Source organism: Aeromonas salmonicida subsp. salmonicida (assembly GCF_001643305.1).
Classification (GTDB): Bacteria; Pseudomonadota; Gammaproteobacteria; order Enterobacterales; family Aeromonadaceae; genus Aeromonas; species Aeromonas salmonicida.
Genome location: NZ_LSGW01000066.1, coordinates 56485 through 113523, shown reverse-complemented (window position 1 = coordinate 113523; position 57039 = coordinate 56485). Strand labels below are relative to the sequence as shown.

51 protein-coding genes and 3 pseudogenes (2 of these 54 cut by a window edge) are annotated in these 57039 nt (G+C 60.1%); 41 read left to right on the top strand and 13 right to left on the bottom strand.

The window, feature by feature from the left end; translation table 11 throughout:
* Together AXW79_RS10890 and AXW79_RS10885 are read right to left on the bottom strand one after the other, a co-directional pair.
* On the bottom strand, positions 1-1532 hold the 5' portion of the coding sequence (locus tag AXW79_RS10890; RefSeq protein WP_005316481.1) for a DHA2 family efflux MFS transporter permease subunit. 22 nt of this gene lie to the left of the window's left edge; 1532 of the gene's 1554 nt are visible here — the first part of the coding sequence; its start codon is at positions 1530-1532; its stop codon lies off the left edge, out of view.
* The gene (locus AXW79_RS10885; protein WP_005316478.1) at positions 1532-2584 is read right to left on the bottom strand and encodes an HlyD family secretion protein; all 1053 of its coding nucleotides are present in this window, start codon (positions 2582-2584) and stop codon (positions 1532-1534) included. Before AXW79_RS10885 ends, AXW79_RS10890 begins: the two co-directional genes overlap by 1 nt.
* Before the next feature lie 96 nt (positions 2585-2680).
* On the opposite strand from AXW79_RS10885, the pseudogene AXW79_RS10880 reads away from it, so the two are divergent.
* A pseudogene (locus AXW79_RS10880) lies at positions 2681-3575 on the top strand (LysR substrate-binding domain-containing protein).
* A 119-nt stretch (positions 3576-3694) separates the two neighbouring features.
* Complete coding sequence (locus tag AXW79_RS10875) at positions 3695-4009, top strand: putative signal transducing protein (RefSeq protein ID WP_042467471.1); 315 nt, start codon at positions 3695-3697, stop codon at positions 4007-4009.
* A 14-nt stretch (positions 4010-4023) separates the two neighbouring features.
* Here the strand turns inward: AXW79_RS10875 and AXW79_RS10870 are convergent, their stop codons facing one another.
* On the bottom strand, positions 4024-5301 hold the full coding sequence (locus AXW79_RS10870; RefSeq protein WP_005316472.1) for a dicarboxylate/amino acid:cation symporter: 1278 nt from the start codon (positions 5299-5301) through the stop codon (positions 4024-4026).
* 208 nt (positions 5302-5509) lie between these two features.
* Here AXW79_RS10870 and AXW79_RS10865 point away from each other — a divergent pair, with 208 nt between their 5' ends.
* Complete coding sequence (locus AXW79_RS10865; protein ID WP_005316470.1) at positions 5510-5755, top strand: YecH family metal-binding protein; 246 nt, start codon at positions 5510-5512, stop codon at positions 5753-5755.
* A 110-nt stretch (positions 5756-5865) separates the two neighbouring features.
* Positions 5866-6465: a YhgN family NAAT transporter gene (locus AXW79_RS10860; protein WP_005316467.1), complete on the top strand. Its 600-nt coding sequence runs from the start codon at positions 5866-5868 to the stop codon at positions 6463-6465.
* Between the two features lie 110 nt (positions 6466-6575).
* On the opposite strand, the gene AXW79_RS10855 is transcribed toward AXW79_RS10860, so the two are convergent.
* Positions 6576-7544, bottom strand: a complete 969-nt coding sequence (locus AXW79_RS10855; protein WP_005316464.1) for a LysR substrate-binding domain-containing protein — start codon at positions 7542-7544, stop codon at positions 6576-6578.
* Positions 7545-7815: 271 nt separating this feature from the next.
* Between AXW79_RS10855 and tatA the strand changes: the two genes are divergently transcribed.
* The 3 genes from tatA to AXW79_RS10840 all read left to right on the top strand — a co-directional run bounded on the left by tatA (position 7816) and on the right by AXW79_RS10840 (position 9948).
* Positions 7816-7977: a twin-arginine translocase TatA/TatE family subunit gene (gene tatA / locus AXW79_RS10850; protein ID WP_005316461.1), complete on the top strand. Its 162-nt coding sequence runs from the start codon at positions 7816-7818 to the stop codon at positions 7975-7977.
* Between the two features lie 14 nt (positions 7978-7991).
* Complete coding sequence (locus AXW79_RS10845) at positions 7992-8294, top strand: YfcZ/YiiS family protein (RefSeq protein ID WP_005316458.1); 303 nt, start codon at positions 7992-7994, stop codon at positions 8292-8294.
* A 232-nt stretch (positions 8295-8526) separates the two neighbouring features.
* Positions 8527-9948: an MltF family protein gene (locus tag AXW79_RS10840; protein WP_005316455.1), complete on the top strand. Its 1422-nt coding sequence runs from the start codon at positions 8527-8529 to the stop codon at positions 9946-9948.
* Positions 9949-9972: 24 nt separating this feature from the next.
* On the opposite strand, the gene AXW79_RS23330 is transcribed toward AXW79_RS10840, so the two are convergent.
* Positions 9973-10119 carry a hypothetical protein gene (locus tag AXW79_RS23330; RefSeq protein WP_005316451.1) on the bottom strand — a complete coding sequence of 49 codons (147 nt, stop codon included), beginning with the start codon at positions 10117-10119 and terminating at the stop codon, positions 9973-9975.
* A gap of 78 nt (positions 10120-10197) precedes the next feature.
* Between AXW79_RS23330 and AXW79_RS10835 the strand changes: the two genes are divergently transcribed.
* On the top strand, positions 10198-11451 hold the full coding sequence (locus AXW79_RS10835; protein ID WP_005316448.1) for a phospholipase D family protein: 1254 nt from the start codon (positions 10198-10200) through the stop codon (positions 11449-11451).
* Between the two features lie 468 nt (positions 11452-11919).
* On the opposite strand, the gene AXW79_RS10830 is transcribed toward AXW79_RS10835, so the two are convergent.
* Positions 11920-13038: an acyl-CoA desaturase gene (locus tag AXW79_RS10830; protein ID WP_005316445.1), complete on the bottom strand. Its 1119-nt coding sequence runs from the start codon at positions 13036-13038 to the stop codon at positions 11920-11922.
* A gap of 149 nt (positions 13039-13187) precedes the next feature.
* On the opposite strand from AXW79_RS10830, the gene fabR reads away from it, so the two are divergent.
* Both fabR and AXW79_RS10820 read left to right on the top strand, forming a co-directional pair.
* A complete protein-coding gene (gene fabR / locus AXW79_RS10825; RefSeq protein WP_005316443.1) occupies positions 13188-13808 on the top strand; it encodes an HTH-type transcriptional repressor FabR in 621 nt (206 codons plus the stop codon).
* A gap of 21 nt (positions 13809-13829) precedes the next feature.
* Positions 13830-14204 (top strand): YijD family membrane protein, encoded by a 375-nt coding sequence (locus tag AXW79_RS10820; RefSeq protein ID WP_005316439.1) that lies wholly within the window; start codon positions 13830-13832, stop codon positions 14202-14204.
* 35 nt (positions 14205-14239) lie between these two features.
* Here AXW79_RS10820 and AXW79_RS10815 read toward each other — a convergent pair whose 3' ends face one another.
* Together AXW79_RS10815 and rsmD are read right to left on the bottom strand one after the other, a co-directional pair.
* The gene (locus AXW79_RS10815; RefSeq protein WP_005316436.1) at positions 14240-14554 is read right to left on the bottom strand and encodes a DUF1145 domain-containing protein; all 315 of its coding nucleotides are present in this window, start codon (positions 14552-14554) and stop codon (positions 14240-14242) included.
* A 114-nt stretch (positions 14555-14668) separates the two neighbouring features.
* Positions 14669-15298 carry a 16S rRNA (guanine(966)-N(2))-methyltransferase RsmD gene (gene rsmD, locus AXW79_RS10810; RefSeq protein WP_005316434.1) on the bottom strand — a complete coding sequence of 210 codons (630 nt, stop codon included), beginning with the start codon at positions 15296-15298 and terminating at the stop codon, positions 14669-14671.
* Between the two features lie 111 nt (positions 15299-15409).
* Here rsmD and ftsY point away from each other — a divergent pair, with 111 nt between their 5' ends.
* The 10 genes from ftsY (at position 15410) to hutH (ending at position 27406) form a co-directional block, all read left to right on the top strand.
* Complete coding sequence (gene ftsY, locus AXW79_RS10805) at positions 15410-17305, top strand: signal recognition particle-docking protein FtsY (RefSeq protein WP_005316431.1); 1896 nt, start codon at positions 15410-15412, stop codon at positions 17303-17305.
* A 51-nt stretch (positions 17306-17356) separates the two neighbouring features.
* A complete protein-coding gene (ftsE, locus tag AXW79_RS10800) occupies positions 17357-18025 on the top strand; it encodes a cell division ATP-binding protein FtsE (protein WP_005316428.1) in 669 nt (222 codons plus the stop codon).
* Positions 18025-18978 (top strand): permease-like cell division protein FtsX, encoded by a 954-nt coding sequence (ftsX, locus tag AXW79_RS10795; RefSeq protein ID WP_005316425.1) that lies wholly within the window; start codon positions 18025-18027, stop codon positions 18976-18978. The genes ftsE and ftsX overlap by 1 nt, the downstream gene beginning before the upstream one ends.
* A gap of 451 nt (positions 18979-19429) precedes the next feature.
* On the top strand, positions 19430-20284 hold the full coding sequence (gene rpoH / locus AXW79_RS10790) for an RNA polymerase sigma factor RpoH (RefSeq protein WP_011899178.1): 855 nt from the start codon (positions 19430-19432) through the stop codon (positions 20282-20284).
* A gap of 125 nt (positions 20285-20409) precedes the next feature.
* The gene (gene can / locus AXW79_RS10785; protein WP_005316416.1) at positions 20410-21069 is read left to right on the top strand and encodes a carbonate dehydratase; all 660 of its coding nucleotides are present in this window, start codon (positions 20410-20412) and stop codon (positions 21067-21069) included.
* An 11-nt stretch (positions 21070-21080) separates the two neighbouring features.
* Positions 21081-21785 carry a histidine utilization repressor gene (hutC, locus tag AXW79_RS10780; RefSeq protein WP_005316414.1) on the top strand — a complete coding sequence of 235 codons (705 nt, stop codon included), beginning with the start codon at positions 21081-21083 and terminating at the stop codon, positions 21783-21785.
* Between the two features lie 155 nt (positions 21786-21940).
* Positions 21941-23176 carry an imidazolonepropionase gene (gene hutI, locus AXW79_RS10775; RefSeq protein ID WP_005316411.1) on the top strand — a complete coding sequence of 412 codons (1236 nt, stop codon included), beginning with the start codon at positions 21941-21943 and terminating at the stop codon, positions 23174-23176.
* The gene (hutG, locus tag AXW79_RS10770; protein ID WP_005316408.1) at positions 23169-24113 is read left to right on the top strand and encodes a formimidoylglutamase; all 945 of its coding nucleotides are present in this window, start codon (positions 23169-23171) and stop codon (positions 24111-24113) included. Before hutI ends, hutG begins: the two co-directional genes overlap by 8 nt.
* 55 nt (positions 24114-24168) lie before the next feature.
* On the top strand, positions 24169-25872 hold the full coding sequence (hutU, locus tag AXW79_RS10765) for a urocanate hydratase (RefSeq protein WP_005316404.1): 1704 nt from the start codon (positions 24169-24171) through the stop codon (positions 25870-25872).
* Position 25873: 1 nt separating this feature from the next.
* Complete coding sequence (hutH, locus tag AXW79_RS10760) at positions 25874-27406, top strand: histidine ammonia-lyase (RefSeq protein ID WP_005316401.1); 1533 nt, start codon at positions 25874-25876, stop codon at positions 27404-27406.
* A gap of 72 nt (positions 27407-27478) precedes the next feature.
* On the opposite strand, the gene AXW79_RS10755 is transcribed toward hutH, so the two are convergent.
* Complete coding sequence (locus AXW79_RS10755; protein ID WP_005316398.1) at positions 27479-28576, bottom strand: calcium:proton antiporter; 1098 nt, start codon at positions 28574-28576, stop codon at positions 27479-27481.
* A 268-nt stretch (positions 28577-28844) separates the two neighbouring features.
* On the opposite strand from AXW79_RS10755, the gene AXW79_RS10750 reads away from it, so the two are divergent.
* Both AXW79_RS10750 and AXW79_RS10745 read left to right on the top strand, forming a co-directional pair.
* Positions 28845-29495 carry a class I SAM-dependent methyltransferase gene (locus AXW79_RS10750; RefSeq protein WP_005316395.1) on the top strand — a complete coding sequence of 217 codons (651 nt, stop codon included), beginning with the start codon at positions 28845-28847 and terminating at the stop codon, positions 29493-29495.
* Between the two features lie 662 nt (positions 29496-30157).
* Positions 30158-32086, top strand: coding sequence for an EAL domain-containing protein (locus tag AXW79_RS10745; protein WP_005316391.1), 1929 nt, complete (start codon positions 30158-30160; stop codon positions 32084-32086).
* Between the two features lie 22 nt (positions 32087-32108).
* Here AXW79_RS10745 and AXW79_RS10740 read toward each other — a convergent pair whose 3' ends face one another.
* Positions 32109-33056 (bottom strand): 1-aminocyclopropane-1-carboxylate deaminase/D-cysteine desulfhydrase, encoded by a 948-nt coding sequence (locus AXW79_RS10740; protein ID WP_042467445.1) that lies wholly within the window; start codon positions 33054-33056, stop codon positions 32109-32111.
* A 69-nt stretch (positions 33057-33125) separates the two neighbouring features.
* Between AXW79_RS10740 and AXW79_RS10735 the strand changes: the two genes are divergently transcribed.
* The 19 genes and pseudogenes from AXW79_RS10735 to tldD all read left to right on the top strand — a co-directional run bounded on the left by AXW79_RS10735 (position 33126) and on the right by tldD (position 55564).
* Positions 33126-33989, top strand: coding sequence for a type IV pilus biogenesis protein PilM (locus tag AXW79_RS10735; RefSeq protein WP_005316385.1), 864 nt, complete (start codon positions 33126-33128; stop codon positions 33987-33989).
* Positions 33989-34582: a PilN domain-containing protein gene (locus tag AXW79_RS10730; RefSeq protein ID WP_005316382.1), complete on the top strand. Its 594-nt coding sequence runs from the start codon at positions 33989-33991 to the stop codon at positions 34580-34582. The genes AXW79_RS10735 and AXW79_RS10730 overlap by 1 nt, the downstream gene beginning before the upstream one ends.
* A complete protein-coding gene (locus tag AXW79_RS10725) occupies positions 34582-35229 on the top strand; it encodes a hypothetical protein (RefSeq protein ID WP_005316380.1) in 648 nt (215 codons plus the stop codon). Before AXW79_RS10730 ends, AXW79_RS10725 begins: the two co-directional genes overlap by 1 nt.
* Positions 35222-35542: a SctD/MshK family protein gene (locus AXW79_RS10720; protein WP_011899175.1), complete on the top strand. Its 321-nt coding sequence runs from the start codon at positions 35222-35224 to the stop codon at positions 35540-35542. The genes AXW79_RS10725 and AXW79_RS10720 overlap by 8 nt, the downstream gene beginning before the upstream one ends.
* Positions 35543-35612: 70 nt before the next feature.
* On the top strand, positions 35613-37283 hold the full coding sequence (gene mshL, locus AXW79_RS10715) for a pilus (MSHA type) biogenesis protein MshL (protein WP_005316372.1): 1671 nt from the start codon (positions 35613-35615) through the stop codon (positions 37281-37283).
* Between the two features lie 92 nt (positions 37284-37375).
* Positions 37376-38266, top strand: coding sequence for an ExeA family protein (locus AXW79_RS10710; RefSeq protein ID WP_005316369.1), 891 nt, complete (start codon positions 37376-37378; stop codon positions 38264-38266).
* 95 nt (positions 38267-38361) lie between these two features.
* The gene (locus tag AXW79_RS10705) at positions 38362-38862 is read left to right on the top strand and encodes an MSHA biogenesis protein MshD (RefSeq protein WP_085941664.1); all 501 of its coding nucleotides are present in this window, start codon (positions 38362-38364) and stop codon (positions 38860-38862) included.
* Entirely contained in the window at positions 38862-39791 is a 930-nt protein-coding gene (locus AXW79_RS10700) for a PilW family protein (protein WP_170321041.1), read from the top strand. The genes AXW79_RS10705 and AXW79_RS10700 overlap by 1 nt, the downstream gene beginning before the upstream one ends.
* 37 nt (positions 39792-39828) lie before the next feature.
* On the top strand, positions 39829-40254 hold the full coding sequence (locus AXW79_RS10695) for a hypothetical protein (RefSeq protein ID WP_005316363.1): 426 nt from the start codon (positions 39829-39831) through the stop codon (positions 40252-40254).
* Positions 40254-43982, top strand: coding sequence for a DUF6701 domain-containing protein (locus AXW79_RS10690; protein ID WP_011899171.1), 3729 nt, complete (start codon positions 40254-40256; stop codon positions 43980-43982). The genes AXW79_RS10695 and AXW79_RS10690 overlap by 1 nt, the downstream gene beginning before the upstream one ends.
* Positions 43983-44186: 204 nt before the next feature.
* The gene (locus AXW79_RS10685) at positions 44187-45227 is read left to right on the top strand and encodes a rod shape-determining protein (RefSeq protein WP_005308111.1); all 1041 of its coding nucleotides are present in this window, start codon (positions 44187-44189) and stop codon (positions 45225-45227) included.
* 42 nt (positions 45228-45269) lie between these two features.
* The gene (mreC, locus tag AXW79_RS10680) at positions 45270-46160 is read left to right on the top strand and encodes a rod shape-determining protein MreC (protein ID WP_017412500.1); all 891 of its coding nucleotides are present in this window, start codon (positions 45270-45272) and stop codon (positions 46158-46160) included.
* Positions 46160-46645 (top strand): rod shape-determining protein MreD, encoded by a 486-nt coding sequence (gene mreD / locus AXW79_RS10675; protein WP_005316354.1) that lies wholly within the window; start codon positions 46160-46162, stop codon positions 46643-46645. The genes mreC and mreD overlap by 1 nt, the downstream gene beginning before the upstream one ends.
* 100 nt (positions 46646-46745) lie before the next feature.
* Complete coding sequence (locus AXW79_RS10670) at positions 46746-47333, top strand: Maf family protein (protein ID WP_005316352.1); 588 nt, start codon at positions 46746-46748, stop codon at positions 47331-47333.
* A gap of 94 nt (positions 47334-47427) precedes the next feature.
* On the top strand, positions 47428-48897 hold the full coding sequence (gene rng, locus AXW79_RS10665; RefSeq protein ID WP_005316349.1) for a ribonuclease G: 1470 nt from the start codon (positions 47428-47430) through the stop codon (positions 48895-48897).
* Positions 48898-52797, top strand: a complete 3900-nt coding sequence (locus AXW79_RS10660; protein WP_005316347.1) for a YhdP family protein — start codon at positions 48898-48900, stop codon at positions 52795-52797.
* Between the two features lie 49 nt (positions 52798-52846).
* Positions 52847-53167: pseudogene (locus tag AXW79_RS10655) on the top strand (Dabb family protein).
* 29 nt (positions 53168-53196) lie between these two features.
* The gene (locus tag AXW79_RS10650; protein ID WP_005316344.1) at positions 53197-54030 is read left to right on the top strand and encodes a carbon-nitrogen hydrolase family protein; all 834 of its coding nucleotides are present in this window, start codon (positions 53197-53199) and stop codon (positions 54028-54030) included.
* A gap of 85 nt (positions 54031-54115) precedes the next feature.
* Positions 54116-55564 (top strand): metalloprotease TldD, encoded by a 1449-nt coding sequence (gene tldD, locus AXW79_RS10645; RefSeq protein ID WP_005316341.1) that lies wholly within the window; start codon positions 54116-54118, stop codon positions 55562-55564.
* A gap of 125 nt (positions 55565-55689) precedes the next feature.
* Here the strand turns inward: tldD and AXW79_RS10640 are convergent, their stop codons facing one another.
* The 3 genes and pseudogenes from AXW79_RS10640 to AXW79_RS10630 all read right to left on the bottom strand — a co-directional run.
* The gene (locus tag AXW79_RS10640; RefSeq protein WP_170321042.1) at positions 55690-55893 is read right to left on the bottom strand and encodes a hypothetical protein; all 204 of its coding nucleotides are present in this window, start codon (positions 55891-55893) and stop codon (positions 55690-55692) included.
* 163 nt (positions 55894-56056) lie between these two features.
* On the bottom strand, positions 56057-56773 hold the full coding sequence (locus tag AXW79_RS10635; RefSeq protein WP_005316335.1) for a MarC family NAAT transporter: 717 nt from the start codon (positions 56771-56773) through the stop codon (positions 56057-56059).
* A gap of 142 nt (positions 56774-56915) precedes the next feature.
* Positions 56916-57039 (bottom strand): annotated as a pseudogene (locus AXW79_RS10630) (MFS transporter) (it continues 1189 nt past the right edge of the window).

The following is a 57039-nucleotide window of genomic DNA, read 5'->3' as shown; positions in this document are numbered from 1 at the left end:
TCGGCCGCTCTGGGGGCTGGCTGCTTGAGCAGCAGCATCAGGGCGCTGGCGATGAGCAGGAAGATCCCCATCACGTAGAACACCTGGTTGTACGCCATGATGGCAGCCTCGCGGCTGATGGTGTTCGACAGCATGGCCTGGGCCTGCTGTTGGGCCAGCTCGGGACCCGAGCCCTGCGCCATCATGCTCCGGGCCAGCTGCAGCAGGTAGCTCTGCCCCTCTATGCTGCTGGCGGCCAGCGTGCTGCTGATCTGGCTGACATGGACGCGGGTGTCGTTGTCGATCAGGGTCGCTATGATGGCGATGCCAAAGGCACCCCCCAGGTTGCGCAGCACGTTGAGCAGGGTCGAGGAGGAGGGGATCTCGTCGTAACTCAGGCTGGCTGTCGCCACCAGAGAGAGCGGCACCATGATGAAGGGTTGACCCAGCGCCCGCACTATCAGCGACTGGATAAGCTGGGGGCCGGCGTAGTCGGCACTCATGTTCATGTTCATGAAGCAGCTGATGGCAAATACCAGAAAACCGAAGCTCACCAGATAGCGTGGGTCTATCTTGTGGGTCAGCTTGGGCACCAGCGGCAACACCAGCAGTTGGGGCAGCCCCATCCACATCAGCACCTCACCGATTTCCAGCGCGTTGTAGTTGTGGATCTGCGCCATGTAGAGCGGCAGCACATAAATGGAGCCCATTAGCGCCATGCCGAGCACCAGATAGGCAAAGCAGGCCAGCGCGAAGCGCGGGTTGTGCAGCAGCCGCAGGTTGACCAGCGGATGGCGTCTGAGCAGCTGGCTGATGACGAAGAACACCAGGGCCACCACAGAGATGACGGTGAGCCGCACTATGAAGCTCGAGCCAAACCAGTCCTCTCTGTTGCCCTCTTCCAGCACCACTTCCAGCAGACCCAGTCCCATCGCCATTGTGATGATGCCGATGAGATCCACCTGCTTGATCACTGTCCAGTCGACCGGCTTCTTGTCCAGACCATGGGCCAGCATGGCCATCACCAGCAGGCCGGGCGGTACGTTCAGGTAGAAGATGTAGTGCCAGGAGAGCTGCTCCGTCAGCCAGCCACCCAGAGTCGGACCTATGGCGGGGGCGAAGGTGGCACAGAGGCCGAACAGTGCCATGCCGGTCGCTCGCTTGTGCAGTGGCAGCAGGCTGACGATGAGGGAGAAGGCCATGGGGATCAGCGCCCCGCCGGTGAAACCCTGCAGCGCCCGGAAGACGATCATGCTGGTGAGGTTCCAGCTGAACGAGCAGAGCACGGAGGCGACGATAAAGGCCCCCGTGGTCCACAACAGGTAACGACGCACACTCAGACCCCGACTCAGCCAGCCGCTCAGGGGAATGGCGATCATCTCCGCCACCAGATAGGAGGTGGAGATCCAGGAGCTCTCGCTCAGGGTGGCCGACAGGGCCCCCTGAATATCCTTTAGGGAGGCGTTGGTGATCTGGATGTCGAGGATGGCCATGAAGGCGCCAATGAGGCCCCCCATGACGGCGATCCAGTTGCGACGTGGAATGGGTTCCATCAGTTGGCTGCCACCAGGGCGGCAGGGTCACGGGTATCCACTATCACCTCGGTGGAGAGGCCCGGCAGCAGCTTGCCTGCCAGGGCACCCGGCTCGGGGATGCGGATCTTGACCGGTACCCGCTGCACAATCTTGGTGAAGTTGCCGGTGGCATTCTCCGGTGGCAGCAGGGCGAACCTGGCGCCGGTGGCGGGGGCCAGACTGTCGATGATCCCCTCGACCGGTTGATCCGGATAGGCGTCAAGGATCACTTTGACCTTCTGGCCCGGTTGCATATGGTGCAGCTGGGTCTCCTTGAAATTGGCCTCGACCCACACCTGTTGCAGCGGTACCAGACTGGCGACCTGCATGCCGGACTGAACGTAGAGCCCTGCCCGCAGACTGCGTTTTCCTATGATGCCGTCAGCCGGTGCCTGCAACTCGGTGTAGCTCAGCTCCAGTCTGGCCTGTTCCAACTGCGCCTCGCTCAATGCCAGCCTGGCCTGATTCTGCTTGGCCTCGGCATCCAGCACCAGCAGGCGTTCACGGGCGGCTTGCAGGGCGGCCCTGGCTTCCTGTTCCTGCGCCTGATTGACCTGCAGTCCGGCCCGCACTTCATCCAGGCTGTCTTGCGAGCTGTAATGGCGCTGGTTGAGCTGGCTGACCCTTTGCACCTGTTGTCTGGCGCGCACCTGCTCGGCATTGGCGGAGGCGACCTTGGCCTCGGCCTGACGGATCAGGCTCAGTTGCTGGGTCCGGGTCGCGGCCAGATTCTCGGCGGTCGCCTGATTGAGGTGCAGGTCGGCCTCGGCCTCGGCCACCCTGGTCTTGTACTCCCGATCGTCCAGTCGGGCGATCAGCTGACCGGCCTTCACCGCCTGGTTGTCGGTGACCAGCACCTCACTGATGTAGCCGGGCAGCTTGGATCCGATCCCGGTCACTTCGCTCTGCAGGTAGGCGTTGTCGGTACTCTCGAAATAGCGGCCATGCAGATACCAGTAACCGGCGAACAGCAGGCCAAGCAGGGCCAGCACCATGGCGGCCAGCAGGGGGATTTTCTTGTGTTGGCTCATTTTGGGGATTCCTGAACTTAAGCAGCGCAGGCTAACACTAGCCAACTGTTTCGATTAGTATCCATTAATGAGATATACAGTTTCACTGGTGCAACAATGGATCTGAACGCTGCCTTGATCCTGGTGCGGATCGTCGACAAGGGCTCCTTTACTGGGGCTGCCCAGGATCTGGGCATGACCAAGGCGACCGTGAGTCGCCGTATCGCAGAGCTGGAGCAGCGCCTCGGCGTACGACTGCTCAACCCGTCAGCTCACCCTGACCGAGGCCGGTGAGCAATACTATCTGCGCTGCAGCAAGGCAGTGGATGAGCTGGCTCAGGCCGAGCTGATGGTGAGCGCCAGCCAGCAGGAGGTGACCGGCATTCTCAAGCTGGCGGTACCCATCGAGACGGGGCAGCTGGTGGTGGGTCGGCTGGTGGCCAAATTTCTGCAAGTTTATCCGGGGCTGCAGGTGGAGCTGGAGCTGACCAATCGCATCGTGGATCCCATCAACGAGGGGCTGGACGCCATAGTGCGCATCGGCGACATGAGCGACTCCAACCTGGCGGCGCGGCGGCTGTGGAGCACGGAACGGCTGCTGTGTGCCAGCCCGGATTATCTGGCCCGCAGTCCGGCCATCACTCATCCCGAGGATCTGGTGCGCCATGAAAGGGTGGCGGTGAGCAGCGGGTTTCTGGCTTCGCACTGGTGCTTCGAACTGGATGGAAGAGAGGTGCTGGTTGACCCTCCCTCCCGCTTTAGGGTTAATAATATAACCTGTGCCAGAGAGGCCGCGAAGGCGGGGCTCGGGCTCGCCTCCCTGCCTGCCATGCTTTGCCATGAGGAGCTTGCCAGCGGCGCCCTGGTGCCCCTGCTGCCCGAGTGGCAGCAGCCCAAGGTGCCGATTTATCTGTTGTTCCCGGAGCGGCGGCTGATGCCGCGCAAGTTGCGGGCCTTTATCGATTTTATGGTGGCGCAGGGGGCCGATTACGGGATAGACAACTTGCTGTGACAGGCAGGTCAGGGGACGGGGAAGCCATGGATCATGGGATCCAGGTTCGATCCCGAGGATGGAAGAGGGGCATGGTGTCAGCTAGACATGGCATCAACAAGCGGTTGCAGGGGGAAGGCATGGATCAATGGATCAATCTTTATCGGGCTTCCCATTCGCTGGAGGCCCATGCCCTGAAAGGGGCGCTGGAAGTGGAAGGGGTACTGGTGCGACTCAACGGCGAGGCCCTGTCGGGGGCGCTGGGCGAGCTGCCGGTGGATCTATTGCAGGTGACCCTGATGGTGCGCGAGCAGGATCGCAGCAAGGCAGGACGGGTCATCGAACGTTATCAGCAGCGCCAGGGCAATGGTTGGCTCTGCGGTCAGTGCGGGGAGGAAAACGGCGCCAACTTTGAGGTCTGCTGGCGCTGTCATCACGATCCCCACGATAGTTAATCCTTCACCCTGCCTCAGCGCAGGGTGAAGTCGATATCATCTCCTGCGCTGGCGTCGTGATAGGTCGCCAGATCCAGCTCCTTCTCGCTGCGAGCAATCAGCACGGATACCAGTATATCGCCGGACACGTTGACCGTGGTACGCGCCATGTCGAGGATCCTGTCGATCCCGGCGATGAGGGCTACTCCTTCCAGCGGCAACCCTACCGCAGTGAGCGTCAGGGTCAGCAACATGAGCCCTGTGCCCGGTGTGCCTGCGGTACCGATACTGGCCAGGGTGGCGATGCTGATGATGGTCAGGTAATCCACCATGTGCAGATCCACGCCAAATGCTTGGGCCACGAATAGGGCTGTGACTCCCTGGTAGAGGGCGGTGCCGTCCATATTGATGGTGGCGCCGATGGGCAGCACCTTGGCGGTGATGGCGGGTGAGACCCCGAGCCGCTTCTCGGCGCAGGCCAGACTGATGGGCAGTGTGCTGCTGCTGGAGCTGCTGGTGAAGGCCACGGCCTGGGCATCGACGATGCTCTTGAAGTAGTGCAGCGGGTTGAGCCGTGCCAGCAGGATAAGCAGGCTGCTATAGACGCCAAGCACATGGAGCAGGCAGCCGAGATAGACGGCGCCGATCACCTTGAGCAGCGGCAAGAGCAGACTCACCCCGTATTTGCCCGTCATCCAGGCCATCAGGGCGCAGACGCCATAGGGCGCCAGCGCCATGACCATCTGGGTCAGCTTGAACATTCCCTCTGCCAGCGAGGTAAAGAAGAGGATGGCGGGGCGACCGCGTCGGCCTGTGGCGTTGAGGGCGAGGGCGACCGCAAAAACGATCACCTGCAGTATCTTGCCATCCACCATAGCCTGCACAGGGTTGCGTGGTACCAGATGGCTCAGCACGCTGGCCAGGGTTGGCTGTTCCGCCATGCCGACCCGCTCATAGGGCCCCATGTTGGCGCCCATGCCGGGTTCCAGCAGCCAGCCCATCATCAGACCGATGCAGATGGCGATGGCGGTGGAAAAGAGATAGAGGCCTATGGCCTTGCTGCCGATCCGATCCAGGCTCTTGCCCTTGAGCAGGGAGGTGAGGCCGGCGATGACAGAACAGAAGATGAGCGGCACCATCAGCATCTGTATGGTGTTGACGAACAGGACGCCAAGGGGCTTGAGCTGCAACGCCTGCTCACTGAAGCCGAGTCCCAGCCCGATCCCCGTCAACATGCCGATCAGGGTCTTCAACCAGAGGGGACGGCGGGTCCAGATCCGCCAGGGCTTGAAAGCCAATCCATGGAACAGCATGACGCCAATGTCCTTATATTCTGTCTGCGATGGCAAAAAGGGGCGTTAGTGTAGCCATCCCCTTGTCAGGTTGCCACATTATCGACAAAGCGGTACTCACGACCAGCTTGCTATGAGGGAAATCGGCAATTTATTGGCCTATATCAAGGTCACTCCCTTCGGTGCAGGATTTAATAGGCATTAAATATGTTTATTAATGAGGTTTGCTATGACTCAATCGGTACACGGTCACGAGGTGATGGAGATGATGCTGGCACAAGGGGGGCAATTTACCCGTGCCAGCCTCAAGCAGGCGATCGATGAGCACTTCGGTGCCGATGCCCGTTTTCATACCTGCAGCGCGAGCGAGATGGATGCCGAGGCGCTGATCGCCTTCTTGGCACAGCGCGGCAAGTTCATCGAATCAGCGCAGGGTTTCCAGACCCACGCCGACAAGATCTGCAACCACGGTTGACCTTCACGGCGGGCACATCCTTGGTGCTCGCCGAATCTCTGTCCCTTTGTTAGTATTTCCTCCTGTTTTTCTCTGCCGAAGGCTTGGCCCGGGCATTGCCCTGGAATCGTATGGACACTTTCTCCGCTGCCGTCATGTTGTTTCTGATCATGGATCCGCTGGGTAACCTGCCGGTCTTCCTGTCGATCCTGCGTCATATCGATCCCAAGCGACGGCGCAAGGTGATGATGCGGGAGCTGTTGTTTTCGCTGGCCATCATGATGGCCTTCCTGTTTGCCGGTCAGCAGATCCTCAATTTCCTCAATTTGCGCCAGGAAGCGGTGAGTATCGCAGGCGGCATCATCTTGTTTCTCATCGCCATCAAGATGATCTTCCCGAGCGAGGGTGGGGTGACCGGGCTGGCGGCGGGCGAGGAGCCCTTCCTGGTGCCCATGGCCATCCCCATGATTGCCGGTCCTTCCATTCTTGCCTCCCTGTTGCTGCTGGCAAACCAGGAGCCGACCCGGATGACGGATTGGTCGCTGGCGCTGTTGATGGCCTGGGGTGCCAGCGCAGTGATCCTGATGTTCTACGAGGTATTCAACAAGCTGCTGGGTGAGCGAGGACTCACAGCCGTGGAGCGCCTGATGGGCATGCTGCTGGTGATGATTGCGGTGCAGATGCTGCTGGACGGTGTCCACCACTATCTGGCGGTGACGGGTCAGGGTTGACTGTCAGGCTCTCCCCTCGCCAACACTGATAATCAGGCCAGTCGTTGGCAGCGGTATCCGGCTCACTCATGATGAGGAAGGCCGGGCGTTCTCTTACTCGGTGCTGATAGTCAGGAGGGCTCGGTTGCCGAGGGTTCCAGCTTGCTCATGATGAGGGCGAGCAGTGTCTCCCGTAACCAGCGGTGGCCCGGGTCCTCTTCGTGGCGCTGATGCCAGATGAGCAGGTGGGAGATGCTGTCGAGTGCAATGGGCAGCGGCAGCGGCACCAGCGGATAGACCTGGGTGGCGTGGCGTGCATAGAGTCTGGAGAGGGTCACTATCATGTCCGAGTGCATGCCCATTCGCAGCGCGGCCTCGAACGAGGGCACGGTTGCCTCAATCCGGCGGTAGAGATCCATCCCCGCCAGCTTGTGATCCAGCATCCAGCGATCCCGTCCCTCGCAATAGGTCTGTACATGGGGATAGGCCAGGTAGCGGGCGAGGTCCCATTCGGGTTCGTGCAGGGCAGGGTGATCATGCTGCACCAGACAGGTGAGATCATCAATGGCGAGCAGCCGCTGGCAGATGGCGTTGGGCAGGGTATCGAGCCGAAAGTCCGAGCTGATGCAGTTCTCCCGCACCGTGAAGGCAATATCCACCTGACCCTGGCTCATCTCGGTCAGGCTATTCTCGGTCCACTCCTCGTAGCGCAGCCGTATACCCGGTGCCTGGCGTTTCAGCTCGCTCAAATAGAGCGGGGCAAACAGGGTGAAGGCGCTGTCCATGCTGGCGATCACAAACTCCCGCTCTGTGCTGGCTGGATCGAAATCCGGCGGCTGGATCAGGTTGTCCAGGGACAGCAGTATGGGTTGCAGTTGCTGTTGCAGCACCAGAGCGCGGGCCGTGGGTTCCAGCCCGTAGGCGGAGCGCACGAACAGGGGATCGTCGAAGGTTTCCCGCAGGCGCCCCAGGGCCTTGCTGACGGCAGACTGGCTCAGATGCAGGCGACGGGCGGCCCGGCTACCATTCCGCTCTTCCAGCAAAACTTGCAGGATAATCAATAGATTGAGGTCGATACGCCCCAGCTGTTCCAACAACATGATATGAATTCTTTTCAATTCTTAGATGAATTTATACCATTTGTTTTCATATCTTGGCGACCCTATGCTCGGTTCGTCTCTCGCCTTCATGGCGGCTGGTACAGGATGTAGCGGTTGAGGGGACAAGTAGCATCAATTCATACGGCGACCCTGGGTCGCCGTATTTTTTGGTGATTTATTTGCAAACTTGCACCTGTCTTGATTTTGCCCAACAATCCTTGCGCCTTCTTTTGATACAAACAAAGCGTATCTATCAGTCAGGAGTATCCCGATGGGACTCGGTGGAATTCATATCTGGCATTTGTTGATCCTGCTCGTGGTGGTGGTCGTGGTGTTTGGCAGCAAACGCCTGGCCGGCGCCGGTGAGGATCTGGGCACCGCCATCAGGGATTTTCGTAACGCCTTGCGTGACGATGCCAATCATCCGAAATAAGTAGGAGTGGAAGTATGTCTGTAGACGAGAAAGTTGAATTGAACGAAACCTGTGACAGCTGCGGCTGTTTTGCCGAGATCGGTACCATCATTGGTGAAGGTGACGATCTGATGGAGCTGGTGATCGAAGCTGCAACAGAAGCCGATGCCCGCGCCAAGTTGGCTGCCTATGAGGCACTGGCCAAGCAGGTGACTGCCGAAGCCATGATCAGCAGCGAGCTGAGCCAGGGTGCCAGCGGCGTGATCCTGAAGGCCCGGTTGCAATTCACCTGCACCGCCGAAAAGCTGATTTTCGAGCTGCGCGCCCGCTCTATCTGAGCTGAGCCCGGTAATGACACGGCGGGTTCGCCTGCCGTGTTGACCCTTCTGCTGTGGGTCTGCGTTCTATAGTTAGTTATCCCACAGACGGTTTGCCCGGCGGGAGTCGGCCAACAGAAGGCGTACACATGATGACGCGGCGAGATCTCTGCCGTGAATCCCACCTTCTATAACGACTTATCCTGCTGACCAACAGTCCGGTGCTACCTGGTCCACAGAAGGCGATTACATCATGATGCAGCGATGGATCTGGGCCCTGCTGGCCCTCTGGTGTCTTCCTCTGCTGGCGGCGGACCTCAAGCCACAGCGCTTGCCCCAACCCGGGGATCTCGAACATATACTGCAAAAGAAAGAACTCAGGGCCCTGGTGGTCTATGAGCGGGGTTTCTTTTTTCTCGATAAAGGCGCCCAGCACGGCATTCTGGTCAATCAGTTGCAGGGTTTCGAGCGCTGGCTGAACCAGACCTACCTCGCCAGGGAGCAGATCAAGCTCAAGATCATCTACATACCCGTGCGCCAGGACAAGCTGCTGGACTACCTCACAGAGGGGCGTGGCGATCTGGTGGCGGCCAACATGACGGTGACCCCGACCCGGCGCGAGCAGGTGGCCTTCTCCAATCCGGTGATAACCCCCATTGAAGAGTGGATCGTGAGTCAGCACGCTCTGCCGACGTTCAACCGTATCACCCAGCTTTCCGGCCGGCGCGTCTGGGTGCGAGCCAGCTCCAGTTATTACGAGAGTCTGCGCCAGCTCAACTGGTTGTTTCGAGAGCTGGGGCTTCCCCCCATCTATATCGAAACTGTCCCCGAATACCTGCAGGATGTGGATCTGCTGGAGATGGTGGCGGCAGGCATCATCCCCCTCACAGTGACCGACAGCTTCAAGGGGCGCATCTGGCTTGGGATGATCAGCGGCCTCAGGGCCCACAAGCTGATCCCGCTGCGGGATAATGGCCGCAGTGCCTGGGCCCTGCGTAAAAACAGCCCCGAGCTGCTCAAGGCGGTCAACGGTTACCTGGCCGATACGGGCAAGCACTCCCTCTACAACGACATGACATTGCGCCAGTTGCTGGTGCGCAGCGACCAGATGAGCAATATTCTGGCGCCCGATCCCATGGGGCGGCTCTCGACCATCCGCAAGGTGCTTGAGCAGTATGCCGACAAGTATCAACTGGACTGGCTGATGCTGGCGGCACTGGCCTACAAGGAGTCTGGGCTCAATACCGGCGCGGGCTCGGTACGTGGGGCCGTGGGGATCATGCAGCTGTTGCCGAGTACCGGCAGCGAGGTGGGCATACGTGGCGCCAGGTTAGCCAGTCTGGAGGGCAATGTAGAGGCGGCTTGCCGCTATCTGCGGCTTATCCTGGACACCTATTTCAACGATCCTGCGCTGGATCAGCTCAATCGCCACCTGTTTGCACTGGCAGCCTATAATGCCGGACCGAACCGGGTACAGGCACTCAGGGCCAAGGCGCAAGCCGCCGGGCTGGATCCCAACGTCTGGTTTGGCAACGTGGAGCAGCTGGTGGCCAACGAGGTGGGGCAGGGCCCCATCAACTACGTCAGTACCATCTACAAGTACTATGTGGCCTATCGCTTCAGCCTGCCACAGCTGGAGGGCAAGGCGGCCGCCATAGAGGCGGCCCGGCCCTGATCACCCCACCGGTCAGGGGGATCTTTAGTGGGGCTGCTCGGGAGAAGAAAAGGGTTCCCAGCCCTGATCCCTGTGTTGCAGATACCAGGGTGTCAGCTGGCCGGTCGGGGAGGGATCCGGCTGGCTGGCTTGCGGTCGATAGCTGATGGCAGGGCGATCACTGAGTTCCATGGTAAATTCCTTTATCCACATTCCAACGAGGCCTGTAGCCAGCGTTATGCCATTCCTCCATGACAAGCAGATGACGCCATGATCCCGGGTGAGTTTGCACTGATCGACCAGCCCGAACTGGCACTCAAGGTGCGTTGCCAGCTGATCCGTAACGCTCGCAGCCGGATCCAGGCCCAGTACTACAGCTGGGAAGAGGACAGCAGCGGCAAGCTGTTGCTGTCCGAGTTGCTGCACGCAGCCCGGCGCGGGGTGCGGGTACAGCTGCTCATTGACGACCTTTATGCCGGTGACAACCGTTTTCTGGAGATAGTCGCGCGTCAGCCCGGCATAGAAGTACGGCTGTTCAATCCGTTCTGGTTGCGGGGCTGGCGTCCGCTGACCCTGCTGCTGGAGGGGCTGCTCAGCTTTCGCCGCATCAATCACCGCATGCACAACAAGTTGCTGCTGGTGGATGGCAGCCAGGCAGTGATCGGTGGCCGCAACATAGGTGACCGCTACTTCGGGCTGGGCGGTACGCCCCGATTCGTCGATCTGGACCTCGCCTGCCGCGGCCCTGTCTGCCAGCAGGCAGAACAGGGCTTCGACCAATTCTGGCGCAGCCGCTGGAGTCACCCGATCCGCCGCCTGTTGCGCCGTCCCCTGCAGCGGGCCGAGGTGACGGTGGTGAACGACTTCCTGCTCACAATGACAGATCCGCTCGTTGCCGCAGTCTACGACCTGCCTGCCAGTCTGTTCGAAGCCGAGCCCGTCTCCCTGACCTGGCATCAGGGGCGGGCCGAGGTGTGGTTCGACCGACCCGGCAAGGGGCTGGTGTCGCGACCGACCACTGCGCCCCTGCTCTGGCGCAAGCTGGCTGACAACGCGGGCTCCCTGAAGTTGGTGAGTCCTTACCTGATCCTGACCCGAGGGTTGCGCCGTCGGCTCAGGCAGCAGCGCCAGGCTGGGGTGAATATCGAGATCCTCACCAACTCCCTGGCCAGTACGGATGTACCCCTGGTGTATGGTGCTTACCGGCGCCATCGTCCCTGGATGATCCGGCAGGGGATAGCGCTGTCCGAGCTGGAGGGGGATACCCTCAGCCTGCATGCCAAGTTGATCCTGATCGGGGACGGGGAGGCGCTGCTTGGCAGCTTCAATCTGGATCCTCGATCCCTGATGCTCAACACCGAATTGATGTTGCATCTCGAGTGCCCAGCGCTCTGCGCCGAGTTGCAGCAGTGGCTGATGCACTGGCAGCAGCAGTCTGCTCATTCAGTGGCTGCGCCTCACTCAACCCTGCGCCGGCTGTTGGCGAAGATGAGTGACTGGTTGCCCTTGCAGCGCTGGTTGTGAGCGTGTGCGAGATCTCGTAAAGCCTTGTGCGCCTTAGAGGATAACGTTTGCCATCCAAAGGCGATATTCTATCTTATCGTATTGTTTTTAATCAGATTGTTCTTGTGTAGGAATCCTGGTAGCGCACTGTCGCTTGCATGGCAGACTGAATAAAACGGTTTTTTATTTTATTTATGTGCGTAATATTTCAATCGCAAGGACAAACACGGCGGCTCGTCCGTCGTGTGGAAAAAGGTCGTGAAGGGAACCGCCAGTTGGATCGCTCCAGCAGGCACCTGATTCGGATGGGTAGCGGAAACTCAAGAAACAGGGCAGAACCCGGCAGGACCGGACTCCAATATGGAACATGCTATTTGCGAGGGGGTGACATGGAAATGTCACCCCATTTTTTATGGCCAGACCCCAAGTTTGTGTCCATAAAAAGACCGCCGGTTGGCGGTCTCTGTGTGCTGTGGCGGGGCCTGTAACTCAGGCGATGCCCGCCAGCAACCGGCTCCAGTTGCGCTTGCTGGCAACGAAGCCGTCGTGCAGGTTGCGATATTCCAGTTGCAGTTTCAGCTTATCGTAGCTGGCCAGCGCCTTGCGTTTGCGCTGCTCCAGCAGAGACTTGCGGCTGGCATAGTAGAGCTGCAACTGCTGGCTCAGTTTGTCGTACTCCTCCTGCAACAATGCCTGCCACAGCTCCCTGTCTTCGCGTTTGCGCAATTTGGCCTGGGCGCGCTTGAGTTGCATCTCAAGTCTTGCCTGTTCGATCCGCTCTTCCGGGCAGGACCTCAGATCCCGGGCCAGCCCGCACCAGGAGGCGCTGCGGATCAGCCACTTGGTGGGATCGAACTGCCACCAGCGGATGCCGTTGCGGTAGTCGTTTTCGAACAGGTGGTGGAAGTTGTGATAACCCTCGCCGAAGGTGAAGAAGGCCAGGATGCCGTTGTCCCTTGCCGTGTTGCGGTCAGTAAATGGCTGACTGCCCCAGATGTGGGCCAGGGAGTTGATGAAGAAGGTGGTGTGGTGGGTCATCACCATGCGCAGCACCCCTGCCAGCAGCAGCATGCCGAGCAGATCGCCGTGGACAAGCCCCAGCAGCAGCGGAATGCCCAGATTGGTGGCCAGGGTCAGCGCCAGATAGTGCTTGTGCTGGAAGGCAACGATGGGGTTGTTCTGCAGATCCCGCACGTTGCTGTAATCGTTATAGATCTCGCGTTGGTACTCGCGCAGCATCCAGCCAATGTGTGAATACCAGAAGCCGCGACCCGCGCTGTAGGGATCCTTCAGGTTGTCATCCACATGGCGATGGTGACGGCGATGGTCGGAAGACCAGTGCAGGGCCGAGTTCTGCAGGGCGAGGGCGCCGCCGATGGCGAAGATCCACTGCAGGATCCGGTGGGCCTTGTAGGCCTTGTGCGACCAGAGGCGGTGATAACCGGCTGTGATGGAGATGCCGCTGTAACAGAACAGCAGCAGGAAGCAGCTCCACTGCCAGAGGTCATAGCCATGGGTCATACCGTACCAGGGCACGGCGATCAGTGCGGTCAGCCCGGAGAGGGCAAACAGCAGGGTGTTGGTCATGATGATAGGTGGGCGTTCCATCTCACTCGGTTCCTTTCAGCGAACAGCTGTGCGCCATTCTCCATGTAGCAAGAATTCGGGTCAATGGTAAAAAAGTAGGAGACAAACCTGATCCTGGCTCGGCCTTCGGGTTATCATTTGGCCTCGATAACCTGAAGGTGACTGTTTTCGTGGGTATTCGCGCGCAACAAAAAGAAAAAACCCGGCGTACTCTGATCGATGCGGCGTTCAGCCAACTGTGCGCCAATCGCAGTTTTTCCAACCTCAGTTTGCGGGAAGTAGCTCGGGAGGCCGGCATAGCACCGACCTCCTTCTATCGCCATTTTCGCGACATGGAGGAGCTGGGCCTGACGCTGGTGGATGAAGGGGGCCTGACCCTGCGCCAGTTGATGCGTCAGGCTCGCCAGCGCATCGCGGGTGGTGGCAGTGTCATCAGCACCTCGGTGCAGACTTTCATGGAATTTGTCGAGAACAACCCGAATATCTTCCGGCTGCTGCTGCGGGAGCGTTCCGGTACCTCGGCTGCATTTCGTCAGGCGGTGGCACGGGAGATCCAGCACTTCATTGCCGAGCTGACCGACTACCTTGAAGCGACCTCGGGGGCTCCGCGGGAGGAGGCCTATATTCAGGCCGAGGCCATGGTGACCATCGTCTTCAGCGCCGGTGCCGATGCACTCGACATGACGAGCGAGGAGTGTCGGGCCCTGTCAGATCGCACCATACGCCAGCTGCGCATGATCGCCATGGGCGCCGAAGTTCAGAACCAGAAGCGCCGTGAACCTCTCTCTTAAGTCAACAGGATGGACAGCTCCATGCATGACCAGAATCTGATCCCGAAGAAACCCCTGCTGCTGGCCCTGCTCGTTGGTATCTGTGGCGATGCCTCCCTGTCGGCCCTGTCGGCCCTGACCGAGCCTGCGGTGCCCTTTTCCTTCTTTCCCATGATTGCTCTGGTGCTGGCGGCTTATCAGCTCTATCAGCACTACCGCCATGTCTCGCTGGAGGGCAATACCCCGGTTTGCATGCTGCTCTGCTTCTTCATCGGCGGGTTCGGGCATGCGGCGCTGGTCAAGGTGCAGTATCCCGAGCTTGGCAGCAATTTCTTCTCGCTCATCATGATGCTGTTGCTGCTCGCCGTGTTGTCGATCAAGCTGGGTATCAGTGTGGGGAAAAAAGAGAAGGAGTGACCAGCACTCCTTCCTGAACCATGACAGTGCCGGCATCAGTCGGTGCTGTTGATATCTGTGCCATGCTGTTTGGCTTCTATGATGGCTTTGAGTCGGGCGCGGATATCAGCCATGCCGAAGACGCCGAACACCAGTATCAGTATTACTTCGAGCCGGGTGACCACGAAGTAGGGTTTGCAGGCAGACTTGACCATGCTGGCCTGCACCAGGTGGACCAGGGCGATGAGCAGGCCGCAGATCGGCAAAAGATCATTCAGCTTGCCGGGTAGCGGAGCTACCAGACTGACCAGCACGCCGAACCAGAAGAACAGGGTCAGCCCCATCGCCAACAGATTAAACACCCGCTTCATTGCTCACCTCCCGCAGATAGAGTTGATAGCAGACCTGACCGGCCTGCTTGCCCTTGAGTCGTTGCCTAAATTGACGGGGAGGGGCCAACGCTTGTTCCCCTTCCTACACGGAATTTAAACCGCAGCGTCATTCTTGGTGTCCCGCAGATAGAGTTGATAGCAGACTTGACCGGCCTGCTTGTCCTTGAGCAGTTGCCAGCTGGCGGGCAACGCCAGGTCGGCCATCTCTTTCTCCCGCTCCAGATAGATCAGAGCATCCGGTGCCAGCCAGCCGTGCTGTTCCAGCAAATCGCACACCCGGGGCAGCAGCTCGCGCCGAAACGGCGGATCCAGGAACACCAGGTCGAACGGGGTGGCCGGGCCTTGCAGCCAACTGACGGCATCGGACTGGATCACCAGGCCCTTGCTGCTGCCAAGGGCGGTCAGGTTCTTTCTGATCTGGTCGGCGGCACTTTTGTCCATCTCGACCAGAGTTACCTGCTCGGCATAGCGCGACAGCGCCTCCAGCCCCAGGCCGCCGCTGCCGGCAAACAGATCGAGACAGCGAACGCCACGCACATGGGGAGCCAGCCAGTTGAAGATGGTCTCCTTGACGCGATCCGTGGTGGGTCTGAGCCCTTCTACATCCTTGACCGGCAATTTGCGGCCCTTCCACTGGCCGCTGATGATTCTTACAAAGCCCGATTTCCCCTGCGGGGCCGGGCTCTTGTTCGGGATGTTACGGCTGGGTTTCACTCTGGGCATCGCGTTTCGTCGTCAGAAAATAAAGTGGTAGTATAAGGCGGTTCATTTTTATGCCGACCCGCCGAGGGACGGCTATCTTAGCAGTCAGCCAACGAAGTGAGTATTTTTTAGATGGCAAAAGGTTTGTTTTCCTGGCTGGGTTTCGGCCGCAAGAAAGAAGAGGCTGAGGCTGTCCAACCACAGACACCCCAAGCCACCCCTGTTACCGCTGAGCCTGAGGTCACTGCTTCCCCCGCTCCCGTTTCTGATACTACGCCGGTCGTGGTGCATGAATTGCCGGCCAGTGCACAAAATGATGCCCTGCATGCTGGCGCTCCACTTCATGATGACGATTGCCCTCCCACTGAGCTGGACGTGGCTCCGCTGGTCGTGGAGGAGTGTGCTTCCGAACTGGAACCCGTCATCGTCAACGAATTGCTGATCGAGCAAGCGCGCGTTGAGGCACAGGCTGTCGAGACCGCTCGTGTTGCCGCCGAGGCACAGGCTGCAGAAGCCGCCCGTGTTGCTGCCGAAGCGCAAGCCGCAGAAGCGGCCCGTGTTGCTGCCGAAGCGCAAGTCGCTGAAGCGGCTCGTGTTGCTGCCGAAGCGCAAGTCGCTGAAGCGGCTCGTATTGTCGCCGAGGCGCAGGCTGCAGAAGCGGCCCGTGTTGCTGCCGAAGCGCAGGCTGTAGAAGCCGCCCGTGTTGCTGCCGAAGCGCAGGCTGCAGAAGTGGCCCGTGTTGCTGCCGAAGCGCAAGCCGCAGAAGCGGCTCGTGTTGCTGCCGAAGCGCAAGTCGCAGAAGCGGCTCGTGTTGCCGCCGAAGCGCAAGCCGCAGAAGCGGCTCGTGTTGCTGCCGAAGTGCAGGCTGCAGAAGCCGCCCGTGTTGCTGCCGAAGCGCAGGCCGCAGAAGCCGCTCGTCTTGCTGCCGAAGCGCAGGCCGCAGATGCCGCCGAAGCCCAGGCCGCCGAAGAGGCTCGTATCGCCAAAGAGGCCCAGAGAGCGGAAGATCTTCGCCTGGTTGCCGAGATGGAGGCTGAAGCCGCCGCACTGGCTGCCTTGCCGCTTGCCGCCAAAGTGGATGATGACACTCAGGACAAGCCGCAGCGGGAGGGTTTCTTTGCCCGTCTCAAGCGCAGTCTGGTGCGTACCAAAGAGAATATCGGTTCCGGTTTCTTCGGTCTGTTCAGTGGCAAGAAGATCGATGACGATCTGTTTGAGGAGCTGGAAACCCAGCTGCTGACCGCCGATCTGGGGGTCGATACCACCCGTCGCATCATAGATGGCCTGGTGCAGCATGCGGATCGCAAGCAGCTCAAGGATGCCGAGGCACTCTACGGCCTGCTCAAGCAGGACATGGGCGCCATGCTGGCCCAGGTCGAGCAGCCGCTGGTGATCGACACCAGCAAGAAGCCTTATGTGATCCTGATGGTCGGGGTGAACGGTGTCGGCAAGACCACCACCATCGGCAAGCTGGCCAAGCAGTTCCAGGCCGAAGGCAAGAGCGTCATGCTGGCCGCTGGCGATACCTTCCGTGCCGCTGCCGTCGAGCAGCTGCAGGTATGGGGTCAGCGCAACAACATACCCGTGATCGCCCAGCATACCGGTGCCGATTCTGCCTCCGTCATCTATGACGCCATTGAGGCTGCCCGTTCCCGCGGTGCCGACGTGCTGATCGCCGATACTGCCGGTCGCCTGCAGAACAAGAGCAATCTGATGGAAGAGCTCAAGAAAGTGGTGCGGGTGATGAAGAAGCTGGATGAAGAAGCACCTCACGAGATCATGCTGACGCTGGATGCAGGCACCGGTCAGAACGCCCTGAGCCAGGCCAAGCTGTTCAGCGAAGCCGTGGGTCTGGACGGTATCGTCCTCACCAAGCTGGATGGCACCGCCAAGGGCGGCGTCATTTTCGCGGTGGCCGACAAGTTCCAGATCCCGATCCGTTATATCGGGGTGGGCGAGGGGATCGACGATCTGCGCCCCTTCGTCGCCAACGACTTTATCGAGGCACTCTTCAGTCGCGAGGAGTAAGCGCCACATGCCCCGACTCAGGTCGGGGCATGTCAATGTCAGGGATCCGTTATGATTCGTTTTGATAAGGTCAGCAAGGTATACAGCGGCGGCCATCAGGCGTTGCAGAAGGTCAGCTTTCACCTGCACAAGGGGGAGATGGCCTTCCTGACCGGGCACTCGGGGGCTGGCAAGAGTACCCTTTTGAAGCTTATTGGCGTGATGGAGCGACCGACCGATGGCCGTGTCTTCTTTCACGGCGACGATGTCAGCCATATCAAGCGGGGGGATATCCCCTATGTGCGTCGCCAGATCGGCATGATCTTCCAGGATCACCGTCTGCTGATGGACAGAACCGTGTTTGACAACGTGGCCCTGCCGCTGGTGATCGATGGTTACAGTCATGCAGACATCAACAAGCGGGTTGCGGCGGCGCTGGACAAGGTGGGCTTGCTCGGCAAGGAGCGCTACCAGCCGCGTATGCTCTCCGGTGGTGAGCAGCAGCGGGTCGGCATCGCCCGTGCCATCGTCAACAAGCCGCCGTTGCTGCTGGCGGATGAGCCGACTGGCAACCTGGATCCCCAGCTCTCCATGGATATCATGCGGCTGTTCGAGGAGTTCAACCGCTTCGGGGTCTCGGTACTCATTGCGACCCATGATCTGGGGCTGATTGCCCGTATGCGCTACCGCACCCTGACCCTCAAGGCGGGCCGGATGTACTCGGCAGGGGAGGAGCTCTGATGGCTATCGTTCGTCATAAACAGCCACCGCTGCGTCGTCTGATGATGTACGGGGTTGATCACGTCCGCCAGGCATTTGCCAGCCTGGGAGAGTTGTGGCGCAACCCGCTTGCGTCTCTGATGACCCTGGCGGTGCTCGGCGTCAGTCTGGCATTGCCCTCCTGCTTCCACGTCTTGCTGAAAAACGCCGAAGTGGTGGAAGGCAGCTGGCAGACCAGCTCCCAGATTTCTCTTTATCTGCGCAAGGATCTGCCAGAGCAGAGCATTCTCGACATGAAGCAGCGGATCCTGCTCTATCCCGAGGTGGAATCCGTCACCTACATGAGCCGGGAGGAGGCGCTGAAAGAGTTTCGCGAGATCTCAGGCTTCGGCGATGCCCTCGACTATCTGGACAGCAACCCCTTGCCGCCCGTGCTGAGCGTTATTCCGGATCCCCGCTGGCAGAATCCGGAAGGGGCCGCCGAGCTGCTCGGCAAGCTTAACAATGAAGATGGGGTTGAGCAGGGCAAGCTGGATCTGCAGTGGCTGACCCGGTTGCAGGGGATCATGAACCTGCTGCGCCATACCATCACAGGCATCGCCGTGCTGTTGCTCTCGGCTGTGCTGCTGATCGTCGGCAATACCCTGCGCCTGAACATCCTCAACCAGCGCTCCGAGATCGAAGTGCTCAAGCTGGTGGGGGCGACTGACGCCTTCATCCATCGTCCCTTCCTTTATACCGGTATCTGGTTCGGGGTCATCGGCGGCATGCTGGCCTGGTGGTTGACCGAAGTGATGGTGATCTGGAGCGAGGGGGTGGTGAAGGAGCTGGCCGGGCTCTACAACAGCAATTTCCGGCTGGTGGGCATGGGGGCGATAGACGGGATCAATCTGGTCTTGCTGGGTGCCTTGCTGGGGCTGATCGCCTCCTGGTTCTCGGTACATCGCCACATTCGTGACATAGAACCATCCTGATTAATTTATCAGCGTTTCAAAGCGCTGGATTTTGAGAGCTGGATCAAGTAAAAGAATTGCCGTTTCTGGCTCGGCCACTGTTCTCGGAGTAATCTGATTAACAGCTATCTTCAGGATCTGCTCTGGATCCGGTGAACCTTCTGATTTATAAGCAGTCTACAAGTGCTGAAGAACTTATACGGGTGTGGCCCCTCTGCCTTGCTCGTCTGACTTGGCAAGCATGTGAAGGTTGCGAGCTCCGCAACAATGGACTTAGCATGCTACTTTTCGGGGGTCCTTGATTGTGACCCCCTTTTTTTGACTGTTCATTCATGATTCATCCTGCCGGCCTAAGATAGCCCGAGTTCAAACTGGGCACAGTGTTTGATGTGGGCCGCAGAATGATATCCGGTCAGTAGACAGACCCTCTCAGGGTGTTAGACTGGTTCGATTGAAAAGAAAGAGGTAAAAAATGGGAACTTCATTGCAACGCACTATGGCTCTGATTCCGCAAGGTAGTCTGGAAGGCTATATCCAGGCAGTAAATTCGATTCCTGTGCTGACTGCAGAGGAAGAGCGTGAGCTGGCTGAGCGTTTGCAGCAGGGTGGCGATCTCGAGGCTGCCCGTCAGCTGGTCATGTCGCACCTGCGTTTTGTCGTTCACGTCGCCAAGAGTTATGCCGGATACGGTCTGCCCCAGGCTGACCTGGTTCAGGAAGGCAACATCGGCCTGATGAAGGCGGTCAAGCGCTTTGACCCGACCGTCGGAGTGCGACTGGTCTCCTTCGCCGTGCACTGGATCAAGGCCGAGATCCACGAGTATGTCCTGCGCAACTGGCGCATGGTAAAAGTGGCCACCACCAAGGCCCAGCGCAAACTGTTCTTCAACCTGCGCAAATCCAAGAAGCGTCTGGGCTGGTTCAGCCATGACGAAGTGCAGGCCGTCGCCGCCGAGTTGGGGGTCTCCCCGACCGACGTGACCGAGATGGAAGCGCGTATGAGCAACTACGATCAGGCGTTCGATCTGGTCGGTGATGATGAAGACGAAGGTGGCTTTGCCCCTGTCCATTATCTGGAAGACAAATCCTCCGATCTGGCGGCCACCATTGAGAACGACAACTGGGACGATCACGCGACCCGTCGCCTGAGTTCGGCCCTTGCCACTCTGGATGAGCGCAGTCAGCACATCATTCGTGCCCGCTGGCTCGATGATGACAGCAAGACCACGCTGCAGGAGCTGGCCGACACCTATGGTGTCTCCGCCGAGCGGGTGCGTCAGCTTGAGAAAAACGCACTCAAGAAGCTGAAAGACGCCATGGAGGCCTGATGCCTCCCTCACAAAAACAGGGCCTGATGGCCCTGTTTTTGTTTCGCGGGTATCTGGTCGGCCTTGCCTTGGTTACCCTTGTCTATGTTATGTTGCCGCCACTGCCACAGTAGGGAGAGCAGATAGTGAAACTGTTGAACGACCTGTTTACCAACAACCGCGAGTGGGCGGAACGGATCAAGGCCGAGGATCCGAATTTCTTCGCTACCCTCTCCGCCCAGCAGGCCCCTGAATACCTCTGGATCGGTTGCTCCGATAGCCGGGTTCCCGCCAACCAGCTGATGGGCTTGCTGCCGGGGGATGTGTTCGTCCACCGCAATGTCGCCAATCTGGTGGTGCACACCGATTTCAACTGCCTCTCGGTGCTGCAATACGCGGTTGAGGTGCTCAAGGTGAAGCACATCATCATCTGTGGTCACTATGGCTGCGGTGGTGTCAAGGCTGCGATGCAGAACCAGGAGCTGGGGCTCATCGACAACTGGCTGCGCAACATCAAGGATGTCTACTTCAAGTATCGTGAACAGCTGGATGCCATCGAAGATGAGCACGAGCGTTTCGATTACCTGTGCGAGCTGAACGTGGCCGAGCAGGTAGCCAACGTCTGCCATACCACCATCATCCAGAATGCCTGGCGCAAGGGGCAGGAGCTGGCGGTGCACGGCTGGATCTATGGCATCAAGGACGGTCTGCTGCATGATCTGGATCTCTGTGTCAGCGGCCCGGATCAGATCCCCGATGTTTACCGCGCCTGGCCGGACATGCGTCCGCCCCACCGCCGTCGCTGAGGAGCCTGCCGTTGGCGCCAGCCCTCTATCTTCAGATCAAGCAGCACATCCTGGACGGGATCCGTGCACGCCACTATCAGGCGGGGGACAGGATCCCGACCGAAGCGGCCCTGTGCGAGCAGTTTGCAGTGAGCCGCATGACGGTCAACAAGGCACTGCGCGAATTGGTTGCCGAGGGGTGGCTGGTGCGCACCGCCGGTTCCGGCAGCTTCGTGGCGGACAGGCGTACCGAGTCGCCCTTGCTGGCCATTCGCAACATAGCCGACGAGATTGCCGAGCGGGGCAGCCAGTACAGTGCCCGGGTGATCCGGCTGCAACGCCAGGCCGCCGACGAGAAGGTAGCGGTCCAGCTAGGGCTGAGAGTCGGTGCTGCCATCTTCCACAGCCTCATCGTTCATCAGGCCGATGGGGAGCCGCTGCAACTGGAGGAGCGCTTCGTCGATGCCGAGCGTCTGCCCGGTTATGGCGAGCAGGATTTCACTCAACAGACCCCGAATCGCTACCTGATGGACGTCTGTCCTCTCTCCGAGATGGAGCATGTGGTAGAGGCCGTGTTGCCGAGTGCCGGTGAGGCCGGTCTGCTGCAAGTGCGTGTCGATACCCCCTGCCTGTTGCTGCACCGCCGTACTTGGTCGGAAGGGTATCTGGTCTCCTATGCCCGTCTGCTCTCGCCAGGCTCCCGCTACAAGCTGAGTTCCAAGACCAGCCTCAGTTAATTGTATATACATATTGTTTTAACAGAGCCCACCTTATGGTGGGCTTTTTTGTGCTTAAACTCTAATAAAAGCGCTGTTATCAAGATGTGAACTTGATCCTTTCTTTCCTGGCAGAGATCGGATATAAGATAATGTATATACATTTAGAGGTCGGTATGAACAAGGAACTGTTGAACTGCGAGCGGGTCTGGCTCAACGTGACACCCGCCACCCTGCGCCCCGATCTGGCTGACTACGGTCTGCTGGAACCCCACGCCCTCGGCGTTCATGAAGGCAAGATCCACGCTCTGGTGCCCATGCAGGATCTCAAGGGCCCTTATCCTGCCCACTGGCAGGACATGAAGGGCAAGCTGGCAACCCCGGGTCTCATCGATTGCCACACCCACCTCATCTTTGCCGGCAGCCGGGCCGAAGAGTTTGAACTGCGCCAGAAAGGGGTGCCCTATGCCGAGATCGCCCGCAAGGGTGGCGGCATTCTCAGCACGGTACGGGCCACCCGTGCCGCCAGCGAGGAGCAGCTTTTCACGCTGGCGGCAGCCAGGATAAAGTCGCTGATCCGGGAAGGGGTCACCACGGTAGAGATCAAATCCGGCTACGGCCTCACCCTGGAAGATGAACTCAAGATGCTGCGGGTCGCCCGCCGACTGGGGGAAGCGCTGCCCATTCGGGTCAAGACCACCTTGCTGGCTGCCCATGCGGTGCCGCCAGAATATCGCGATGATCCCGACTCCTGGGTCGAGACCATCTGCCAGGAGATAATCCCTGCGGCTGCCGAGGCGGGTCTGGCGGATGCGGTGGATGTCTTCTGCGAGCACATCGGCTTCTCGCTGGCCCAGACCGAGCAGGTCTATCTGGCCGCGGATCAATACGGTCTGCCGGTGAAGGGCCACATGGAGCAGCTCTCCAACCTGGGAGGCAGTGCGCTGGCCGCCAACTTTGGTGCCCTCTCGGTGGATCATCTGGAGCATCTAGATCAGGAAGGGATCCAGGCGCTGGCGCACCGCGGCGTGGTCGCCACCCTGCTACCCACCGCGTTTTATTTCCTGAAAGAGACCAAGCTACCCCCGGTCGCCGCCCTGCGTAAGGCCCATGTGCCCATGGCGGTCTCCTCCGACATCAACCCGGGCACTGCCCCGATTGTGTCGCTGCGCATGGCCATGAACATGGCCTGTACCCTGTTCGGTCTGACCCCGGTCGAGGCCATGGTCGGGGTGACCCGCAACGCCGCCCGCGCACTTGGCGAGCAGGAGCGTTTGGGGCAGTTGAGAGTGGGCATGCTGGCGGATTTCCTGGTCTGGAACTGCGCGCACCCGGCCGAGCTGAGCTACCTCATCGGGGTCGATCAGCTGGTGAGCCGGGTCGTCAACGGGGAGGAGACGCTGCATGGATAAGTTCAGCCTGTCCCATATGTCGGTCTGGCAGGGGCGCCAGGATCCGGAAGATGGCGAGCTCGCCCTGCGCTGGTACGACAAGGTGCAGGCCTGGCCGCTGAGCGGTACTGCCGAACCCGGCGTCGCTCTGGTGGGCTTTGCCTGCGACGAGGGGGTGCGCCGCAACAAGGGGCGTGTGGGGGCCGCCGGCGCACCGCTGGCGATCCGCAAGCTGCTGGCTAACAGTGCCTGGCATCTGACCCGCCCCGTCTATGACAGCGGGGATTTGACCTGTGACGACGGCGATCTCGATGCCGCTCATGCCCGCTTGGCCGAGCGGGTGGCGAGCCTGCTGGATGAGGGACACTTCCCGCTGGTGCTGGGAGGCGGTCACGAGGTGGCGTTCGGCAGCTGGAACGGTCTCAACCGTCATCTGGTCGGTCAGGGCCGGGTCGGCATCATCAATTTCGATGCCCACTTCGACCTGCGCCGCAAGGTAGAGCAGGCGAGTTCCGGCACCCCCTTCTTCCAGATCGCCGAGCAGTGTACTGCTCAGGGAACGCCTTTCCATTACGCCTGCCTGGGGGTGGCCGAGACCGCCAATACGCAGGCGCTCTTTGCAAGGGCTGACGCCTTGGGGGTCTGGTATGTGAAAGATGAGGCCATGAGCGAGCGTAGTCTGCCTGCCTTGCTAAGCGGGCTGGATAGCTTTATCGCCCAGAGTGACCACATCTATCTGACCATAGATCTGGACGTGCTGCCCGGCGCCGTCATGCCGGGGGTGAGTGCCCCCGCCGCCCGCGGCGTCGAGCTGGCCATCATCGAACCCCTGATCGCCCATATCCAGGCCAGCGGCAAGCTGCGGCTCGCCGACCTGGCCGAGTACAACCCGAACCTGGATCAGGATAACCGCAGCGCCCGCGTGGCCGCCCGGCTGGTCCATCAGTTAACCAAGTAGCGCTCTGCCGAGGGCAGGTCGCCATGCTGCTGCATTGATAAAACAAGGAGTGTGTATGTCTGAGCAACACCTGGATCCCCGTCAGGATCCGAGCCGTGTCATCCGTGCCTCCCGTGGTACCACGCTGACCGCCAAGAGCTGGCTCACCGAGGCGCCGCTGCGGATGCTGATGAACAACCTGGATCCGGAAGTGGCCGAGCATCCCCAATCCCTGGTGGTCTATGGCGGTATCGGCCGCGCCGCCCGCAACTGGGCCTGCTACGACAAGATTGTCGAGGTGCTGACCCGGCTCGAGGAAGACGAGACCCTGCTGGTGCAATCCGGCAAGCCGGTCGGCGTGTTCCAGACCCACAAGGATGCGCCTCGGGTGCTGATCGCCAACTCCAACCTGGTGCCGCACTGGGCCAACTGGGAACACTTCAACGAGCTGGATAAGAAAGGTCTCATGATGTACGGCCAGATGACGGCCGGATCCTGGATCTACATAGGCACTCAGGGAATCGTGCAGGGTACCTATGAAACCTTCTTCGCGGTGGCCAATCAGCACTTCAACGGCGAACCCAAAGGGCGCTGGATCCTGACCGGCGGTCTGGGTGGCATGGGTGGCGCACAGCCGCTGGCAGCTACCATGGCCGGCTTCTCCATGATCGCCGTCGAGTGCGACGAGACCCGCATTGATTTTCGCCTCAAGACCCGCTACGTCGACAAGAAGGCCCACAGCCTGGATGAGGCGCTGGCCATGGTCGAGGAGGCCAAACGCAGCGGCACCGCCGTTTCCATCGGCCTGCTCGGCAACGCCGCCGATGTCTTTGCCGAGCTGGTGGCCCGTGGCATCACCCCGGACGTGGTGACCGACCAGACCTCGGCCCACGACCCCATCCACGGCTACTTGCCGCAGGGGTGGAGCGTCGCCCAGTGGCGCGAGCTGCAAAAATCTGCGCCCCAGGAAGTGAATCAGGCGGCTCGTCACTCCATGGCCCGTCAGGTGGAAGCCATGCTGACCCTGCAATCCCGTGGCGCGGCGACCCTCGATTACGGCAACAACATCCGCCAGATGGCACTGGAAGAAGGGGTGAAAAACGCCTTCGATTTCCCCGGCTTCGTGCCTGCTTATATTCGCCCGCTGTTCTGCGAGGGGATTGGTCCCTTCCGCTGGGTGGCGCTGTCCGGCGATCCGGAAGATATCTACAAGACGGATCAGAAGGTCAAAGAGTTGATCCCGGACGATCCCCACCTGCACAACTGGCTCGACATGGCCCGCGAGCGCATCGCCTTCCAGGGCCTGCCTGCGCGGATCTGCTGGGTCGGGGTCAAGGATCGGGTACGCCTCGGTCTGGCTTTCAACGAGATGGTGAAAAATGGCGAGCTGAAGGCGCCGATCGTGATTGGCCGCGACCACCTGGATTCCGGCTCGGTGGCGAGCCCGAACCGGGAGACCGAATCCATGATGGATGGCTCCGATGCCGTTTCCGACTGGCCGCTGCTCAATGCCCTGCTCAACACGGCCGGTGGCGCGACCTGGGTGTCGCTGCACCATGGTGGCGGCGTGGGCATGGGCTTCTCCCAGCACTCGGGTGTGGTGATCGTCTGTGACGGCACCGATGACGCCGCCAAGCGGGTCGGCCGCGTGCTGCGCAACGATCCGGCCACCGGCGTGATGCGCCATGCGGATGCGGGTTACGAGATTGCCATCAATTGTGCCGTTGATGCGAAACTGGATCTGCCGATGCTGACCGCAACGGCCAAAGGGGTTAAATAAGATGTTTGAACTCAATCTGTTACCGGGCAAGCTCTGCCTCAACACCCTGCGCCGCGTCAGCCGCGAGCCGGTCCATCTCAGCCTGGATCCGGCCGCGCTGCCCGGGATCCGCGCCTCCGCAGCCGTGGTCACCAAGGTGATCGAGCAAAACCGCGTTGTGTATGGCATCAACACCGGCTTTGGCCTGCTGGCCAACACCCGCATTCCGGTGGAGCAGCTCGACGAATTGCAGCGCTCCATCGTGCTCTCCCACGCTGCCGGCATCGGTACCTACATGGATGACGCCACTGTGCGGCTGATGATGGTGCTCAAGGTCAATTCCCTGGCGCGGGGCTTCTCCGGCATCCGCTTGACTGTGCTTGAGGCGCTGATGACCCTCATCAACGCCGAAGTCTATCCTGTGGTGCCGAAGAAGGGATCCGTCGGTGCCTCCGGCGATCTGGCGCCGCTGGCCCACATGAGCTGCCTGCTGATCGGGGAGGGCAAGGCCCGCCACAAGGGCGAGCTGATGGACGCCGCCACGGCGCTGAAGATCGCGGGTCTCGAGCCTATTTCATTGGCTCCGAAGGAGGGACTGGCCCTGCTCAACGGTACCCAGGCCAGCACGGCGTTCGCGCTGGAAGGCCTGCTCCACGCCGAAGATCTGTTCGCCGGCGCCATCACCATAGGCGCCATGAGTGTGGAGGCGGCTCTGGGCAGTCGTCGTCCGTTCGATGCCCGCATCCATGAGGTGCGCGGTCAGCGTGGCCAGATCGATGCGGCCGCCTGTTATCGTCACCTGCTGGTGGATGGCAGCGAGATCGGTATGTCCCACCACAACTGCGAGAAGGTGCAGGATCCTTACTCATTGCGCTGCCAGCCCCAGGTGATGGGTGCCTGTCTGGCCCAGATCCGCCACGCCGCCGAGGTGCTGGTGTGCGAGGCCAACGCTGTCTCCGACAACCCGCTGGTGTTCGCCGAGGATGAGGAGATCCTCTCCGGTGGCAACTTCCATGCAGAACCCGTGGCTTTCGCCGCCGACAACCTGGCGCTGGCCATCGCCGAAATCGGGTCGCTGTCGGAGCGCCGCATGGCGCTGCTGATCGATTCCCGCATGTCTGGCCTGCCAGCCTTCCTGGTCAACAACGGCGGCGTCAACTCGGGCTTCATGATCGCCCAGGTCACCTCGGCGGCGCTCGCCTCCGAGAACAAGAGCCTGGCTCACCCGGCCTCGGTGGACAGCCTGCCCACTTCCGCCAACCAGGAAGATCACGTATCCATGGCCACCTTTGCCGCTCGCCGACTGGCGGACATGGCGGAGAACACCCGTGGCATACTGGCCGTCGAGCTGCTGGCGGCGGCCCAGGGGCTGGATTTCCGTGCTCCGCTGCGCACCACAGCGCTGCTGGAGCAGGCCAAGGGGCTGCTGCGTGCAGAGGTGAGCTTCTACGACAAGGACAGGTACTTCTCGCCGGACATAGAGGCGGCGGCTGCGCTGCTGGCCAGGGCGAGTTACAACGACCTGATCCCGGCCGGTGTGCTGCCCAGCCTCTAAGCCCTCATTCGGTTCATAGCAAAAGACCGCCCATCGGGCGGTCTTGTCGTTGCTGGTGTTGGCTGGCGCGGGTTATTCGTGTTCAAACATCAGGAACAGATAAACCACGAACAGCACCAGGTGGGTAGCGCCGTGCAGCACATTGGTGCGGCCGCTGCTGAAGGTGACCTTGCAGACCATAAGCGTGGTGACGAGCAGCACCATGTCGGCGGCGGAGAGGCCGAGGCGCACCTCCTGGCCCAGCATGGCGCCGATGAACAGCACGGCCGGTACTGTCAGGGCTATGGTAGCCAGCACGGAGCCGAAATAGAGGTTCATGGCCCGTTGCAACTGGTTGTTGAAGGCTGCCTTGATGGCACCGACTGCCTCGGGGGCCAGTACGATACAGGCCACGATAAAGCCACCCAGCGCAGGAGGCGCCGCCATGATCTTCACGCCGAAGTTGATGGGCACGGCCAGGGTCTTGGCCAGCAGGATCACCACCACCAGATAGGCGAGCAGCAGTATGGTGTGATAGACGTTGCTGCGCAGCGGGCCGTGGTGCTCCTCGTAATCCTCGTGGTCGCTGTCGACGAAGAAGTGGCTGTGGCTGCGGGTCTGGATCAGCAGGAAGATACCGTAGAGCAGGATGGAGATGATGATCAGCATCCAGGACATGGGGCTCGACATGCTGCCAATGGTGCCACCCCGGGTGAAGTTGGGCAGCACCAGACAGAGCAGGGCCAGCGGTATGATGGCGACCAGATAGGATTTGACCCCATCCAGATTGAAGCTCTGGGTGTGGTAGCGCCAGCCGCCAAACAGCAGTGTGAAGCCCACCAGGCCATTGGTGACCAGCATCACCACTGCAAACATGGTATCGCGGGCCATCACGGGATTGGGGTCGCCTGTGAGCATGACGGAGGAGATCATCACCACTTCCAGCGAGATGACGGAGAGCGTCAGGATAAGGGTACCGAAGGGTTCACCCAGCTTGATGGCGAGGGCATCCGAGTGGCGCACCACAGAGAAAATGGCCCAGGTGACGATGGCAAGCAGCGCCGCCGAGACAGGCAGATAAATCCCGAGCGGAGTCGCCTCTGTCAGCAGCTCGCTCCCTATGGTCTTGAAGAACAGCAGGGTAAGCAGGCCAACGGGCAGGGCAATCTCTTGCCGGATAAATGACTTCATAGGCAATGGTTCTCATCTCGGGGCGGCATGAGCCGACGGGGTATGGAGGCAATGATGCAAGGTCACGGTAGGTGACTACCCCGACAATGATAAAGGCTGTTGCCCGGATCGGGAAAAATCATTTTGTTACAAACCAAGTAGTGATACCCCGTGGTCGGCCGATGGTCGGGATATAGATAGCTAATCTGACCGTATGCTGCGTAGCATGGGCTATGCCGATCGCATTCATGCTCTTGTGGATCTGGCGGCATTCCGACCAAGGACTCCCATGTCTGTTGTGCGTCTGCGCTATCACACCATAGAGTTTGGCGAACTCGACATCCACCTGCGCACCCTGCGCGACAACCAGCAATTCTCCGATGACGAGGGGGAGGCAGAGGCGCTCGGCATCTCTTCAGCCTTCTGGCCGCTATTCGGTATCGTCTGGGATTCCGGCAATGTGCTGGCCCATCTGATGGTGGAGTACGAGATAGTTGGCTTGCGGATCCTGGAGGTGGGCTGCGGCATCGCCTTGGCGAGTCTGGTGCTCAACCACAGGCTGGCCGACATCACGGCCACTGATTATCACCCGGAGGCGGGTGCCTTTCTGGCGGAAAATGTGCAGCTCAACAAAGGCAGCCTCATCCCCTTTATTCGCACCGGTTGGGCAGATGCCACCACGGCGCTGGGTCGCTTCGATCTCATCATCGGCAGCGATCTGCTCTATGAGCGTGGTCAGGTCGAGACCCTGGCCGCCTTTATCGAACAACACGCCAAGCCCCATTGCGAGGTGATCCTGGTGGACCCGGGTCGTGGCCTGCATGCCCGCTTCAGCAAGCGGATGGTGACCCTGGGCTATCAGCACAGTCAGCACAAGCCACTGGATGTGAGCTATCTGAGCCAGCCTTTTCGTGGCCAGATCCTGCAATACCGGCGCTAGTCATCGGCAGTATGGGCTGCCGTCGCGCCAGGCTTCCCTATCCGGTAGTGGTTTCTTTATCGACCAGGTGGGCGGTCAAGGCCGCGGCGGCATAAGCCTGAGGGCGGGATTTGTCGCAAGGGGGAAGGGTTTGATACACGGATGGGATGCAAATGGGAGGCGTTGTTCTGGTGCATTAGCTGTATCAATTTGATGCGCAGGGAACGCCGTGGCAATGATAAATTATAACTCAATGATAAATATGGTTTTTATAAAACACGCTGATGAAGATTCAATCGCTTACCTGTCATAAGTGACAATTGTCCAGCTTATCTGAAATGGCTAGAGTAGCCGTGCGGTTTGACTCACCGTGTGTTCAATACTCCTGTATCTGTTTTTTTGTCAGTAGCACAGAGTGTTAGTTTTGATATGAGTGTTTCTTTCGGTCCCCTTAGTGGGACCATTTTTCTGCCTGAAATTCCCTGATCCTGTCGCCCATCTTCCGTTTCCTGCCCCTGTGGTCATTTTTCACGGCCGGCTCGCCGTCAGGCTTGGTGTTCCTGTGCCCATTTGGTTATGCTCGCCTGCTTAATTCCAGAAGCGGGATCTTCGTCCATAGGCGCGCTTCGGCGTTGGCTGATACGATGAAGCCACATGGATGTTGTCGGGCATACGGAAGGCATATGAAACTGACTACTCAGCTTGTCTCGTTTATTACCCTGTGCGTGATCGCCTCCATGGCCATGGTGCTGCTAGGCGGTGTGTTCAGCTTTCGTGAGCTGGGGATGGAGCTGCAGCAAAAGAAGGTCAACTCTCTGGTCGAGGTGATCGACAAGCAGCTGGAGGTGGCCGATGACCATCAGGTGCTCACCCGCTGGTTGCCGACCCTGCTGCGTTCGGCCCACGTGGTGGAGCTGGAGATCCGTCAGGGCAAGCAGCGGATTTACTGGTTTCGCGACGTGCAACAGCAGACCGACGAGAGTCTGTTGATCCCCTACAGCCAGCCCATCTCTCATCAGGCAGGCATGCAAGCCGACTTCAAGCTGGAGCGACCGTTCAAGGAGTTCGAATACTCCATGAAGGCCATGTCCGGCATCTCTCTCGGTATCTTCATCGTCATCTTCGGGCTCTGGTACTCCATTCGCTGGCTGCGGCTGCAACTGCGAGGTGCCGAGCTGCTGGCCGAAAGGGCCCAGCTTATTCTCGACAACAAGCTCACCAAGCTGGCCCACGATCCGGCGGAGGAGTGGCCCGTCTCCGCCAGTCAGGCCCTGGATCATCTGCTGGCCGAGCTGGCGGATGCCCGCAAGGAGCGCAGCCGCTTCGACAACTTCATCCGCAGCAATGCCTTCGTCGACAAGATGACAGGCATAGGCAACCGGCTGTTCTTCGACAACCGGCTCGAGAGCGCCATCATGGAGGCGAGCGTGATGAGCGGCGGTGTGCTGCTGATTGACCTCGCCGGTCTGGAGGAGCTGGATCCCGAGCTGAGCGGGCGCCAGAGCCAGGAGCTGCTGATGGAGGCGAGTGCCTCCATCGCCGCCTTCGTGCGCAAGCACAACGGCGCCCTGCAGGCCCGCTATGCCGGTCAGGTGTTCGCCGTGCTGCTGCCCAACATGTCCGAGAGCGAGATGGTGGACGGTGCGGGCCAGCTGCACAAGAGCCTGCAGCGACTGCACTGGCCCGCGGCGGTCAATGTCGAGACCGCCGTCTACCTCGGCGCCGTCTGCTATCAGGCGCAGGATTCCCTGCTCAAGGTGCAGGAAGAGGCCGAGCTGGCGCTCAAGAGCGCGCGGCTGCAGGGTCATACCGGCTGGTTCCTTTACGAGAAGCAGCTGGATGAGGAGCAGAGCAGCAAGGGCACGGTACGCTGGCGCACCCTGATAGGGCGCCGTATCGAGGAGCATGGCATCGATTTTTACGTTCAACCGGTGCAGCAGGAGCGGGATCAGGTGGTGCTTCAGCAAGATTTGCTGATCCGCATTCACGACGAGCAGGGCCGGGCATTGCAGGCTGGCGTCTTCATGCCCATGGCAGAAAAGGCGGGGCTGCTGTTGCCACTGGATCGGCTGGTGGCGGAACAGACCCTGCGGCTGCTGCGTCAGCGCTCAGAGCAGAGCTGCCCCATCAGTCTGACCCTCTGTGCCCAGAGCCTGCTGCACCGCGAGTTTCAGCGCTGGCTCTTCTTCGATCTGTTCCAGCTGCCGCGCAGCACCAACGAGCGGTTGATCCTGCAATTGTCCGAAGCCCAGGTGACTCGCCACTACGAGGCACTCAAGCGGCCGCTGCGGGCGCTGCGCATGCTGGGCTGCCAGCTGGCCATCGATCACGCCGGTCAGGATGTGGTGAGTACCCAATACATCAAGGAGTTCGAGATCAACTTCCTCAAGCTCCACCCCAGTCTGGTGCGGGAGATCCACACCCGACAGGTCAACCAGATGGCGGTGCGCAGCCTGGTGGGAGGCTGCGCCAACACCCGTACCCGGGTGATCGCCGTCGGGGTGGAGAGTGGCGACGAGTGGAAGATGTTGCGCCACCTCGGTGTTCATGCCGGTCAGGGACCCTGGTTCGCCGAGCCGGAGCGGCTGGTGATGGAACCGGCCGGCGCCTGATGGTGTGGCCGCAGGGCTGCCCTCAGATCCGGCCCTGCTCCTTCAAACCAGCCAGTCCCTGCATGCCACCCGTGTGGATAAAGACTATCTTGCTGCCACGGGGGATGCGCCCGGCGGCCAGCTCGCGAAACAGGCCCCACATCGCCTTGCCGCTGTAGATGGGTTCCAGCGGCAGGCCTGTCTCGGCGCTGAAATCCTGCACCCACTGCCACAGGGCCGGGCTGAATTTGGCATAGCCACCATCATGGTGATCCAGCGCTATCTGCCAGCCGGGCGTGCTGGCAGCAGCGGGATGGAGGCGACACACCTCGTCAGCGATGAAGTTTGCTCCTTTCAGTACCGCGATGGCGAGTATCTGCTCCCGATCCCGTTTGCCGGCGATCAGGCCAGCCAGGGTGCCGCCGCTGGCGCAGGGCAGTACCCAGAGATCCGGCGAGAAGGGCACCTCGTCGACCAGCTCGGCCACCCCGGGAATGGCGAGCGGGCTGCTGCCTCCTTCCGGCACTATCAGGGTATCGGACGCCGCAAACTGGGCCAGCCAGTCGGGGTCCTGACGCCGCCGGTAACTCTGGCGGTCGACAAAAATGAGATCCATGCCCCAGCCTTTTGCTGCGCTCAGGGTGGAGTTGCTGACGGCCTCTGCTTCACCACGTATGATGCCGGTAGTTCTCAGGCCAGATTGACTCCCAGCTGCCGCCAGCGCATGAATGTGGTTGGAATAGGCACCGCCAAACGAGAGCAGGTGCTGCATGCCCTGTTCCTGGGCATGTTGCAGCTGGTACTTGAGTTTGCGCCACTTGTTGCCCGAGATGGTCGGGTGGATCAGGTCATCTCGTTTGCACCAGAGCTGGACGTCGTATTGCCGCAGCAGAGGGTGGGAGATGGCTTCCAGTGGCGAGGGCAGCCGGGCCGGTTGCAGGGTAAACGCCTGCGGGCGGGTCGAACTGGGTAACAATGAGTAATCCGTCATTTATCTGGAGGCTAATGCCCTGTTTATGCTAAGGTTTAATGCGTTTTATGCAGCCAGGTGCGGGTTTCAATGAAACAACTTTTCAGACGTTCAACCCCAAGCCGTCAGGTGGGGCTCCTGCTTGCCAGCGACCGGATCATGCTGGCCTCGCTGGGCAACCCCCCTGTCTTCGCCACCCGCGCCATAAACGGCCCGCAAGAGTGGCCGCTTGCCATGAGCGAGCTGTTCAGCCGCCATGGCCTCGCCAAGTCTAAAGTGCGGGTCGCACTCGCCGCTACTCTTTATCAGCAAGTCCAGATCGACAAGCCCGCCGTGCCCGAGGCAGAAATGGCGGGCGCTCTGCCCTGGGCCATCAAGGATTATGTCAACGAGCCCGTGTTGCAGCTCGCCATGGATTACGTGGACTTGCCCACTCCACCGGCTGGCAGGCCGCGGATCAACGTGATCTGCGTGCCCAAGGCGCGGGTGCAGCAACTGGCGGATGCGGTCAACAGCATAGCGAGTCTGGATGCCATCGTCAGCGACGAGCTGGCCATGACGGCGCTTTATGAGGCCGACAACACAGTACGCATGTTGCTGTGGCAACCTCGGGGGCAGGATCTTCAACTGCTGGTATTCCATCAGGGCGGGCTCTGTTTCTCCCGCCAGCTGCGCGGTTTCACCGCCCTCACCGGCGAGCATGAGCCGGACAGCATGCTGCTCGATTCACTGGCGCTGGAGATCCAGCGCTCCCTCGATTATCTGGCCGGCCAGCTCAAGCTGCCGGAGCTTGGCCAGATGCAGCTCGCCATCGCCTCCTCCTTCATCGGCACCCTGGTGCGCCACATGGAGCAGACCTTCGGTTTTGCCGTCTCCGCCATGGCCAACAAGGCTGTGTTGGCCGGTGTTGAGTACCTGTCGGCCTATGCCGCAGCCATCGGGGAGCCTGCCTGATGAAACGTCAGATAAACCTCTATGGCGCAGAATTTCGCCCCAAACGCCAGTGGGCCAGCCTCAATCAGATGGCGCTGGTGTGGGGGGGCTGCGTGATCCTGTTGCTCTGCATGGCTGCCTTTTACGGCTGGCAGCAGCAAGGGGTCAGCCGTGAACTGGCACAGGTGCGCGCGGCGCTGGAGGTCAAACGTGGGGAGGCCCAGCGGCTGGATGCCGCGTTGACTCGCCATCAGGCCAACACACAGTTGCAACAGCTGCTGGCCAACAAGCAGGAAGAGTTGACAGCCAAGCAGGGGCTGATGCGTCAGTTGGGCAGCCTGGCGTTGCAAAAATCCCAGGGCTACGCCGGCCTGATGGCCGATCTCTCCCGCATTCGGGACAAACAGCTCTCCTTGCAGCGGATTGAGATCGCCGAGGGGCGCATCAATATCTCCGGCTTCGCCGGTCGCAGCCAGGATGTGCCCGCGTGGGTAAACCGTTTCAAGCAGGCACCGTCGCTGGCGGGCAAGCAGTTTGGTGAATTGACCCTGAGCCGTGACAAGGAGGGCCGCCTGGCCTTCCAGCTCAGCGGTATCGAGCGGGAGAAGCCCTGATGAGCCTGAAAGCACAATGGCTGGCGTGGGCAGACAAGATTGCCGCCCTCAGCCAGCGCGAGCGGATATTGATACTGTTGACCGGGCTGGTGCTGGTCTGTGCCGGTGGCATTTATGGCTGGCTGGATGATGCCACCCTGCACCTTGAGCAGGAGCGCCTGGCCTTGACCTCGGCCCAGCGGGATCTGGAGATCATGGATCTCGAGAATCTGGGCAAGCAGGCGCGTCTGGCACGGGATCCCGATCAGAATGTACGTGAGCAGCTGGCGCGGGTTGAGGGTGAGCTTGGCAAGCTGGATGCCGAACTCAAGGCCCAGACGGTGGATCTGATCCCGGCCCACGAGATGCCGGAGGTACTGGAGGCCTTGCTGTCACGCTCCACCAATCTGCACATGCTGGCGCTGACCTCCCTCGCCCCTGAGCCGCTGATGGCGGGGGATCAGGGCATCAACCTGTTCAAGCACGGTATTCGTCTCAAACTGGAAGGCGGTTATTTCGATGTGTATCAGTACCTGAAAGCGCTGGAGGCGCTGCCTCGTCACTTCTACTGGAAGCAGTTTGACTATCGGGTGGAAGCGCACCCCAAGGCGGTGGTGGAGATGGAAATCTACACCCTGAGCACCAGCAAGGAGTTTATTCGTGGCTAGATGGCTGACGCTATTGTGTTGCCTGCTGGGCTCAGTGGCCCAGGCCGAGGTGCTGCAGGATCCCACCGAACCGCTCGAGGGAGTCAACAGCCAGGCGGGGGCGGTAGAGAGCCAGAGCGCCGGTCTGCCCAAGTTGCAGAGCGTGGTGCTGGGCAACGGCCCGGCGCTGGCGGTGCTCAACGGGAAAAGTTACCGGGTAGGCCAGCAGGTCGAGGGATATCGACTGGTGGCCATCAGTGCAGATGCCGTTGTGCTGGAGAAGGGGGGCAAGCGCCAGTCGCTGACCCTGTTTGCCAGCAAGATCCGTATCTGAACGGGCCCTGCCCGGGATGGGCGGGGCAAGGTTTGTCGAGTTTAATTGCAAGTCAGGGTGCACTCATTACATGAAAAAAAATCATCTCTGCCTGATCTCCGTAGCCGTTCTGGCTGCAGGCTGTACCAGCTACCGGCACCCCGAACCTGTGCAGGCCAAGGACGCACTGAAACACGCCATGACCGAGCAGAACAAGGTCGGCGCTCTGGCGACCGTACCCAAGTCGGTACAAAGCGAACTGCTGCAGATGAACCGGCCGCCCCAGGCCATCAGCATGCCGGAGCAGCGGCTGCGCATCGCCGCTCACGATGTGGAGGCGGTGGAGTTTTTCGGCTCCTTGTTCAAGGGCTCCCGTTACAGCGTGGCCGTGCATCCAGGGGTGGGCGGGCTGGTTTCCGTCGAGCTCAAGGACGTGACTCTGCCCGAGGTGCTGGCCGTGGTGGGTGACATGTACGGCTTCGACGTGCAGCGCAAGGGTAACGTGTTCCACGTCTATCCGGCTGGCCTGCGCACCGAGACCATACCGGTGAACTATCTGATGATGTCCCGCCGGGGTCTGTCCCGCACCTCTGTCAGTACCGGCGGTGTGACGGCCAACGACAACAACAGCAATAACAGCAGTGTCGACAATGCCAACGGCAACAGCAGTGGCAGCAACAACTCGTCCAACGGCAGTTCCGGCTCGAACAGCAGCAATGGCACCCGTATCGAGACAGACACCAACAGTGACTACTGGACCGATCTGCGCACCTCGCTGGAGATGCTGATCGGCAGTGGCGATGGCCGCGCCGTCATCACCAGCCCGCAGGCGGGTCTGGTCACCATCCGTGCCTATCCCAAAGAGCTCAAGGCGGTGCGTGAATTCCTCAGCCAGTCCGAGACTCACCTCAAGCGTCAGGTGGTGCTGGAGGCGCGGATCCTGGAGGTCGCCCTCAACGAGGGGTACGAGCAGGGGGTGGACTGGAGCGGTCTCTCCGCCAGCTGGGATGGCAACAAGGGCATTACCGGTGGCAGCTCTCTCTCTCCGACCCAGTTGCCCACGACCCCCAATCAGATCTTCACCGCACTGGGTGGCGGGGCCGGTTTCAAGATCTCCGACGGCAACTTCAACGTGGCGGTCAATCTGCTCAAGACCCAGGGGGATGTGAATACTCTCTCCAGCCCCAGGGTGACGGCGACCAACAACCAGAAGGCGGTGATCAAGGTGGGGACGGACGAGTACTTCGTCACCAAGGCTTCGACCACCATCACCAGCAACTCGTCCGGGGTGTCGGATAGAACACCGAACGTTGAGCTGACACCTTTCTTCTCCGGGATTTCGCTGGACGTGACGCCGCAGATCGACGAAGAGGGCAAGGTGCTGCTGCATATCCATCCTTCCGTTATCGATACGGAAGAGCAGAACAAGGTGATCGACATGGGCACCTCCGGTGGCCGGCTGGAACTGCCGCTCGCCAAGAGCTCGATCCGCGAGTCCGATACAGTGGTACAGGCCAACAACGGTGACATCATTGTCATCGGTGGCCTGATGAAGACCGACAAGCAGGAGATCGTCAGCAAGGTGCCCTTGCTGGGGGACATTCCCTGGATTGGCGAAGCCTTCACCAACCGTCGCGAGAGCACCAAGAAGGTGGAACTGGTGATCCTGCTCAAGCCCACAGTGGTGGAGAAAGACACCTGGCAGAACGAGCTGAAACGCAGCGCCGATCTGCTGGACAAGTGGTATCCGCCCAAGGGCTAAGCCATGAAGCAGCGCGCGGTCAGCCTTACCCCATGTGCCCTCTTGCCCTGCGTCACCGCAGGCTGCTTGCTCGGGATGGCAGGTGACAACCCATGTACCTGAACCACTTCGGCTTGCAGGAGGCGCCGTTCGGCCTCACCCCCAACACGGGTTTTTACTATGGCTTGCCGCCCCACGAAGAGGCGTTGCAGGTGCTGAACTGGGCGCTGGCACAGGGGGAGGGCTTCATCAAGGTGACCGGCGAGGTGGGTACCGGCAAGACACTGCTCTGTCGCAAGCTGCTGAGTGAGCTGGGGTCTGAGGCTCACCCCGTGCGTCTGGCCTGGTTGCCCAACCCGCACCTCACGCCGGCCGAGCTGCGCACAGCCCTGGCGCTGGAGCTGGGATTGTCGGTGCGGGAGGGGGCTGAACTGGATCTCACGGATCGTATTCATCGCCACCTTATCAGCCTGCATCAGCAGGGCAGTCGAGTGGTGGTGCTGATCGACGAGGCGCAGGCCCTGCCGGACGAGACCCTGGAGGCGATCCGGCTGTTTGGCAACCTGGAGACGGAGTCGAACAAGCTGCTGCAAATCGTGCTGTTCGGTCAGCCCGAGCTGGACGCCCGGCTGGCAAAGCCTCATTTGCGCCAGTTGCGTCAGCGGATCGGCTTCTCTTACTGCCTGCGCCCCCTGCGCTTTGACGAGACCCGTGCCTATCTGGAGCACAGATTGCAGATCTCCGGCTATCGCGGTGCGCCGCTGTTTGCCGGTCGTGCCATGCGCCTGCTGTGGCGGGCGTCGCGCGGGATCCCCAGGCTTATCAACATACTGGCGCAGAAGTGCCTGATGCTGGCCTATGGCCAGGGGGCTCGCCAGATCGACAGCCGTCTGGTGCGGCTCGCCATTCGCGATACCGACGATGCCAGCCGCTTTGCGCCGTTGAGCTGGTGGCCCCTGTTACTGTTGCTGGGGTGTGCCCTGGCTTATGGAGTCTGGCCATGAGCGTGATCAATCAGATGCTCAAGGATCTGGAGCAGCGCCAGCAGGGTGGCGAGGGGGCCGTCTATGTGCCGCCCGTGCGGCAACAGGGCTGGTGGATGCTGGTGCTGACCGGCATGTTGGGATTACTTATCAATCAAGCGCCGCAGGCGGTGGACCCGGTGCAGCAGGTACGTGCCGCCCAGCTGGCCCAGCGTCTGGCCGGCGAGATGTTGCAAAAGTCGTTCGATGAGCAGTCGGATCATAACGGTGGTCGTTATCGTTGTGGCGAGCAGGTGGCAGGGGTGACCATCTCTCCCTGCTCCACCAGTTATGGTCCGGATGGCGAGCCTGCATCCTATGCCTATAACGATGTGGATGATTTCGATACCGCAGGTAACTGGCTGGATGCAAACACCCTGACCCAGACTGCGGCGGGAGTCAGCGGTGAGGAGTATCGCAACTATCAGGTGAAAATTGCGGTGAGCGGGGCCGATTTCAGCGACGGCACCTTCAAGAGTTGTGCCGCCCCCTGCTATGTGGGCAAACGCATTGATTTGCAGATCAAGCTGCCGGATGGGAGCGTGCTGGATTTCTCCTTCTACCGGGGGAACTACTGATGGATCGCTCCGCTGTCGGGTGTTGCCTGCCTGTCCGAATGTCTGCGTTTGTAACCACTTCCGACGTTCGATTACACCTACCGGCTAATCGAACCTACCGCAAACCTCGGGGTAACAGTGGCTTTACTCTGGTTGAGCTGGTGATGGTCATCCTGCTGCTCGGGATAATGGCTACTTTTACCAGCCAGTTTATCGGTATCGGCAGCCAGATTTATGGCGATGCCAGCAGCCGTGAGCAGCTGATGAGCGATGCCCGTTTCGCCATGGAGCGGCTTAACCGCGAGCTGCGCGATGCGGTGCCAGGATCGGAACGGATCGAGACGACTGGCGGGACATGGGTCGACTCCGGTGCCTGTCTGCGGTTTTGGCCCATCAGCACCTCCAGCCGTTATCTGGCGCTTAACCGTGCCATGTCGGGGAGCACTGCCACCCTTGAGCTGGTGATGGCGACCCCGGCTTCTGCTGCCAACCCACTGGATGTGGATGCCACCGCCGTCAAAAAAGATGATCAGCTGATCGTCTTCCCCGTGCCGGACAAAAATGTCGGTTCGCTCACGGCAGGCTGCGATTATGGCCGCTGTGTAGCCAGGGTTACCGATGTGCTGACGCCCGTATCCGGAGCGCAAACCATCCGCTATACCAGTACCGAGAGCCTGGCTGGCCTCTCTCCCGGCAGTCGGGTCTACTTTGCCAACCAGCAGGTACGTTACTGTGTGGAAGGAAGCACGCTCACCCGTGCCACTGCGCCCATTGGAGCATCCTTACCTGCACAGGGCGTGTTGATGGCGGACTCCCTTCGTATTGGCACCTTCTATCGGGAAAGCTCGGCGTTTAACGCCGAAGGGGAGTTTGGCATGCGCTTTGTGTTCGAGCGCAAGGGGGAGTCGGTCACCTTCAACCACAAGATAGAGGTGTTCAATGTCCCCTGATCCACAGGCTTTCGGACGGATGCGAGGCAGTGCCTTGATGATCGCCCTGTTTGTGATTGTGGTGATGGCGCTGCTGGCGGCTGCCATGGGCCGTTTTCTGGTCGATAGCGGTGAGAAAAATACGGTGGAGGTGCGCAGTGTGCGTGCCCTGCTGGCCGCCCAGAGCGGGCTGGAAGTGGCGCTCTATCGGTTGTTCCCCAAACGCACGCTTGCCCAACCGACCCCACCTGCGGTCTGCCTGGCAAGCAGCCCACTGAGCTTTGCCAGCACTCCCGGACTGACCAACTGTCAGGCTGTGGTTCGTTGCGCCACGGTGCCGGTGACATATAACGGATCTGTGACCAATGGCTATCGTCTCGAGAGTGTCGGAACCTGTGGCAGCTCGGATCTCAACGGTGCCAACCCTGATTTTACCGTGAGCCGAACCCTGATGGTCGAAGCTTATGATGGAGGAACTCCCTGATGCGCAATTTATGGATCGTCGCAGCCATGTGGCTATTTAGTGGCGCAGCAAGTGCGTTTCAGGTGATCGATACAGCGACCTATTTCCCAGCAGTGGCTCAGGGTCATCGGGGTAATACCGGTTATTCGTGTAATACGCTGGGTAATCCTGCTCTTACCCAAAATGGTCAGGCCAAAATCTCTGGGACGGCCGGCGCAGCCTTGAAATATTGCACGTCAAATCTGGGGGCTGGCTTGCCACTCGATGGCTGTGATAACAGTAACGGTTCGCGTCGCCAATGTACTGTCACCGGTTCGACGATTCAGGGACTCTCCATTACAAGTGGCAACGCATTTCTTACTGGTAATGGTAGTAATGGTGGCATCTCTTATTGCAATGCCGGCGACTCTATTAACTTGGGCAGTGCCAGTCAGTACCAGTTTTCCAGCCTCTCTCTTTATAACAGCTGTACTGTGACCTTTTCTTCAGCCCGTACAGAGTATCGGATCCAAAAACTGGAGGCGGGCAGTGGTGCCAAGCTGGTATTGCCGAGCGGAGACTACTGGATCGATCAGTTAACCCTCAACCAAGGGGCGGAGATTGAAGTTCAGGGAGATGTGCGGATCTTCGTCAATCAGGCTACGGAGTTCAACGGTGCTGTTCTGAACCGATCCAGTACGGGTTCTCTGCTGCTTTTCGGGTATCAGAATATCACTCTGAACAGCGATACCTTGCTGAATGGGTTCGTTTATTCCGATCAGGCTTTAGTGATGAATAATACCTCGGTCATCAACGGTCGTACGACCAGCCGATCTCTGACAATGGCGAGTAACAGCGCCATCAATGACCAAGCGTTTACACCTTCCCTGACCTGTTTTAACGATAACTTCTCATCAGGTTCGCTGAGCAGTGACTGGGTGGTTAAAACCAGCAGCGGCTCGTTTACTCCCTCGATTGTCAGCAGTCGTTTACGTTTGACTCAAGCTGCTGGCGACCAGTCTACATCCACTACCTATCAACGTCTGTTTCCTGCTGCCAACAATTTGGTGACGATTACTTTTAATCATTATGCCTATGGAGGAAACGGGGCTGATGGTATGGCGGTCGTGCTATCCGACGCGACAGTAACACCGCAGCCAGGAGCATTTGGTGGCCCGCTTGGCTATGGCTTCAAGCCTGGTATCCCCGGTTTTGCTGGGGGTTGGCTGGGCGTTGGCCTTGACGAGTTTGGCAATTACTCCGGTGAAGGTGGGACAACCAACGTAGGGCAGCGTCGTCAGTCAGTTGTGATTAGAGGGTCTGGTTCCGGTACTGCTGGTTATAGGTATCTACGTGGCACCTGTAACAATGGTGCGAGCAATACAAACACTGCTTGCCTTAATCCGAGGGTGGATGGTAATGGCAGCGCCAATCACAAGTACCAGCTGACCATTGACTCCCGCGTTAGCGGGCAGTCGATGGTGAAAATTCAGCGGGATACAGGTAGTGGCTACGTCACCCTGATCGACTCGTTCAATGCCCAAAGTCAGAACGGCCAGGCTCAGGTGCCTAGCGACTTTTTGCTCTCTCTTACCGGCTCAACGGGCGGCTCCACCAACGTACATGAACTCGACAATGTGCAGATCTGCGCCCTGCGCTCCAACCCGATCGGGGTGCAGATTGACCACTTCCAGCTTGATCACTCCGGTCAGCCGCTGACGTGCAATCCCGAGACGGTGACGGTCAACGCGTGTGCCGATGCTGCTTGTACCACGCTTATCAAAGACCCGGTGACCGCGACCCTGAGTCTTACCCCTATTTCTGCCAGCAATGGTTGGATTGGCGGCAATACGGTGACCTTTAGCGACGGTTCGACCACTGTGCAGTTGCGTAACAATACGCCGACCGCGGTGACCATCGGCGTTTCCGGTTCGACTCCGACGACCAAGCCATTCAGTTCCACCTTGTGCAAGGCCGGGGCTGGGACTCCCAGTACCGCAGCCTGTACCCTGAATTTTGCCGATAGCGGCTTCTTCTTTGATGTGCCTGATACCTACTCCAATCAGCCGCAGACGGTGACTATCAAGGCGATCAAAAAGAGCGATGTGACCAAGCTGTGTGTGCCGGGGTTTGCCAGTCAGACCAAGAGCGTCAAGTTCTGGAGCAGCTATATCTCCCCCACCGGTAACCCCTATAACAGCCAGATGAGCGTCAATAGCAGTGCGATTGGTGCCAGTCAGGGGGCTGCAACACCGCTCTCCCTCGCATTTAATGATCAGGGGCAGTCGACCATCACGGTTAATTATCCGGATGCGGGCAAGGTGCAACTGGATGCCAGTTATGATGGCACCGGCAGTGAAGCCGGTCTGGTGATGCTCGGCGCGGATCAGTTTGTGGCGCGCCCGGTCGGTTTGTGCATTACGCCCCCGCAAGGGGTCTGCGCGGCAGGTGATAGCAGCTGCCCTGTGTTCAAGAAAGCGGGAGAGACATTTCAGGTAGACATCAAGGCGATGGCCTGGGAATCCGCCAATGATGGGGATATCTGCACCGGAAATCAGGCAACGCCCAATTTCGCTCTTAACGGGATTGCCCTGGGCAGCACCCTGGTGGCACCCAGCCCGGGCACCAATGCCACGCTTGGCACCACCAGCTATAACCATGGGGCTGCCGCCAACAGTCTCAACAGCGTCAACCAGACGGTGAGCGAGGTGGGGGTGTTCCGAATGACGGCGACCCCGCCAGCCAGCGGTTACTTCACTTACACAATCCCATCCGCCCAGAGCCAGCCGGTGGGCCGTTTTATCCCCGCCGATTTCAATCTGGTCAGCGGCGACATAGTGCCGGCCTGCAATGCTTTCTCCTATATGGGGCAGCCCTTTGGGGTCACGCTGGATGTGCGGGCCCGCAACCTGTCTGGCGGGCAGACCCAGAACTATACGGGGCTGTTTGCCAAGGGGGACGCCTATCTCTCCGTTGCCAACAACAAGGATGGCAAATCCCTGTCGGCCCGGTTGCGCAGCCTGTCTGCTCTGCCCTGGGTGAATGGGCGGTCGGCGTTTACCGGTAATAGCGAGTTTGTTCGCCTCTCCGACACTCAACAGGATGGCCCTTACCAGTCTTTGCTGTTTGGTCTCTATATGAAAGACAACGATGGCGAACGTACCCTGATTGCCAGCCCCGACTTCAACGATGCCGTGGCCGGCAATTGCAGCGGCGCTGGTTGCAATGCCCGGCTGATCGACAGTGTGGCCATGCAGGTCTATTTCGGTCGATTGTTGGCAGGTAAGGATCGTGGTGTTGATAGTGCCAACTTGCCTTTGAAGTTATTGACACAGCGTTTCGAACAAGGTGGTTGGGTGATCAACGACGAGGACTACTGTACTCAGCTATCGCTGGCGAATAATGGTTTTGATCCACTGCCAGCGGTAGAGCCTCAAGATCCTGATCGCAAGATTGGCTTTAACGGCGTGACATCTTCTTACGAGGTCACAGGCAAGGTACCCCCGTTATTAACCACACCATATAGCAGTACTCTGACATTAAGTGGTCAAGCTGTTCCAGCCAGTTCTGCCAGGGCAAAGCAAGGCGAGATCGTTTTTCACTTTGGTGCACCTAATGTTGCAGTACGGATCCCCTACAAGGTCGATTTGTCAAAACAGCCATCACGGCCGCTCTGGTTGTCTGACCCTGTTACTCTGCAAGGCGAGGCCATTTTTGGCTCCAGCCGGGGCAATGACAGAATTATTTATCGGCGCGAAGTGATGCCGTAATGGAGGCGGGGCGGCGGATCTTCGCGATCTTCCCCCCTATCTTCTTGTTTATTAGCGTTTGTCAGCCTGTGCGGGTGAGTGATGACTCGCATTTTTGTCGCGCCTGATGGGTTGGCGACAGTTTGAGCGCTTGCCCATTGGGGTGGGCATTGGTAAAGTTAGCCGGTTTTCTGCACCTCCAAATTCTTAGGATTTCCCGTAGCCATGTTCAAAAAGCTCAGAGGCGTCTTTTCCAACGATCTGTCGATCGACTTGGGAACTGCCAACACCCTGATCTACGTAAAAGATCAAGGGATCGTCCTTAACGAACCCTCAGTTGTCGCCATTCGCCAAGAGCGCGGGAACGCCAAATCGGTCGCTGCCGTCGGTCATGCCGCCAAGCAGATGCTGGGTCGTACCCCAGGCAACATCTCCGCCATCCGTCCGATGAAAGACGGCGTCATCGCCGACTTCTACGTGACCGAGAAGATGCTGCAGCACTTCATCAAGCAGGTTCACGACAACAACTATTTCCGCCCCAGCCCCCGTGTGCTGGTGTGTGTGCCGTGTGGCTCTACCCAGGTAGAACGCCGTGCCATCAAGGAATCCGCACTGGGCGCCGGCGCCCGTGAGGTTTACCTGATCGACGAACCCATGGCTGCCGCCATCGGTGCCGGCTTGCCGGTCTCCGAAGCGACCGGTTCCATGGTGGTCGATATCGGTGGTGGTACCACCGAAGTGGCCATCATCTCCCTGAACGGCGTGGTTTACTCCCAGTCCGTGCGGATCGGTGGCGACAAGTTTGACGAAGCCATCATCAGCTACGTGCGTCGCAACTATGGCAGCCTAATCGGGGAAGCCACCGCCGAGCGCATCAAGCACGAAATCGGCTCCGCCTATCCGGGCGAAGAGGTGCGCGAGATCGAAGTTCGTGGTCGCAACCTGGCCGAAGGTGTGCCGCGCAGCTTCACCCTCAACTCCAACGAGATCCTGGAGGCGCTGCAAGAGCCGCTGTCCGGTATCGTCTCCGCCGTGATGGTGGCGCTGGAGCAGTCTCCGCCGGAACTGGCGTCCGACATCTCCGAGCGCGGCATGGTGCTGACCGGTGGTGGCGCACTGCTGAAAGATATCGACCGTCTGCTGATGGAAGAGACCGGCATACCGGTAGTGGTTGCCGAAGATCCCCTCACCTGTGTGGCCCGTGGCGGCGGCAAGGCGCTGGAGCTGATCGACATGCACGGTGGCGACCTGTTCCACTACGAATAAGACCCAAAGCCGGCCAGCGCGCCGGCTCTTTTTTGACGACTCATGAAACCCATTTTTGGTAGAGGCCCTTCGCTTCAGTTACGGTTGTTTCTCGCCGTCATCATCTCCATTGCTGCCATCGTAGCGGACTCCCGCTTCGGTGTGTTTACCCACGTCCGCGTCTACCTCAGTTCCCTTGTCAGCCCGTTGCAATACATAGCCAATGCGCCAGGTATCATGCTCGATACCATGTCGACCCAGGTGCAGACCCGGGCAGGCCTTATCGAGCAGACCAAGCAGCAGGAGCAACAGCTGTTCACCCTGCGTTCGCGCCTGCTCAAGATGGATCATCTGGAGCACGAGAACCAGCGTCTGCGTGAGCTGCTCGGTTCGCCGGTGCACAAGGAGTCCCGCAAGATGGTGGCCGAGCTGCTGTCTGTTGATTCCGACCCCTTCAGCCATCAGGTGCTGATCAACAAGGGGGCGCTGGACGGCGTCTACAACGGCCAGCCGGTGATCAACGATCAGGGGGTCATAGGTCAGGTGCTGCACGTGGGGTCCACCACCAGCCGCGTCCTGCTTGTGACCGACTCCAGCCACGGCATTCCGGTGCGGGTGCTGCGCAACGACCTGCGCGCCATTGCCTCCGGCAGCGGCGAGCTGGACAAGCTGGAGCTGCGCAACCTGCCGCGCAACACGGATGTGCAGGTCGGCGATCTGCTGGTCACCTCCGGGCTCGGTGGCCGCTTCCCGGAAGGTTATCCGGTAGCGACCGTGACCCGCTCCGACTATGTGGAGGGCAAACCCTTCGCTCAGGTCGAAGCCAAGCCGCTGGTGGCACTGGACAGATTGCGCTACCTGCTCTTGCTGTGGACCGACAAGAAACCGGATGTGCATGATGATGACGTGGCGCCAGCCGCGCCGGCAACCTCGGCAGCGGGAGCAACACGCTGATGCTAGAACCCGCCAGCGGCAGGATCTGGATCTGGATCTCGATCCTGCTGGCTCTGTGCCTGTCGATCCTGCCGCTTCCCTTTCAATTTGAACCCTTCCGTCCGGACTGGCTCGCCATGGTGCTCATCTACTGGGCGCTGGCCTTGCCACACAGGACCAATGTCGGCTCCGCCTGGGTGGCGGGCCTGCTGCTGGATGTGCTGCTGGGCAGCACGCTCGGCGTGCGGGCCATGGCCATGGCCATCACCACCTATCTGGCGGCCTTCCAGTTTCAGAAGATCCGCAACTTCTCCCTCTGGCAACAGGCGCTGATCATCGGCTGTCTCTCGCTGGTGGGCAAGGTGACCATCTTCTGGGCCGAGCACCTGTTCAGCCGTGCCAGCCTCAATTTCGCCTACTTTTGGTCGACCCTGAGCACGATGCTAATATGGCCCTGGGTTTTTCTGGTCTTGCGCAAGGTGCGCCGTCGCTTCAATATCAAGTGAATATGAGCAAAAACAACGAACTACAACTTTACCTCAGCTCATTAAGCGAATATGAATAAGCACAGCGAACTGCAACTCTACCTCATCTCATTAAGCGAATATGAACAAGCACAACGAACTGCAACTCTATCTTGCCTCGGGCTCGCCCCGCCGCCATGAACTACTCGCCCAGCTGGGCTACCGCTTCGAGGTACTCAGACTGGACGTGCCAGAGCGGCGTGAAGAGGGTGAAAAGGCACAGGATTATGTCTGTCGCCTCGCCCGAGACAAGGCGATGGCCGGGGTGGCGGCTGCCCCGACCATGCTGCCTGTGCTGGGCGCCGACACCATAGTGGTGCTGGGTGATCGGGTGCTCGAGAAGCCCTCCGACCTGCTCGACGCCAAAGACATGCTGGAAGCGCTCTCCGGCAAGGTGCATCAGGTGATGACGGCGGTAGCGCTGGCTACCCCGGATCGCTGCGATGTGCGACTGGTCACCACCAATGTGGCGTTTCGCAAGCTGGATGAGGCCGAGATCGAAGCCTACTGGCGCACGGGCGAGCCCTGTGACAAGGCCGGTGCCTATGCGATCCAGGGGATTGCCGGCAAGTTTGTCAGCCGGATTGAGGGGAGCTACAGCGCCGTTGTCGGTCTGCCCCTGCTGGAAACGGATCTGTTGATCAAGCATCATCTGGAACAGATCCGATAATTTTTCGTCAGCTGTGCTCTGCTGCGTTTTCCCTTGCGCGCGTTGTACCGGATTGGCTTTATAGAATTCAAAACTGGAACAGGCAAGGTAACTTATGTCGGTAGAACTGCTGGTGAACGTCACCCCCTCCGAAACCCGTGTCGCCCTGGTCGAAAACGGTCTGCTGCAGGAAGTGCACGTAGAGCGTCAGGCCAAGCGTGGCATAGTGGGCAATATCTACAAAGGCAAGATCAGTCGGGTTCTGCCCGGGATGCAGGCGGCTTTCGTTGATATCGGCATGGACAAGGCGGCGTTCCTGCACGCTTCCGACATAGTGCCGCACACCGAGTGTGTGGCGGTGAAGGAGAAGGAGCAGTTCCAGGCCGGCAACATCGCCGAGCTGGTGCGCCAGGGCCAGGACATCATGGTGCAGGTGGTGAAAGATCCACTGGGTACCAAGGGGGCCCGCCTCACCACCGACATTACCCTGCCGTCCCGCTATCTGGTGTTCATGCCCGGCAGCGCCCACGTCGGTGTCTCCCAGCGTATCGAGTCCGAAGCGGAGCGCGAGCGCCTCAAGCGTACCGTGGCCGGTTATGTGGACGATCTGGGTGGCTACATCATCCGTACCGCCGCCGAAGGGGTGGGTGAGCAGGAGCTGGAACAGGATGCCGCCTTCCTGAAACGCCTGTGGCGCAAGATCCTGGAGCGCAAGCACAAGTATCCTCCCTGCAAGATCCTCTACGAGGATCCCAGCCTGGCGTTTCGGGTGGTGCGCGACTTTGTCGGTGCCGAACTGGACAAGATCCGGGTCGATTCACGCCAGAGCTTCGATCAGCTCAAGCGCTTCACCGAGGAGTACGTGCCCGAGCTGGCCGGCAAGCTGGAGTATTACCCGGGCGAGTCGCCGATTTTCGATCTCTACGATGTGGAGAACGAGATCCAGCGCGCGCTGGAACGCAAGGTAGAGCTCAAGTCCGGCGGCTACCTCATCATCGACCAGACCGAAGCCATGACCACTGTGGACATCAACACGGGCGCCTTCGTGGGTCATCGCAATCTGGAAGAGACCATCTTCAATACCAACGTCGAGGCGACGGCGGCCATCGCCCGCCACCTGCGTCTGCGCAACCTCGGCGGCATCATCATCATCGATTTCATCGACATGCAGTCGGAAGATCATCGTCGCCGTGTGCTGCACAGTCTGGAACAGGCGCTGGCCAAGGATCGCGCCAAGACCAACGTCAACGGTTTCTCCCAGCTTGGTCTGGTGGAGATGACCCGCAAGCGCACCCGCGAAAGCCTGGAGCACGTGCTCTGCTCCGAATGCCCCGAGTGCAAGGGGCGTGGTCGGGTCAAGACGGTGGAGTCGGTCTGTTTCGAGATCCTGCGAGAGATCATCCGGGTCAACCGCGCCTATGATGCGGATCAGTTCACCGTTTACGCCGCACCGGCCGTGATCGACTATCTGCGCGGCGAGGAGTCCCACAGTCTCGCCGAGCTGGAGGTGTTCATCGGCAAGCAGGTCAGGGTGGTGAGTGAGCCCCTCTGTGGTCAGGAACAGTTTGATGTGGTGATGATGTAATTGGTCTATCGCTGGTTGAGTCGGGGCTGGTTGGCCCTTGGGGTCTTCTTCGTGCTGCTGGCCATTCTGGTCAGTCTGGTGCGCTTTGGCGGCCCCTTGCTCAATCAGCACAGACAGGCACTGCTCGATGCCCTGCTGGCCGACAATCAGCTGGAGGCCAGTGTTGAACACATAGGCCTGGACTGGACCCAGCGCGGCCCGGCGCTCGAGCTGCAACAGCTGGCGATAGCGCCGGATTCGGGTCGCTTCGCCCTGCGTCTTGGCAAGGTGTGGGCTCACCTCGACTTCTGGCGCCCCCTCAATGAACTCAGGCCTGTGTTCGGCCAGCTCATACTGAGCGATGGCGACATAGCGCTGGATCTGGCTCAGTCCGCCGAGCCCGATACCCGTGGCGGCGTCGATCAGCAACAGGCGTTGCTGCGCTTCTTGCTCACCCAGCTATCCACGTTCGATATTCACGATACCCGCCTCAGCCTGACGACGGCGCTGGGGGAAGTGCGGGCCCTCGATATCGCCCAACTGCGCTGGCAGAACCGCGGCAAACGCCATCAGGGGGTCGGCAAGGCCTATCTCATCAACGGGGTGGGCGAGAGCACCATAGATCTCATCCTGGATGTGGATACCCCCGAGGTACGGCTCGATCGCTTGCGGGGCCAGCTCTATCTCGGCGCCAGCCAGTTCGACGTCAGCCCAATGCTGGCGCGGATCCACGCCGGTGAGCCCAAGGTCGCCGGCCAGCTCGATTTCCAGCTCTGGAGTGAATTTGCCGACGGTCAGCTGGGAGAGTCCCTGCTGGCGTTTGGCGACAACTACCTGATCTGGAAGGATGAGAAGCAGGATGTCATGCACCGCCTCGGCCTGCAGGGGGGCAAGATCCAGCTGCGCCGGGATGGTGAGGAGTGGCAGCTCGCCAGCCATGACATGACCTTCAAGCTCGATGGCAAACCCTGGTTGCGCAGCCGCTTGCAGCTCGAACGGGTTGGCTCCCGCATCCAGGGTTATGTGCCTGCCATCGATCTCGATCAGGTCGCCAACCTGAGCCAGCTGGTATCGGGTCTCTACCCCGAACTGACCGAGACCCTCAAGCGCACCCAGCCCAAGGGTCAGCTGCAGGATCTCATTTTGCAGGCCGATGCCGGCTGGCGTGGGCTCTCTCTCAGCGGCCGGCTATCCCACATCAAGGTCAGCGCCTGGCAGGATGTGCCCGGCGTGCAGGATCTCAATGGCGAATTCTGGCTGACCCCGACGGGGGGCAGTGCCCGACTGGCCCTTGCCAATGACAAGGTGGATCCGGCCCGCCACTTCAAGGAGCCGATCCCGGTGGACAGCTTCTCGGCACGGCTCGACTGGTGGCAAGTCCCGCAGGGCTGGGTGCTCTATGGTCAGGATGTGGCGCTGGACAACCCGGATTTGCGCCTCGAGAGCCGCTTCAGGATGGATCTGTTCGAACATACTTTCCTCGCGCTGACAGGCCGCATCGACGTCAAGAATGCGGGCAATGCGGATCGCTACTACCCGTTGCAGGTGATGGACAAGAGCCTGGTGGATTACCTGAGCGGCGCCATCAAGGGGGGTCAGGCCAAGGGCGCCGACCTGCTCTGGTACGGCGAGTTCAAGGATTTCCCCTACAGCAAGGGCGAGGGCATCTTCCAGGTGGCGGTTCCGCTCGAGCAGGCGACGTTCCAGTTCTTCCCCGGTTGGCAACCCCTCACCGACCTGCAGATCGATCTGCTGTTCCAGAACGCCAGTCTCGACATGAACAGCCGTTCCACCCACCTTGGCAAGGCCAGCTCCGACTCGGTCCATGCCTGGATCCCGGATCTCTATCCCGGCGCACATCTCTATGTGGATGCCAAGGTAGAGGGTGAGGGCAAGGCCATCAGCGACTACCTGCAGGACTCTCCGCTAGGGGATTCCGTCGGTCAGGCGTTGCGGGAGATAGAGATCCGGGGCCCGCTCAAGGGGTCGGTCAAGTTGGATATTCCCCTCGATGGTGAAAGCGAGGTCAAGGCGAGCGGCGATGCCTTGTTCAACAACAACAAGGTGCGGGTCGCCAGCCTGGATCTGCCGCTGGAGCAGGTACAGGGGCGCCTCGAATATGACAACGAGCAGACCCGGTTCAGCAACCTCAAGGCCAGCCTGTGGAACCAGCCGCTGACCCTGGATTATCAGGGCAAACAGCTGCCGAACCGCTATCAGGTGGATCTCAAGTTCAAGGGACAGTGGGACAGCCGCCGCGAGCAGCGCAAGATTCCCGCCCTCGATATCCTCAAGGGGCGCAGCAACTGGGCCGGTACCCTGGGGCTGACCCTGCCCAATGACAAACCGTTCAGCTTCCAGCTGGCGATGGATTCCAACCTGCAGGGCATGGCGCTGGATCTGCCACTCCCCCTGACCAAGACCGCCAACAGCCGATTACCGCTCAAGGTGACAGTGCGTGGGCGTGACGGCAGTGCCGACATTCGCGCCGTGCTGGGGGCCGATGTGGATTTGCAGAGCCGGCTGGTTTATGGGGACGGGGTTCCTTACCTCAGCCGGGTCAGGGTGAACATAGGCCAGCCGGGGGCTCGGGTGCTACGGGACAAGCCCATGCTGCTTGCCATCAACCAGCAACAGGCCGATGTGGCTGGCTGGCTGGCCAGACTCAAACAGTGGGTGCCTGCGAGCAGTGCGCCGAGCGGCGGTGCCGTGGTTGGCCCTCCTTTCCTGCCGCAGGAGTGGTGGGTGGATGGCCAGCTGGCCCGCGCCGATATCGGCAGTGCCAATCTCAAGGCGGTACACTTCACCGTAGGCCCGGTCAAGGACGCCACAGAGGTGATGATCGACAGCCCGGACGTCATGGGGGTGATCCGCCTGCCGGTGACTGATCGCCAGCCCATCGATGCCAAATTCGCCCGCATCCATTGGTCCGGCAAGAGTTCGGATCTGAGCCCAGAGCCTGATGCGCGGCAGGACAAAGCCATCATGGATGCCATTCCCTGGCTCACCTTCAGCTGCGTGGATTGCCGCTTCGGCGAACTGCCGCTCGGCGAGGTGAAGGGAGAGCTGCTCCCCGGGGCCAACAAGCTGACCCTCAAGGGGCTGGATATGCGGCTGGCGGGGAGCCAGCTGACGGGCACAGTGGATTGGCTGGCTGAGCCAGGCCGGATGCAGACCCATGCCATCGCCAAAATCACCAGTAAAAACAGTGAATTGCTTCTAAAACGGATCGGCTATACCTCACCCATTGGCGATGCGCCCGGCAAGATGGCACTGGATCTGAGCTGGAATGATGTGCCCTACCGACTGAGCCTGCCGACCCTGGCTGGCAGCGCCAACTATCAACTGGAAGGGGGCACGCTGCGGGAGGTCAATGACAAGGGGGCACGACTGCTCTCCCTGCTCAGTCTCGACTCACTGCTGCGCAAGTTGCGGCTCGATTTTCGCGATGTGTTCGACAAGGGCTTCTACTTCGAATCCATGTCCGCCTCGGCCAAGATCAAGCAGGGGGTGATGGATAACAAGGACTTCTACATGAAGGGGGCCGCGGGTAACCTGCGTGGTGAAGGCATCGCCGATCTGGTGCGCTGGCGGCTTGACTACGAGTTGAGCTTCTCCCCCAATCTGGGCGGCACCCTGCCGGTGGTGGCGGCCTTCTCGCTGACGCCGATCACGGGTCTTTATGTGCTGGCCCTCTCCAAACTGCTGGAGCCAGTGGTGGATGTGGTGACCCGCATCGATTTTAGGGTTGAGGGGCCGCTGGACAATCCCAAGCTGATCGAGGCCGGACGAGATAGAGCCCGCATCAAGCTCAACCAGCAGCAGAAACAGGCGGTGGATACGGTAGCGCCCAAGTTGCCTGCCGCCGAAGTCACCCCCTTCCTGCTGAACCCGCAACCAGGGAGTCCCCGTCAGCCCTGATGCTGGCGCCATCCCTTGTCTCGACCTGCTTACGCTCAAGGAGAGAGCCATGATCCGACATATTCTGCTGATTGCCTTCAAAGCGGGCACCCAGGCTGACGATATTGCCGCTGTCAGGGCGGCTTTTCTCGACATACCCGCCAGGGTCAATGGCGTGGTGGCGGTCGAGTGGGGGCAGAATGACAGCCCCTAGGGGCGCGCCGAAGGCTTTACCCACAGCGTCTTGATGACCTTTGCGGACGAGGCGGCCCGCCAGCGTTACCTGCCCCATCCGGATCACGAGGCCCTCAAGGCCATCTTCCGTCCCGTGCTGGACCGTATCATAGTGCTGGACTACACACTGCAAGCCAAAGACGCTGTCAGCCTCTGACGGCTTGCACCAAGGACAAGGAGCGCGTCATGTGGTTAGCCGCAATACAGCTGGTATCCGGCCGTCACTGGCAGGATAACCGGGAGCAGATCGCCGCCGAGCTGGCGGCGCTGCCAGCCGGGCGTCCCTTGCTGGTACTGCTGCCGGAAAACTTTGCCCTGTTTGGCGAGCGGCAGGGCTATCTCGATGGTGCTGAACGGATCGGTGAGGGGCCTATCCAGCAGCAACTGGCTGCCTGGGCCAAAGAGTACGGCATCTGGCTGGTGGCTGGTGCCATGCCCACTGCCATTCCCGGTTCGGCGCATATCCATACCAGCTCGCTGGTGTTTGACCCGGCAGGGGAGCTCAAGGGTCATTACCACAAGATCCACCTGTTCGATGTGGACGTCGCCGACAATCAGGGGCGCTATCGAGAGTCGGAGACGTTCAGTCCTGGTCAGGACTGCGTGCTGATAGACTCCCCCTTTGGTCCCCTCGGCCTCTCTATCTGTTATGATTTGCGCTTTCCCGAACTCTATCGCCAGCTGGCACGCGCCGGTGCCAGGGTGTTGCTGGTGCCTGCCGCCTTTACTGCCGTGACCGGCGAGGCGCACTGGGAGCCGCTGCTGCGGGCCCGCGCCATCGAAAATCAGTGCTATGTGGTGGCTGCCAATCAGGGGGGCACCCATGAAACCGGGCGCCATACCTGGGGCCACAGCATGGTGATCGACCCTTGGGGCAGGGTGCTGGCATGCCAGCCGTCGGGCCGCGCGACCGTGCTGGCTGCCATGGATCCCGAGCTGGGCGACGAATTGAAGCGAACCATGCCAGTGCTGCAGCACGCCCGCCTGTTGTCGGCGGGTCAGGTCTCTGACAACGAATGAACAAGGCACGCCCCGCGTGCTGACCCATGCCGCCTATGGCATGGGATCTTATTGTGAAATCCCGGATCGGGAGTGGAGAGAAAGATTGAGTCTATTGAGCCAGGTTAGTGCCTCCCTGTTGGCCCCGAACGACCTCGACGAAGGGCGGCTGCAGCAACTGCTCGGCAGCCTGATGAGCCACCAGGTGGAGTTCGGCGATCTCTATTTCCAGCGCAGCTGGCACGAGTCCTGGATGCTGGAGGACGGCATCGTCAAGGATGGCAGCTACAACATCGACCAAGGGGTCGGGGTACGCGCTGTCAGTGGCGAGAAAACCGGCTTTGCCTACTCCGACGAGCTGAGCCTGCTGGCGCTGCAACAGTCGGTCACTGCTGCCCGCGGCATTGCCGCTGCCGGTGCCCAGGGCAATGTGAAGGCCTGGGCTCGTACAGAGGCCAACCTGCTCTATCCGGCCATGGATCCCCTGCAGACCCTCGACAAGCACCAGAAGATTGCCTTGCTGGAGCAGATGGACAAGTTCGCCCGCAGTCTTGATCCCGTTATCAATCAGGTGATGGCCTCCATCAGCGGTGTCTATGAAGAGATACTGGTGGCAGCCACCGACGGTACGCTCGCTGCTGATATACGCCCCCTGGTTCGGCTGTCGGTGACCGTCATCGCCGAGAAAGGTGAGCGCCGCGAGCGTGGCAGCGCCGGTGGTGGTGGTCGTTGTGGTTATGACTATTTCCTGGAGCTGGACGGGCTGGAGAGCCGCGCTTTTGGCTATGTGCGCGAGGCCGTGCGTCAGGCGCTGGTCAACCTGGAGGCCATTGATGCTCCCGCTGGTACCATGCCGGTGGTACTCGGTGCCGGCTGGCCCGGCGTGCTGTTGCACGAGGCCGTGGGCCATGGCCTGGAGGGGGACTTCAACCGCAAGGGCTCGTCTGCATTTGCCGGCCGCATCGGCGAACAGGTGGCCTCCAAGCACTGCACCATAGTCGATGACGGCACACTGCCGGGTCGGCGCGGCTCCGTCTCCATCGATGACGAAGGGACGCCGGGCGGCTACAACGTCTTGATCGAGAACGGCATCCTCAAGGGTTACTTGCAGGACAAGCAGAACGCCCGCCTGATGGGGGTTCCGCTCACAGGTAACGGCCGCCGCGAATCCTACGCCGCCATGCCGATGCCGCGCATGACCAACACCTATATGCTGGCGGGTCAGTACGATCCGGCGGAGATCATCGCCTCGGTGAAGAAGGGTATCTATGCTCCCAACTTCGGCGGTGGTCAGGTGGATATCACTTCCGGCAAGTTTGTCTTCTCCGCCTCCGAGGCTTACCTCATCGAGGATGGCAAGATCACCACCCCCATCAAGGGCGCGACCCTGATAGGCAATGGTCCGGAAGCCATGAGTCTGGTTTCCATGGTGGGCAGTGATCTGGCACTGGATCGTGGTGTCGGCGTCTGCGGCAAAGAGGGGCAGAGCGTGCCGGTCGGTGTCGGCCAGCCCACACTCAAGCTGGATCAACTCACAGTGGGCGGCACCCAGTAAGGGGTTTAACCCACTACGTTGTCAATGACCCCGGCCATGTGCCGGGGTCATTGTTTTGGGTAGTGCAAGCCAGACAACAAAAAGCCCCGGCGACTGGCCGGGGCTGCTGGATACGAGTGACAGGGTCAGTTGACCGATATGGCTCTGGCATCGATGTAGAAGCGGGCATTGCCTTGTTGGTCGACCCTGATTTGGGCCACCAGACGATCGCTTTTTTTGTACTCCCATCGGGTTTTTATCCGGGCCAGGGCTGGGCTGGCTACACCAACTACATTCAGATATTCATGAAACAGGCTGTAGCTTCCAATTTCGGTCAGCATCTTTTCCATCATTTGCACATCTCCTGAAGTAAGTGGGCGCCTGTCTGCAAAGCTAACAACTGATCTCTGAACTGAATCTGTATGAAAAACACACTAACTCATTTGTGTATCAATAACATGATCAGGCGCAAGATCAGTGGCGATTTGTGAGGTTTTTTGACACCGTTTTCAGTCAGGGGTGGCGCGGCTCCTGTCGTTGATCAGGGGTGTCTGGCAGGGATGGCAAGGAAGGCGTGGTGTGTATCGAGTGTGCGCCGTGGAAGACAGGATCCTGTGCCACTTCCTTGATGCCGTTGATACAGAATTGCATGCCCATGCACACCAGCAGAAAACCCATGATCCGGGTCATGGCATCGATGCCGGTAGCGCCGAGGATCTTGCAGACCGGATCCGCCAGCTTCAATACGCCCCAGCTGATCAGACTCATCAGGGCAAACGCTGTGACCATGGCGCCGTAGATGGTGAGGCGGTTGTACTCGTCGGGCAGCTCGGCAATCTGGGCAGCGCCGCTGATCACCAGCGCCATGGTACCCGGCCCGCACATGCTGGGCATGGTCAGTGGCACGAAGGCGATGCTCTGGTTGATATCGACCCCGTTGGTCTGACTGGGGGCTGGGAACAGCATGCGAAAGCCGATAAAGCCGATGATGAGACCCCCTGCCAGCCGCAAGCCTGGAATGGATATCCCGAACAGATCCAGAATGGAGGAGCCGATAAAGAAGGTGATGCAGAGGGTGAAAAACAGATAGATAGCCGCCAGGTTGACCTGGCGGCGCACATGCTCCCGCGACATGCCCTTGCTCAGCCCCAATAGCAGGGTGGCCGTGGTTGGCGGGTTGACCATGGGCAGCAGCGCCAGCAAGGCGAGAAATACGACTTGAAAGAACATCTTGAGCCTCGGATAACGGAATTGGGTGACAGTCTGGAGCCCGGTATTCGCCTGGCCCTAAGGGGGAGGCTATCCTATGTCGGCCGTACTGAACACAAGGACAATAAAAAAGCCCCGAAGATGTCCGGGGCTTTTTCGTTGGTCAGGCGGCTTGTGGCGCCGTCTGCCGCTGGTTGCGCTGTTGCAACCACAGCAGCACACCGATGGCAAAGCCGAGTGCCGACAGACTCACCACATAGTGGGAGGGAGCCAGCACGTCGTTCTTC

What these genes read in the sequence shown, in the direction of transcription:
- AXW79_RS10670 (WP_005316352.1), top strand. Translation starts at nt 46,746, where the DNA reads ATGAACAAGCACAACGAACTGCAACTCTATCTTGCCTCGGGCTCGCCC.
- rsmD (WP_005316434.1), bottom strand. Translation starts at nt 15,298, where the DNA reads ATGCCCAGAGTGAAACCCAGCCGTAACATCCCGAACAAGAGCCCGGCC.
- AXW79_RS10635 (WP_005316335.1), bottom strand. Translation starts at nt 56,773, where the DNA reads ATGTTCTTTCAAGTCGTATTTCTCGCCTTGCTGGCGCTGCTGCCCATG.
- rng (WP_005316349.1), top strand. Translation starts at nt 47,428, where the DNA reads ATGTCGGTAGAACTGCTGGTGAACGTCACCCCCTCCGAAACCCGTGTC.
- ftsE (WP_005316428.1), top strand. Translation starts at nt 17,357, where the DNA reads ATGATTCGTTTTGATAAGGTCAGCAAGGTATACAGCGGCGGCCATCAG.
- AXW79_RS10845 (WP_005316458.1), top strand. Translation starts at nt 7,992, where the DNA reads ATGTCTGTAGACGAGAAAGTTGAATTGAACGAAACCTGTGACAGCTGC.
- AXW79_RS10820 (WP_005316439.1), top strand. Translation starts at nt 13,830, where the DNA reads ATGCATGACCAGAATCTGATCCCGAAGAAACCCCTGCTGCTGGCCCTG.
- AXW79_RS10740 (WP_042467445.1), bottom strand. Translation starts at nt 33,056, where the DNA reads ATGACGGATTACTCATTGTTACCCAGTTCGACCCGCCCGCAGGCGTTT.
- AXW79_RS10865 (WP_005316470.1), top strand. Translation starts at nt 5,510, where the DNA reads ATGACTCAATCGGTACACGGTCACGAGGTGATGGAGATGATGCTGGCA.
- AXW79_RS10735 (WP_005316385.1), top strand. Translation starts at nt 33,126, where the DNA reads ATGAAACAACTTTTCAGACGTTCAACCCCAAGCCGTCAGGTGGGGCTC.
- AXW79_RS10750 (WP_005316395.1), top strand. Translation starts at nt 28,845, where the DNA reads ATGTCTGTTGTGCGTCTGCGCTATCACACCATAGAGTTTGGCGAACTC.
- AXW79_RS10690 (WP_011899171.1), top strand. Translation starts at nt 40,254, where the DNA reads ATGCGCAATTTATGGATCGTCGCAGCCATGTGGCTATTTAGTGGCGCA.
- AXW79_RS10730 (WP_005316382.1), top strand. Translation starts at nt 33,989, where the DNA reads ATGAAACGTCAGATAAACCTCTATGGCGCAGAATTTCGCCCCAAACGC.
- AXW79_RS10700 (WP_170321041.1), top strand. Translation starts at nt 38,862, where the DNA reads ATGGATCGCTCCGCTGTCGGGTGTTGCCTGCCTGTCCGAATGTCTGCG.
- AXW79_RS10835 (WP_005316448.1), top strand. Translation starts at nt 10,198, where the DNA reads ATGATCCCGGGTGAGTTTGCACTGATCGACCAGCCCGAACTGGCACTC.
- mreD (WP_005316354.1), top strand. Translation starts at nt 46,160, where the DNA reads ATGCTAGAACCCGCCAGCGGCAGGATCTGGATCTGGATCTCGATCCTG.
- mreC (WP_017412500.1), top strand. Translation starts at nt 45,270, where the DNA reads ATGAAACCCATTTTTGGTAGAGGCCCTTCGCTTCAGTTACGGTTGTTT.
- AXW79_RS10725 (WP_005316380.1), top strand. Translation starts at nt 34,582, where the DNA reads ATGAGCCTGAAAGCACAATGGCTGGCGTGGGCAGACAAGATTGCCGCC.
- AXW79_RS10870 (WP_005316472.1), bottom strand. Translation starts at nt 5,301, where the DNA reads ATGCTGTTCCATGGATTGGCTTTCAAGCCCTGGCGGATCTGGACCCGC.
- AXW79_RS10830 (WP_005316445.1), bottom strand. Translation starts at nt 13,038, where the DNA reads ATGGAACGCCCACCTATCATCATGACCAACACCCTGCTGTTTGCCCTC.
- AXW79_RS10855 (WP_005316464.1), bottom strand. Translation starts at nt 7,544, where the DNA reads ATGTTGTTGGAACAGCTGGGGCGTATCGACCTCAATCTATTGATTATC.
- AXW79_RS10885 (WP_005316478.1), bottom strand. Translation starts at nt 2,584, where the DNA reads ATGAGCCAACACAAGAAAATCCCCCTGCTGGCCGCCATGGTGCTGGCC.
- mshL (WP_005316372.1), top strand. Translation starts at nt 35,613, where the DNA reads ATGAAAAAAAATCATCTCTGCCTGATCTCCGTAGCCGTTCTGGCTGCA.
- AXW79_RS10695 (WP_005316363.1), top strand. Translation starts at nt 39,829, where the DNA reads ATGATCGCCCTGTTTGTGATTGTGGTGATGGCGCTGCTGGCGGCTGCC.
- AXW79_RS10860 (WP_005316467.1), top strand. Translation starts at nt 5,866, where the DNA reads ATGGACACTTTCTCCGCTGCCGTCATGTTGTTTCTGATCATGGATCCG.
- AXW79_RS10685 (WP_005308111.1), top strand. Translation starts at nt 44,187, where the DNA reads ATGTTCAAAAAGCTCAGAGGCGTCTTTTCCAACGATCTGTCGATCGAC.
- hutH (WP_005316401.1), top strand. Translation starts at nt 25,874, where the DNA reads ATGTTTGAACTCAATCTGTTACCGGGCAAGCTCTGCCTCAACACCCTG.
- AXW79_RS10745 (WP_005316391.1), top strand. Translation starts at nt 30,158, where the DNA reads ATGAAACTGACTACTCAGCTTGTCTCGTTTATTACCCTGTGCGTGATC.
- AXW79_RS23330 (WP_005316451.1), bottom strand. Translation starts at nt 10,119, where the DNA reads ATGGAACTCAGTGATCGCCCTGCCATCAGCTATCGACCGCAAGCCAGC.
- hutG (WP_005316408.1), top strand. Translation starts at nt 23,169, where the DNA reads ATGGATAAGTTCAGCCTGTCCCATATGTCGGTCTGGCAGGGGCGCCAG.
- hutI (WP_005316411.1), top strand. Translation starts at nt 21,941, where the DNA reads ATGAACAAGGAACTGTTGAACTGCGAGCGGGTCTGGCTCAACGTGACA.
- AXW79_RS10705 (WP_085941664.1), top strand. Translation starts at nt 38,362, where the DNA reads ATGCTGGTGCTGACCGGCATGTTGGGATTACTTATCAATCAAGCGCCG.
- tatA (WP_005316461.1), top strand. Translation starts at nt 7,816, where the DNA reads ATGGGACTCGGTGGAATTCATATCTGGCATTTGTTGATCCTGCTCGTG.
- AXW79_RS10755 (WP_005316398.1), bottom strand. Translation starts at nt 28,576, where the DNA reads ATGAAGTCATTTATCCGGCAAGAGATTGCCCTGCCCGTTGGCCTGCTT.
- rpoH (WP_011899178.1), top strand. Translation starts at nt 19,430, where the DNA reads ATGGGAACTTCATTGCAACGCACTATGGCTCTGATTCCGCAAGGTAGT.
- AXW79_RS10650 (WP_005316344.1), top strand. Translation starts at nt 53,197, where the DNA reads ATGTGGTTAGCCGCAATACAGCTGGTATCCGGCCGTCACTGGCAGGAT.
- AXW79_RS10640 (WP_170321042.1), bottom strand. Translation starts at nt 55,893, where the DNA reads ATGGAAAAGATGCTGACCGAAATTGGAAGCTACAGCCTGTTTCATGAA.
- hutU (WP_005316404.1), top strand. Translation starts at nt 24,169, where the DNA reads ATGTCTGAGCAACACCTGGATCCCCGTCAGGATCCGAGCCGTGTCATC.
- AXW79_RS10840 (WP_005316455.1), top strand. Translation starts at nt 8,527, where the DNA reads ATGATGCAGCGATGGATCTGGGCCCTGCTGGCCCTCTGGTGTCTTCCT.
- AXW79_RS10815 (WP_005316436.1), bottom strand. Translation starts at nt 14,554, where the DNA reads ATGAAGCGGGTGTTTAATCTGTTGGCGATGGGGCTGACCCTGTTCTTC.
- ftsX (WP_005316425.1), top strand. Translation starts at nt 18,025, where the DNA reads ATGGCTATCGTTCGTCATAAACAGCCACCGCTGCGTCGTCTGATGATG.
- ftsY (WP_005316431.1), top strand. Translation starts at nt 15,410, where the DNA reads ATGGCAAAAGGTTTGTTTTCCTGGCTGGGTTTCGGCCGCAAGAAAGAA.
- AXW79_RS10875 (WP_042467471.1), top strand. Translation starts at nt 3,695, where the DNA reads ATGGATCAATGGATCAATCTTTATCGGGCTTCCCATTCGCTGGAGGCC.
- AXW79_RS10710 (WP_005316369.1), top strand. Translation starts at nt 37,376, where the DNA reads ATGTACCTGAACCACTTCGGCTTGCAGGAGGCGCCGTTCGGCCTCACC.